The organism is Paenibacillus chartarius, from assembly GCF_042432825.1.
GTDB classification, from domain to species: Bacteria; Bacillota; Bacilli; order Paenibacillales; family NBRC-103111; genus Gordoniibacillus; species Gordoniibacillus chartarius.
In genome coordinates this window covers 173,015-226,056 of sequence record NZ_JBHLWN010000027.1, presented here as the reverse complement: position 1 = coordinate 226,056, position 53,042 = coordinate 173,015, and the positions used below count along the sequence as shown (strand labels likewise).

Annotated in this window: 41 protein-coding genes (1 of these 41 cut by a window edge); 32 read left to right on the top strand and 9 right to left on the bottom strand. The window is 52.4% G+C overall.

What is annotated here, in order from left to right:
- Positions 1-21: 21 nt before the first annotated feature.
- Both ACFFK0_RS07660 and ACFFK0_RS07655 read right to left on the bottom strand, forming a co-directional pair.
- Complete coding sequence (locus ACFFK0_RS07660; protein WP_377469485.1) at positions 22-339, bottom strand: dienelactone hydrolase family protein; 318 nt, start codon at positions 337-339, stop codon at positions 22-24.
- Between the two features lie 680 nt (positions 340-1,019).
- Positions 1,020-1,667, bottom strand: coding sequence for a cupin domain-containing protein (locus ACFFK0_RS07655; protein ID WP_377469476.1), 648 nt, complete (start codon positions 1,665-1,667; stop codon positions 1,020-1,022).
- Positions 1,668-2,092: 425 nt separating this feature from the next.
- Between ACFFK0_RS07655 and ACFFK0_RS07650 the strand changes: the two genes are divergently transcribed.
- A complete protein-coding gene (locus ACFFK0_RS07650) occupies positions 2,093-3,604 on the top strand; it encodes a hypothetical protein (protein WP_377469475.1) in 1,512 nt (503 codons plus the stop codon).
- A gap of 11 nt (positions 3,605-3,615) precedes the next feature.
- On the opposite strand, the gene ACFFK0_RS07645 is transcribed toward ACFFK0_RS07650, so the two are convergent.
- A complete protein-coding gene (locus ACFFK0_RS07645) occupies positions 3,616-4,470 on the bottom strand; it encodes a helix-turn-helix transcriptional regulator (protein WP_377469474.1) in 855 nt (284 codons plus the stop codon).
- Between the two features lie 140 nt (positions 4,471-4,610).
- On the opposite strand from ACFFK0_RS07645, the gene fabF reads away from it, so the two are divergent.
- The gene (gene fabF, locus ACFFK0_RS07640) at positions 4,611-5,870 is read left to right on the top strand and encodes a beta-ketoacyl-ACP synthase II (RefSeq protein ID WP_377469473.1); all 1,260 of its coding nucleotides are present in this window, start codon (positions 4,611-4,613) and stop codon (positions 5,868-5,870) included.
- Between the two features lie 85 nt (positions 5,871-5,955).
- Here fabF and ACFFK0_RS07635 read toward each other — a convergent pair whose 3' ends face one another.
- The 4 genes from ACFFK0_RS07635 to ACFFK0_RS07620 form a co-directional block, all read right to left on the bottom strand.
- Positions 5,956-6,966 carry an aldose 1-epimerase gene (locus ACFFK0_RS07635; RefSeq protein WP_377469472.1) on the bottom strand — a complete coding sequence of 337 codons (1,011 nt, stop codon included), beginning with the start codon at positions 6,964-6,966 and terminating at the stop codon, positions 5,956-5,958.
- A 171-nt stretch (positions 6,967-7,137) separates the two neighbouring features.
- On the bottom strand, positions 7,138-7,455 hold the full coding sequence (locus ACFFK0_RS07630; protein ID WP_377469471.1) for a dehydrogenase: 318 nt from the start codon (positions 7,453-7,455) through the stop codon (positions 7,138-7,140).
- Positions 7,456-7,552: 97 nt separating this feature from the next.
- Complete coding sequence (locus tag ACFFK0_RS07625; RefSeq protein ID WP_377469470.1) at positions 7,553-8,005, bottom strand: cupredoxin domain-containing protein; 453 nt, start codon at positions 8,003-8,005, stop codon at positions 7,553-7,555.
- Positions 8,006-8,084: 79 nt separating this feature from the next.
- Positions 8,085-8,633, bottom strand: coding sequence for an HPP family protein (locus ACFFK0_RS07620; RefSeq protein ID WP_446686270.1), 549 nt, complete (start codon positions 8,631-8,633; stop codon positions 8,085-8,087).
- On the opposite strand from ACFFK0_RS07620, the gene ACFFK0_RS07615 reads away from it, so the two are divergent.
- From ACFFK0_RS07615 to ACFFK0_RS07530, 18 genes are all read left to right on the top strand, one after another.
- Positions 8,590-8,820, top strand: coding sequence for a hypothetical protein (locus tag ACFFK0_RS07615; protein ID WP_377469467.1), 231 nt, complete (start codon positions 8,590-8,592; stop codon positions 8,818-8,820). The genes ACFFK0_RS07620 and ACFFK0_RS07615 overlap by 44 nt on opposite strands.
- Before the next feature lie 110 nt (positions 8,821-8,930).
- Complete coding sequence (locus ACFFK0_RS07610; RefSeq protein WP_377469466.1) at positions 8,931-10,004, top strand: LysR family transcriptional regulator; 1,074 nt, start codon at positions 8,931-8,933, stop codon at positions 10,002-10,004.
- 16 nt (positions 10,005-10,020) lie between these two features.
- Positions 10,021-10,410 (top strand): DNA glycosylase family protein, encoded by a 390-nt coding sequence (locus ACFFK0_RS07605; protein WP_377469465.1) that lies wholly within the window; start codon positions 10,021-10,023, stop codon positions 10,408-10,410.
- Entirely contained in the window at positions 10,311-10,670 is a 360-nt protein-coding gene (locus ACFFK0_RS07600) for a DNA-3-methyladenine glycosylase family protein (RefSeq protein WP_377469484.1), read from the top strand. Before ACFFK0_RS07605 ends, ACFFK0_RS07600 begins: the two co-directional genes overlap by 100 nt.
- A 77-nt stretch (positions 10,671-10,747) precedes the next feature.
- Positions 10,748-11,314 (top strand): thioredoxin family protein, encoded by a 567-nt coding sequence (locus ACFFK0_RS07595; protein WP_377469464.1) that lies wholly within the window; start codon positions 10,748-10,750, stop codon positions 11,312-11,314.
- A gap of 13 nt (positions 11,315-11,327) precedes the next feature.
- Positions 11,328-11,957 (top strand): MBL fold metallo-hydrolase, encoded by a 630-nt coding sequence (locus ACFFK0_RS07590; RefSeq protein ID WP_377469463.1) that lies wholly within the window; start codon positions 11,328-11,330, stop codon positions 11,955-11,957.
- Between the two features lie 259 nt (positions 11,958-12,216).
- Entirely contained in the window at positions 12,217-12,483 is a 267-nt protein-coding gene (locus ACFFK0_RS07585; RefSeq protein WP_377469462.1) for a hypothetical protein, read from the top strand.
- Between the two features lie 81 nt (positions 12,484-12,564).
- Positions 12,565-12,762, top strand: a complete 198-nt coding sequence (locus ACFFK0_RS07580) for a hypothetical protein (protein WP_377469461.1) — start codon at positions 12,565-12,567, stop codon at positions 12,760-12,762.
- Positions 12,763-12,965: 203 nt separating this feature from the next.
- On the top strand, positions 12,966-14,021 hold the full coding sequence (locus ACFFK0_RS07575) for a LacI family DNA-binding transcriptional regulator (RefSeq protein WP_377469460.1): 1,056 nt from the start codon (positions 12,966-12,968) through the stop codon (positions 14,019-14,021).
- A gap of 242 nt (positions 14,022-14,263) precedes the next feature.
- Entirely contained in the window at positions 14,264-17,428 is a 3,165-nt protein-coding gene (locus ACFFK0_RS07570; protein WP_377469459.1) for a beta-galactosidase, read from the top strand.
- A gap of 24 nt (positions 17,429-17,452) precedes the next feature.
- The gene (locus ACFFK0_RS07565) at positions 17,453-18,382 is read left to right on the top strand and encodes a glycoside hydrolase family 113 (RefSeq protein ID WP_377469458.1); all 930 of its coding nucleotides are present in this window, start codon (positions 17,453-17,455) and stop codon (positions 18,380-18,382) included.
- 213 nt (positions 18,383-18,595) lie between these two features.
- Entirely contained in the window at positions 18,596-22,321 is a 3,726-nt protein-coding gene (locus ACFFK0_RS07560; protein WP_377469457.1) for a glycosyl hydrolase, read from the top strand.
- Positions 22,322-22,452: 131 nt separating this feature from the next.
- A complete protein-coding gene (locus ACFFK0_RS07555; protein ID WP_377469455.1) occupies positions 22,453-23,763 on the top strand; it encodes an ABC transporter substrate-binding protein in 1,311 nt (436 codons plus the stop codon).
- Positions 23,764-23,854: 91 nt separating this feature from the next.
- Positions 23,855-24,742, top strand: coding sequence for a carbohydrate ABC transporter permease (locus ACFFK0_RS07550; RefSeq protein WP_377469454.1), 888 nt, complete (start codon positions 23,855-23,857; stop codon positions 24,740-24,742).
- Positions 24,743-24,763: 21 nt separating this feature from the next.
- Positions 24,764-25,576 carry a carbohydrate ABC transporter permease gene (locus tag ACFFK0_RS07545; protein WP_377469483.1) on the top strand — a complete coding sequence of 271 codons (813 nt, stop codon included), beginning with the start codon at positions 24,764-24,766 and terminating at the stop codon, positions 25,574-25,576.
- A 34-nt stretch (positions 25,577-25,610) separates the two neighbouring features.
- Positions 25,611-26,351, top strand: a complete 741-nt coding sequence (locus ACFFK0_RS07540) for a response regulator transcription factor (RefSeq protein ID WP_377469453.1) — start codon at positions 25,611-25,613, stop codon at positions 26,349-26,351.
- Positions 26,352-26,401: 50 nt separating this feature from the next.
- A complete protein-coding gene (locus tag ACFFK0_RS07535) occupies positions 26,402-27,685 on the top strand; it encodes an ABC transporter substrate-binding protein (RefSeq protein ID WP_377469452.1) in 1,284 nt (427 codons plus the stop codon).
- Positions 27,686-27,709: 24 nt separating this feature from the next.
- Positions 27,710-29,503: a sensor histidine kinase gene (locus ACFFK0_RS07530; protein WP_377469451.1), complete on the top strand. Its 1,794-nt coding sequence runs from the start codon at positions 27,710-27,712 to the stop codon at positions 29,501-29,503.
- Between the two features lie 42 nt (positions 29,504-29,545).
- Here ACFFK0_RS07530 and manA read toward each other — a convergent pair whose 3' ends face one another.
- Positions 29,546-31,447, bottom strand: coding sequence for a mannose-6-phosphate isomerase, class I (manA, locus tag ACFFK0_RS07525; RefSeq protein WP_377469450.1), 1,902 nt, complete (start codon positions 31,445-31,447; stop codon positions 29,546-29,548).
- A gap of 96 nt (positions 31,448-31,543) precedes the next feature.
- Here manA and ACFFK0_RS07520 point away from each other — a divergent pair, with 96 nt between their 5' ends.
- From ACFFK0_RS07520 to ACFFK0_RS07500, 5 genes are all read left to right on the top strand, one after another.
- The gene (locus tag ACFFK0_RS07520) at positions 31,544-32,584 is read left to right on the top strand and encodes a LacI family DNA-binding transcriptional regulator (RefSeq protein ID WP_377469449.1); all 1,041 of its coding nucleotides are present in this window, start codon (positions 31,544-31,546) and stop codon (positions 32,582-32,584) included.
- A gap of 221 nt (positions 32,585-32,805) precedes the next feature.
- Complete coding sequence (locus ACFFK0_RS07515) at positions 32,806-33,759, top strand: hypothetical protein (RefSeq protein ID WP_377469448.1); 954 nt, start codon at positions 32,806-32,808, stop codon at positions 33,757-33,759.
- A 566-nt stretch (positions 33,760-34,325) separates the two neighbouring features.
- Positions 34,326-35,261 carry a FecCD family ABC transporter permease gene (locus ACFFK0_RS07510; protein ID WP_377469482.1) on the top strand — a complete coding sequence of 312 codons (936 nt, stop codon included), beginning with the start codon at positions 34,326-34,328 and terminating at the stop codon, positions 35,259-35,261.
- On the top strand, positions 35,261-36,277 hold the full coding sequence (locus ACFFK0_RS07505; RefSeq protein WP_377469447.1) for a FecCD family ABC transporter permease: 1,017 nt from the start codon (positions 35,261-35,263) through the stop codon (positions 36,275-36,277). The genes ACFFK0_RS07510 and ACFFK0_RS07505 overlap by 1 nt, the downstream gene beginning before the upstream one ends.
- 20 nt (positions 36,278-36,297) lie before the next feature.
- Complete coding sequence (locus ACFFK0_RS07500) at positions 36,298-37,215, top strand: iron-hydroxamate ABC transporter substrate-binding protein (RefSeq protein ID WP_377469445.1); 918 nt, start codon at positions 36,298-36,300, stop codon at positions 37,213-37,215.
- A 47-nt stretch (positions 37,216-37,262) separates the two neighbouring features.
- Here the strand turns inward: ACFFK0_RS07500 and ACFFK0_RS07495 are convergent, their stop codons facing one another.
- Entirely contained in the window at positions 37,263-39,425 is a 2,163-nt protein-coding gene (locus ACFFK0_RS07495; RefSeq protein ID WP_377469444.1) for a PAS domain-containing sensor histidine kinase, read from the bottom strand.
- 773 nt (positions 39,426-40,198) lie between these two features.
- Here ACFFK0_RS07495 and ACFFK0_RS07490 point away from each other — a divergent pair.
- The 7 genes from ACFFK0_RS07490 to ACFFK0_RS07460 all read left to right on the top strand — a co-directional run.
- Entirely contained in the window at positions 40,199-41,374 is a 1,176-nt protein-coding gene (locus tag ACFFK0_RS07490) for a YhgE/Pip domain-containing protein (RefSeq protein ID WP_377469442.1), read from the top strand.
- A gap of 26 nt (positions 41,375-41,400) precedes the next feature.
- On the top strand, positions 41,401-42,000 hold the full coding sequence (locus ACFFK0_RS07485) for a TetR/AcrR family transcriptional regulator (RefSeq protein WP_377469441.1): 600 nt from the start codon (positions 41,401-41,403) through the stop codon (positions 41,998-42,000).
- 111 nt (positions 42,001-42,111) lie between these two features.
- The gene (locus ACFFK0_RS07480) at positions 42,112-43,074 is read left to right on the top strand and encodes a PfkB family carbohydrate kinase (protein ID WP_377469440.1); all 963 of its coding nucleotides are present in this window, start codon (positions 42,112-42,114) and stop codon (positions 43,072-43,074) included.
- 276 nt (positions 43,075-43,350) lie between these two features.
- Positions 43,351-44,517, top strand: a complete 1,167-nt coding sequence (locus ACFFK0_RS07475) for an S-layer homology domain-containing protein (RefSeq protein WP_377469439.1) — start codon at positions 43,351-43,353, stop codon at positions 44,515-44,517.
- A 31-nt stretch (positions 44,518-44,548) separates the two neighbouring features.
- Entirely contained in the window at positions 44,549-51,262 is a 6,714-nt protein-coding gene (locus ACFFK0_RS07470; RefSeq protein ID WP_377469438.1) for a glycoside hydrolase family 78 protein, read from the top strand.
- Between the two features lie 143 nt (positions 51,263-51,405).
- On the top strand, positions 51,406-52,113 hold the full coding sequence (locus tag ACFFK0_RS07465; protein WP_377469436.1) for an SAF domain-containing protein: 708 nt from the start codon (positions 51,406-51,408) through the stop codon (positions 52,111-52,113).
- Positions 52,114-52,139: 26 nt separating this feature from the next.
- Positions 52,140-53,042 carry the 5' portion of a CpaE/TadZ family protein gene (locus ACFFK0_RS07460; RefSeq protein WP_377469435.1) on the top strand. 330 nt of this gene lie beyond the right edge of the window, so the window shows 903 of its 1,233 coding nt (coding positions 1-903); it begins with the start codon at positions 52,140-52,142; its stop codon lies off the right edge, out of view.

Genomic DNA, 53,042 nt, shown 5'->3' with positions numbered 1-53,042 from the left:
ACTAAGGCCGCCTAATTAACTTTATATTATTTCCACTGTCCACTTGACGGGGAGCAGTTCAGCGGCAAACTGCTCCCTAGCCTTTTCAGGATCGTACCACCCCGATATTGGAACAACTGCTGAAAAAAGTTTTGACGACCTTGAAGCAAAATCCCAAGCACCTTGTCCACCCATACTAAATCCAGTAAGATATACCCTCTCGGAATCAACTGGATATTTTGTCATTATTTCTAGTAAAGCTATAACCGTATCATACTGTTGAATCCAATTAGAGTCCAAAGGACATTGTGGACTCGCTACTATAAATGGGAATTCCGGTTCACTTAAGAATGTACACATCAAGAACAGCCCTTCCCGCCAGTGCTCCTATTTCATCTGCATTTCCAACGGCTGGAAGGTTGCGCTAAATTGCCCGATATACACATGGATATCGGCACCCATCCTATCCTCCAACCTTTCAGTAACGAAGTTAACTACTCCATTTAATATTAACCTATATTGGAAATATCGTGTCCGTTAGCTTAGTACCGTTCCTAGTCGAAAGCTATATTTTCTCAGTCTACAACTTTATTTGCCTGGTCTATCCTGAAAATATCGCTCCGTGGAACACCGAAAAGAGGCAGTAAAAAAGTGACCCTCCGGCAAACAAAAATGGCCAGGGGCTTAGCGACGTATGGTCTGAATAACGATCAGAAGGCAGCTGAATTCACAGTAATTGATATACCTAATGACTTCCGTTTCTAATGCTTTATTTTCAGTCTAATGCTTTATTTTCAGTCTAATGGTTTATTTTCTTTTAACAAGTAACATACGATGTTTTTTCAATGAATTATTCTCCTTTGCGCCTTATTGAGAGAGGGTGTAATCTGTTAAAATGTTTGCAAGGTTTCGCCTATCCCGCTACTTATCAAGAGGCGCAAAATGAGTGCGGACCGGAAGCATTTTTGTCAAAATCTTAAGAACGACGTACCTCTGACCCGTGCTGCGAATATGAGGATCACAACCGGAGTTATCGAGCGTTAGAAGTACTGAGGATTGTAGGGATAAGGGTGGCAATGATGATGATATGGCGGCTGATCCGGTTGTTGAAATTGCGGGTGGTACTGCGGATTTCCATACTGCTGTGGAAAACGGTTATTGCAGTCCGTGTAGGGGCCTATATATGTTGTCGGTTTTACAGTCGCCACTGCTGTTTCCCATAAATTCCTATCTATACAGTAAGTATGCGACATAATATTGGCTGGAGTAAATTTTAATATATCCGAACCTAAAATCACATCTGGAGTCGGCGCGTCAAAAATGGCCAAAAGATGCGTATGATCCACGGTAGCGACTTCATAATGCCACCAGCCTTGCGGAACGTTAGCCACTTGACCGGGGGTAATAGGGAAATGGAGAATTTGCTTTGTATAAGGATTAAGGATGGATACCGTCGCAGCACCGGAAATACAGTAGACTAGCTCGGCGGCGTTCTGATGGTAATGCGGTTCTACAGCATTGTGGGTGCTCAGGAATATATCCAGGAGTGATACATTTTCCAATGTATTTAACTGCTTCACACCTAGTACGTTGATATAATTATTATTGTCTTTCTTGAACAAGGGACTGGTATTTACATCAAATGTGTATTGAGTAGACGGCAATGTGTAATCGATATTGGAAACCATAATGTTATTCGCCTCTTTACATTGTGGATTGGCCCAGCTTCATAGGCATTTTATGTACTTAAGGCGTGTTAGGTGTGAAATTTGGGGATACCCATACGGGGAAGCGGGTTGACAATGCGATGGAACAGACCCGGGGAATGTTGAAAGGACGGAGTCTTTTGGGTATTAATGCTAATTGAAAAAGATATCAAAGCGAGCCGGGCGGTCGGTATAAGGCATCTTGGAAACGTAACGGTACTTTTCCTTCTGTTAGCGTTGATGCCGACGTTGATGCAAAAATTTTCCAGGTAATTGCTAAGATAAAGGAGCTGTACTTACTGCAAGAACACGACAGTTCAAGACTCGTCCCTGACAGCCGATATTCATATTGTTAAAGGTCTAAAGCATTATTTTCCTCAAACGATAGAAGGCGGAGGTCTTAAACGATGAAAGTCCCCGAAGCTGGAGATGTGTATTGCGTATATTCCCGTCACCTTCGTATGTATACGGCTTGTCAAATCACCCTGTGGGAGCCCCCGAAGAGCAAGAGGGATAAAGGAACTGCCTGGGTTGTCGGACTCGATTGGGCCGGGGAGCGGCCGCTCACGCCAGACGAGATGCCGGGGCTGAAGCCGCTGCTGCTCAATCATCATCATTACAGCGACGATTACGATGCGCTGAACATTCATGCATACATACCGAGCCATTATCAGTATATAGGGACGATGGAACCGTTACTGACTGGAGCCCCACGAGCGTACAGCTTCGGCGGGTGGAACGAAGGGCTGCAGTACAAGCTGCAAAAACGGTGGGATCGGCTTCCGCTTGCTCTGCGGCAGTCTTATCGGCAAGCGAACACGCTTCCTTCGGTTCAGATTGGCGACGTTAACATGTCTGCGAACACCCAAAGAGTTTCCGCAGAGGTGCTTCGTCAATTTGCCGATCCGTCCGAGCTCTCCCGGTTTCCTCGGCTAACCGACCTGCAGACGGACTCGCTGACGGACTCGCTGCTCGAGTATATCGCGGGGAGCTCTATGATCAGCGCGCTTCTTGTGGAGAGCGGACACGGTAAACGGCGTATCGATGTGAGCGGGACGAGCCTGCTGAGCCTGAGGATTCACGTAGATGACGCGGAAGAAATCGTATTGAACCCGGGGCTGCGGGAGCTGACCTTAGTCGGAAGCGTATCGTCGCCGCTTCGCATTGACGCGGAGGGCGGGGGCGAATCCCTGAGATTGAACGTAACGGGTCATGTGCCTCATTTTGCAGGCCTGGAACGGTTGGGCGCGCTTTCCATATGGGATGTGACGGAGCTGGATCTGGCGCAGATCGCTTCCCGATTCGGGGCATTGAAGGAGCTTACGCTGAGGGGAAAGCCGGGCCTGCTGACAGGGCTCCGGCATCTGCGGCGTTGCAGCGGCCTTCAGCGCTTGAACGTTTCCGATTTGTTCGGGTTTGACGTCGCAGATTTTCCCGGACCGGAGGAGCTGCCGCAGCTGACCTGGATATCCATGGACAGCTTTCCGGGCGAAGCGGCGAAGGTGATTAAAGACAAATATAAGCAGGAGCCTTACTATCATTTTTACCTGGACTTGACCAAGCCCCGAAAGCCGGAATGGCTGGCGGAAAATGTAGACAATCCGTTTCGGGATTGGGACGGCCGCGAGGACATTAGCGAAGCTCAGTTGAAGAAAGTCTCGGATCTGTATAAAAAGACGCGCAGAGCCATGATTGCGGCGGTCCGTCAGTCCGGAGAAGCGGCCGAAGCAGACTTGAAATCGCTTGTTATCGAGTATACGGAGTTTTTCAACCGGTTCGATGAGCGGACCGGCTTCATCGAAACCGTCGAAAGGGAAGAGGTATTCGAGGCGTTGGAGCAAGCGATCCGGGTAGCGACGGACCGTGAGGAGTTGATCGGAATGCTGCTCGATGTGTTTGATGAGACGAGAGATTTTTGAAGCGTTGTCCGTCATATTCGAGTGGCTTGTTGAGCCGCCCCCATGAGCTTGCGAAGCTTCGCTTCGGTGGACGAGCCGGCTGCAGGCGTATAGATGCTGACTCGCAAGTCATCGCTGCCTTGGATTTGCAAGGACGTCAGTTCAAAGAGCATTTTTCCGCCCCGCGAATGACGAAACTCCAGTACGACCTCCGGAGCCGTATCGACCCGCGAGCTGCTCCACAGCGCTTCAAAATCCGGGTATTGACGCTTCATATGATCGATGAAGGTATTATACCAAGCGTCGTTGACGTATTGCCCGTAGAACGCACGAAAGATGGACAAAAAGCCGAGCACGAACCGCTCCCAATTGACGGCGAGCCGGCGCAGCTCCTTGCGGGAAAACAGGAGCTCTATCATATTCCGCTGTTCTACGGGGACGTCGGCAAATGGTAAAAATACGACCTCGGCGGCAGTATTCCAGCCGACGATCTGCGACCGCCGGTCCGATACGATAGCAGGGCACAGCGTGAGCTCCTGAAGAATTTTGGTCAGCGCCGGGCTCAGCTGGACGGTCTGGGTCTGAGGCGGCTCCGCCGTTTCGGTTTCCAAGGCCAGCGCGAACATATAGTTACGCTCGTCTTTCGTTAACCGCAGCGTACGGGCGATCGCATCGAGCACTGCAGAAGAGACGCGGATATCTCTTCCCTGCTCAAGCCAGGTGTACCACGTTGTACTGACTCCGGCAAGCGCGGCCACTTCTTCCCGCCGGAGCCCCGGCGTTCGTCTTCTTCCGCCCGCCGGCAGGCCGACATCCTCAGGGGACAGCTTCTCCCGCTGCGTCTTGAGGAATACGGACAGCGCTTCTAATCGAGTCGGCTGGTTCATGTGGAGTTTTGGCGCCTCCTTCAGGCTGCTGTAGAGTATTATGGTATTGATTATACCAGTATAAACAACAACTTGTAATAGGATACACAGAGGATACAATGGTATCAATACCAGTAGTTGCAGCTGAAGGAGTGATCGATATGAATCGAGTCGTCGTAACGGGAATGGGGGTCGTCTCCCCGCTTGGAAACGATGTCGAATCGGCATGGAGTAATTTGATAAAGGGGAATTCCGGTATACGGCTGATCGAGCGGTTCGACGCGTCGCGGCTAAAGACGAGAATCGCCGGCACTGTTACGGATTTCGATGCGGAAGCACTCTTCGGAAAGAAGGATGCGCGCAAGCTGGACCGATTTTGCCAGTATGCCTTATTCGCGGCGGAAGAGGCTGTCCGGCAAGCACGTCTTCCCTTGGAGAGGTTGAATAAAGAACGGTTAGCCGTGTATGTCGGGTCTGGGATCGGCGGGCTTCAGACGTTGATCGATAACGAGACCGTGTTCAAGACGCGCGGGCCGGATCGCGTGAGTCCTCAGCTCGTGCCGATGATGATCACGAATATGGCGGCGGCACAAATTTCGATGAAATACGGGGCGCACGGTCCGACCCTCGCACCGGTAACCGCTTGCTCCATCGGCAATACAGCCATCGGAGAAGCCTGCCGGCTGCTGAGGCTGGGAGTTGCCGACGTCGTTATGGCGGGAGGAGCCGAGGCCGCAATCACGGAGCTTTCGCTCGCCAGCTTCGGGAATGCTACGGCCTTGTCCGTCCGCAACGAAGCGCCGGAGCGTGCAAGCCGTCCGTTTGACGCAGATCGGGACGGGTTTGTCATGGGAGAAGGCGCCGGTATGCTGATTCTGGAAACCCTGGCTCATGCGGAGGCCCGTGGCGCCGGAATCCTCGCCGAGATTGTCGGCTACGGGGCGAGCTCGGATGCGTATCATCCCGTCGCCACGCATCCGGAAGGCTATGGGGCATATTTGGCCATGAAAGCGGCCTTAAGTGATGCCGGCCTTACTCCGCAGCAGATCGGGGTCATTAGTGCGCATGCAACGAGTACGGAAGCAGGGGACCTATCGGAGACCATTGCGATCAAGCGTCTATTCGGGGAGGCGGCCTACCGGGTACCGATTACGGCGAATAAATCGATGACCGGACATATGCTCGGCGCAGCCGGTGCGTTCGAAGCTATAGCGCTGGTTGAAACCCTGCGCTGCGGTATCATTCCCCCGACGATCAACCTGGAGCACCCGGACCCGAACTGCGACTTGGACTATGTTCCGCTCGTACCGAGAAGGACGGACGCTCTGTACGGCCTGTCCAATTCATTCGGCTTCGGCGGGCACAATGCCGCGATCGTCATAAAGCGATGGGAAGCCGGCGGCGACAATGAGGCTAGGTGACGGAGGCATTTGAGCGAGGCTGCATGAATGAACGAAAAACAAAGGCAGTCCGGAAGGGCAGGTAAGCCCCGGACTGCCTTATTTGTTAAACCTGCTCGCAGTAAATGCGGCTGTCGGCCTTCCAAACAGCTCCAGGCTCCAGCATCACGAGACCGGACTGCTCCGCCGGCAAATCGACGTTCGGCGCATTGACGAGATTGTTCTGCGGCTCCGGACAGAAGAAGCCCGGCGTCGCGTTGTTGTTCCAAATCATCCACTGCTTGTACGCCGGATCGGCTTCGTAAACGAGGCGCAGGCCTTGCTTCGTATCGGTCAGCGTCATCCGATGCCGGTCGTTCGCGCCTGCCGTCACAGCGGTGTAATGGTTGTCCATCGGTTCAAAGAAAGGATTGATTCCTGTCGTCGCAAGCAGTTCTTCCTCCGAGCTCAACGGCTGGTGCTTGCCCGTCGGCAGCATCCGCTCGCTCATTTCCCAGCGCTTGCCGATCGACAAGGTCAGCTTGTAGTCGTCAGGGCTGCTGTTCGGATCGAACGGCGCGTTGACCGCCGTATGGAAGGCGACCATGCATGGCATCTCGTCCGTTCCGTCGTTCACGACCTCGACGGCTTGCTGCAGGCCTGCTGCAGACAGCGAATAACGAATACGGAACGTAAAACGATGCGGGAAATAGCGGTACACGGCATGCTCTTCGTCGACCTTCTGCTCGATCTCGACATAGCTCGAATCCGCGACGGTACCGAACGACGTGACGTTCCACGGAATGTCGTATAAGAAGCCGTGCAGATGATTGCCTCTGGCTTGTTCGTTCACCGGAAATTGATACGTCCGCCCGTTCAGCGTAAATGTCCCCGCGTCAAAACGGTTCGGCGGAAACAGCACCGGAATGCCGTGAATGATCGCATTGGCTTTGAAGGCCTCCAGCTCCGCTTCATAAGGCTCGTGCAAGTAGTGATAGCCGCGAACGGTATCGCGCAGCGCGATCAAGTTGCCGCCGGTCTCGGGCAGCAGCGCCGCTTCATAGCCGCCTGCCCGCAGCCATATGGCGCGCTCTCCGTAATAGTCGCCTTCCCAAGCTTTAACCTCCGACTGTGCCATGAAAATGAGGCCCCTCCCTGGAGTCCATGCTCCATTAAGTATTTGTCCGTAAGCTGAGTATAGCAGAAACGCTGGACATGTGGCGAGGGCGGGCAGCGGCTCGGTAAATGCGCGGTCTGTCCACGCAAAATAAGGCAGAATCGGTCGGCCAAACCGGATTCTGCCTTACGGTCAGCCGCCGAAGGCGTCCCGGAACGCCCGGGCTAGACGCGCGGGCTCTACGTCCCAAAGGGCGGCCACGTCGGCGTTTACGTTGTCGTCCCACCAGTCGGCCAGCAGCTTATGATTGTTGCCATTTTCCATAATGTAAGGGAGGCTGCCCAGCACTTTATCCAAATACAGCTTCTCGGCTTCCGCCATCTTCTCGGGCGGGATGTAGGTCTTGAGCCGCTTGGCGGCGCGGTACAGCTCGCGGTTGCAGGAACGGCGGATGCCCCGTACGGACAGGGATGGCGGCTTGTGCTTCTCGCCTTGCTTATTGATCATCATGAGATGCGCTCGTCTCCTCTCGCTGGCGTCATTACGTTATTAGTATGACGGGCGAGGGGAGTGGGCGCTGGGCATCTGTCCGTACGAAGGCGCCCAATTACGGCAGTACGGTAATGTAGCCGATCATCGGTCCGCTGTGCGCCGCATCGGGATGATCGGTACAAATGATCCGGTAGGTGCCTTCCTTCTGCATCGTAAAGGAGACGACCGTTTCTTTGCCTTTCTTGACTTCGTTGCTAATATTCGTGCCTTCGATGATGAACTTGTGCGAGGAGCCGTTAACGCCGAGTATGCGCAGCGTCACCTTCTCGTTCTTCTTCACGATAATCTGGCCCGGGTCCCAGCGGTACGCTTCCATCTCTTTGCCATCCGGGAGGGTCGTCTTGTATTCTCCGGTTACCATATGAAACGTCCGCTCGACACCGGCGCTCATCGTGCTGGCGGACTTGCTTTCGGTATGCTTCAGGTATAAGCCGGTGGCGGCAATACCGAGCAGCAGAACCGCGCCGAGCACAATCTGGCCCTGCCGAATAAACATTACTTTGTTCATGAGAGACCCTCCGATTCGTCAAGTTTGTACCCATTGTATGCGCTTCGGGGGCCAAGCATGACAAGCCTGAGGCAAAATGTCACCGCCACCCCTTCGGGTAGCGAACCGGTGCGGAGCCGGACGAAACGGGCATCAGCCGGTGATAGAGCCAGGCTGCGGCGACGATGAGCACCGACCCGGCGAGTACCGGTGTCAGCAGGAAGCTCCAGCCGGCGCCGCTCAGCATAACCAGCAGCGGGTCGGCGCCCGCCGGCGGATGCACGGTGCGCGTCAGGTGCATCGCTGCGATGGCCAGCGCGACGCCCAGAGCGAGGCTCCACGGATGGGAGCCGAAGCAGGCCAGCGTCAGCAGGCCGATCGCGGTGGAGAGGAGGTGGCCGCCGACGATGTTGCGCGGCTGGGCGAGCGGGCTGTCGGGCAGCCCGAACGCGAGCACGCAGGTGGCGCCGAACGGCGCCATAATCAGCGCCAGCTCGGAGGCGGAGCCGAGCAGCGCGCACAGCAGGATCGCCGCGAAGCCGCCTAGGGCGGCGCGGAGAGCCTGCAGATAAGGCCGTCCCGAAGCCGGCAGGAGGGCGGCAGGCTTGGCGGCCTGCCGTCCATCGGCGGCCGGGGGCGTTTCCGTCAAAGCTATAGCTGAATTTGGTAGTACAGGTGTCGGTTCAGCTGCAGATGAAGATGAAGATGAAGGTGCAGGTGCAGGTGCAGCAGAAGTTGAAGTTGAAGCTGAAATTAACTTTGAAGCTGATAACCGCATGAGGTACCCTCCGCTTTCTGTAACGTTGTGGAATGCAATGCATGTAAACTTATGGTAACATAGGTATATGTATTTGATAATTGAATGTATTTGATATCAAGTATTTGAGTTATCGATATCTAATCTGCAAAGGGGGACGGCTCCATGCTCGAACAGCTCGAAGGCAGGATGTTCGTGACGTTCCTCACCGTGCTGGAGGAACGAAGCTTCAGCCGGGCCGCCGAGCGGCTCGGGTACGTACAGTCGACGGTGACGGCGCAAATCCGGCTGCTCGAGCAGGCCTGCGGCAAGAAGCTGTTCGACCGGCTCCCGCGCGGCGTCGAGCCGACGCGGGCGGGGCTTGAGGCGGCGGCGTATGCCGCCCGGTTCGTGCGGCTGAGCGAGGGGCTGAAGGAAGCGATGGCCTCGCTCGACGAGCCGCAGGGCAGCTTGCATGTGCAGGCGCTGGAATCGTTCAGCACGGCTCATTTGACACCGGTGCTGGAGGCGTTCGTCAGCCGGTATCCGCGCATCCGGCTTGAGCTTGCCGGGGGCTTCCTGCAAGAGACGGCGGAAGCCGTAGCGGCCGGCCGCGCCGAGCTGGGCCTCGTGCCGGCCGACCCGGGCCGCGGCGAGCTCAGCTTCGAGCCGCTGCTGACCGAGCGGCTCGTCTGGGTCGCCTCGCCGCAGGTGGGCCGGCGCTGGCGCGCCGACGGCTGGGACGCGCTCTCGGCGGAGCGCGTCATCGGCTTCGGCGGCCGCTGCATGTACCATACGCTGGCCGAACGACTGCTTCAGCAGTACGCTTCCGCCTACAATGTGCCACGGCGGGCTCCGGCGCCCATGGTGTTCGCGAGCCCGGAAATGATTCGCCAGGCGGTGCGCTGCGGGCTCGGTTTCGCGCTGCTGCCGCAGACGACGGTCCACGCCGATATCGCCGCAGGAGTGCTCGATGAGCTTCCCCTTAACGACGCTATATCACCGGACTCCGCGGCACCGAACCCCGGCTCCGCCGCCCCTGTGTTCATCGAGCCGCCCGGAGCATCGCTCACAGCACTGTACGCTGGCTCAATCGCCACCGCATGCACCGAGCCGCCCGATGCACCTTCCGCCGCCGACCCGCTGCTGCTGACACACGGACTGATCCGGGCCAAGCACCGGGAGCTGTCGACGCCGGCGCGTCTGTTCCGCGAAGCGCTGCTGGAGCATTTTGACGATTCGTATCGTTCAGCTAAAGCCAACATACCGCCAGTACATTCCTAAGAGGGAGGTTGTCCCGATGTTCGCCGAGCCTTTATTTCTGCTTGACCCCGCCGACGAACGCGTGCTTGCGCTCGGCCTTGCCGACCCGCGCCTCGCTATGCTCATCGGCCTGATCGGCGAGCTGACGATTACCGGACGCCGCGATCCGTTCCAATCGCTGGTCCGAGCGCTGATCGGCCAGCAGCTGTCGGTTAAAGCGGCGGCCACGATCTGCTCGCGTGCCGAAGCCGTCTGCGGCGGCCAATTGACGCCGTCCGCTCCGTCCCGGAGGAGGCGCTGCGCGCCGCGGGCGTATCCAAGCCCAAAATTACCTATATCCGGGCGCTTGCCGAAGCGATGCATAACGATGTATTTGACGCAGAGGCGCTTCGTTCGATGTCCGATGAGCAGGTCATCGCCGCATTGACGAAGGTGAAGGGCATTGGCCGCTGGACCGCGGAGATGTTCTTGATCTTCAATCTTGGCCGCGAGGATGTGTTGTCGCTCGGCGATGCCGGGCTGCGCCGCGCCGCCGTTTGGCTGTATGGCAGCGATGAAGAAGGGGCGCCCCCGCTGGAGGAGCTCGGCCGGAGCTGGGCGCCGTATCGCTCGATCGCGTCCCTATACTTGTGGGAAGCCGTCAATCGCGGACATGTGGACGCCGGTCCTGCGCCGAATAAGTTTTGAGCCCAGTCCCACATTCTGCTAAAATAAACTCAGCAACGTGCTTGTACGTAACATTTTCCCATGGGAGGACTGTTCAAGTGAGCAAGAATATCGCAAGCAAGCTGGGCCAAGGGCTTAAACCGCAGCAATTCATCGAGGCAATGACGAAGAACAAAGAGACGTTCCAGGATTGGTACGACCGGTTCAACTGGCCAAGCGAGGACGACAAGGAGTTCTTCGAGCAGCTTCAGAACCGCGACGATCTGCGCTGTGTCATCATTGCCGCCGACTGGTGCGGCGACGTCGTCCGCAACGTGCCTGTCGTGTTCCGGGCGCTTGAGCCGACCGGCATGCCGGTTGAAGTGCTCATTATGGAGGAGCATCTGGAAACGATCGACCAGTTCCTCGTGATGGGCGGCCGTTCGATTCCGGTCGTCATTATCGTCGATACAGGCGGTTTCGTGCTTGGAACATGGGGACCGCGTCCTGCTTACGTACAAGAGCCGATGGTCGAGTTTAAGAAAAACAACCCGGACCGCGAATCGGCCGACTACCAGACGAATCTCGCGGCGACCCGCGAAGAAATCAAGCGCCGTTACGGCGAAGGTACCGGTTACCAGGACTTGATCGTACGCGAGCTGCGCGAGCTGATTTCGACATTCTAGGAGGCCGGCGTTCTTGATCAAGATAGAATCCTTCAGTCTCGGCCCGCTGCAGACGAACGCGTATCTGCTGTCCGATCCGGAAGCCGGCCGAGCCGTCATCATCGATCCGGGGATGAACCCGGGACCGCTGCTAAAGCGTATCGAAGGGCTGCACATCGAGGCGATCCTCTTGACGCATGCCCATTTCGATCACATCGGCGGCGTCGATGCGATCCGCAAGAGCAAGGGCTGCCCCGTCTACTTGCACGATGCCGAAGCCGATTGGCTGACGAACCCGAACAAGAACGGCTCGAGCCGCTGGCCGGATCTCGGCGGCCCGATCGTGACGGACCCTGCCGAATACGCGCTGGACGAAGGCATGATCCTCAAGCTGCTGGACGGCCGGCTAACGTTCAAGGTGCTGCACACGCCGGGACATTCGCCGGGAAGCGTAAGCTTCCTCTTCGAGAAGCATCTGTTCGGCGGCGATGTGCTGTTCAAGCTGTCGGTCGGCCGGACGGATCTTACGGGCGGCAGCGAACGCGAGCTGCTCGATTCGATCCACGGCAAGCTGTTCGAGCTTGACGACGACGTCACGGTGTACCCCGGTCACGGCGGGCGTACGACGATCGGATTCGAGCGGGAGCATAATCCATACGTATAACCAAGGTAAACCCACCCATGGCCGGTCGAGGCCATGCGGTGGGTTTTTCACTTGCAGGACATGGGCCCGGAAGCACGCCATTCCGACATCCGTACCTGTAACGGACGCCTGCGGGCAGGAGTCTATTTTCGATGAGTCTGGGTGTTTACCGTGTACGGGACAAAACTCCCTCCATAGTATGGTGATGTAACGATGAAGCTGCTTATGAAACTTTCGAACCAGCATATACTGTCGAACCGCCGCGAAGGAGGTGACCGATATGGAAATGAAACCACCTGTAATGCATACTCCGGTCGTTATGCCGGCCCCAGCACCAGCTCCAATGCCAGTTCCGATGCCAGTTCCGATGCCGCACCATGACAACCACGTTCACCTGCATGCATCCTACAAGCACACGGCAATCGTGCTTCCGGAAATCAAGCCGGTAGTTCACGCTCCGGTTGTAGTTCCTTGCTACAGCAACTATGGCGCAGTTCTCGTTCTGTTCATTCTGCTTGTGATCATTACTCGCGGTCTGTTCCTGTAATCCACGGGAAGATGGCCCGCCGATCCCCGCCCCTCTTCATGGGGCGGGGATTGCTGTGCTGAAGCGGATGTATCGATTGGTATGAAATGGGTTATATTTCTGCATGGTTGGATCGCGATGACGTACGACCGTACGCGTCCCAAATACAAATATGTGGCGATGACGAGTCGAGGGCGGGAGCTGCTGCGCAGTCTTGTTCAGGCCGTGAATGAGGACGAGCGTTTTCCGTATAATTTGTCAGGCTTGCAGCCTGAAGAGCTGGCGCATTTTTTGCATTGACGAAGTGCTGCATTACGTCCATCGTGTGCAGTGGCGTTATGCTTATTCGGTTCCGATTTTGATCGGATTGTATGCGATGGGTAATTTTGCTTATGCAGATGAATGATCGTATTGACCGAAATCATAACAAAATTTATTTTGTTAGGTAAATGAGGGGGAGTATGCTAAAATAAAAATAACAGCCTGTGATGGAGTGAAGTATAGTGAGAACAAAAAAAGTGACCATGCAGCAAATCGCCGATCAAGTAGGCGTCTCCAAATTCGCTGTTTCTCAGGCCTTATCGGGGAAGGGCGGAGTAAGCGAGGAAACACGCGCCAAAATTATTCAAGCGGCTTTAGCTCTCGGTTACCGGATCCCGAATCCGATGCCGTCCAATAAGCAGTTCAAACCAAAAACCGATTTCGCCTCCACCAACAAAGGGGACCGCAATACCGTCATTATCCTCATGCCAAACGTCAGATTCCAGGACAGCAAATCGGGATATTGGGGGAGAATCATTGCCGGCGTTTCTTCCGAGCTGGAAAAGCTAGGTGCCAGGATATTGATGCTAACGGAAAACAATGCCGAAGGACTAACAAAAATCATAAATCCCGACGCTATTTTAGGTCTGATCGGAATCGGGTATATCGCGAGGCCGCTGTTATTGGAAATTCGGAATTCGCAAATTCCGTTCGTATTGGTCGATCACGAAGATCCGCTGATTCCCTGCGATGCCGTCTTTATGAATAATTATGATGCATTCCGAAAGCTGACAACGAATCTTTATTCAATGGGACATACCCGGATGAGATTTGTCGGTAACCCTGCCTATTCGCGAAGCTTTCTTGACAGGTGGCTGGGATTCCGAACGGTTCTGGAAGAGAGCGGACTGGTTGTGCCTCCCGCAGACGATCCGTTCATGGCGATCGGGGATGAGGGTGTGCACGAATGGCTGGAAACGAACGTTGATCTTTTGATTGAACGCAATCAACTGCCATCCGTATTTGTATGTGCGAACGATTTTTTTGCCCATGTTATGATTCAAATTTTGCAACAACGGGATTTGAAGGTTCCTGAGCATGTGTCCGTCACGGGATTTGACAATATGGAGGAGTACAACGCGCTCTCTCACCTGACGACTGTGAATGTGCCTAACCAATTAATGGGTATCCGTGCGGTGGAAATCCTTCATCATAGACTGGAACACCCGGACCGCCCGTTCGAAAAAGTGTTAATATCCGGAGATATTCTGCTCAGGCAATCTGTCAGGAACATATAAGTACACATCCATAGAGAGGGAGGCCGATATCGGGCCTCTCTTTGTTATTGTCCGGCATTTGACCTAACAAAAATAAAGTTAGATCGTTATTGAAAACGTTTGATTGCCGAACCTAGTTTCTATTGACAGGATAACGTATGCATAATATAGTTATGCCATTACCTAAATTAATTGCTAACAAAACCTAATTTCCGTATCGTTCAGGCTGAAGGAAGACTAGTGATGAAGGAGGAGTTTCCAGGATGAACCCCCAATATGTCGTTTTCTACGATGAGCATTTTCCATATGAAGGTGAAAGGCCCAACAAGTCGTCGCTCGAGCTGCTCCGCAGCCGATACAGAGTCGTCGGTGCGGATGCTCTGGCCGAGGAGCTTGCCAAGGAAGATGCAGCAGCATTCATTCATCTGCATGGCGCTTACTTTCCTAAGGAAGCGTGGGGAGCGTTGCTGCAACATTTGCGCCAGGGCAGAGGACTGTTGTCGATCGGCGGGGCTCCATTTAAAAGGCCGGTCTACAAAGAAAACGGAGCATGGGTGGCGGAGCCCGAACAGACCGGTTATCATCAGCAGCTGCATATTCACGAAGCGCTTCCGGTTGAGCCTACTCCTGTCGCAAAGCTGATTCATCATCGTGACCTTCCGCTGTTTCAAGGATACGAGAAGCTGTTCACCGTCGAACCGACGTATGGTTTGGCGCTTCATGTGACCAAGGCCGACGATCAGCCGGGACAACTGGGCTCGGCAGGGCCGATGGATGCTCACATTTATCCGCTGTTAAAGGGCATCGGAGCAGCTCCGTTGGAGCGTGAAGTCGCAGCTCCGGCTGTTCTCATCGAGAACACCAAAGGCGAGTATGCCGGAGGACGCTGGATCTTTATCAACCAGGCATTAAGGCAAGCGTTCTGGGCGGAAGGAGGAGCGGCGGCGCTGGAGGAATGGGCCCGATTCACACAATGGGGAGTCACGGAGCTTTGGTTGAAGCCTAATTATGCTTCCTATGAGCCCGGTGACCGGGCGACGCTGTCTCTGCAGGTGCAGCGTCTCGGACCCCAGCGTGATTTGCGAGTCCACTGGACGCTCAAACTGCGGGTTATGAAGGCGAAAGATTCCAGCGTTTCGAATCCTGCACCGGACTTCATCTACCGAACGGAGCAGTTCGACACCGTATGGGAAACGGAAACGGACATACAAGCTTCCAGAGAGCTTGGGTTCCGTAAAGTTCACTTGCCGATGGGGATTGAAGCGGGCTTCTACATTGTTGAGTGCGAAGCGGCATCGTCGATCGGAGAGACAAGGCTGCTGCGTCAAGGGTTCTGGGGCTTTGATGCGGAGCTGCTCGCTCAAGGGGATTACTTGACCTGCGACCGCGACTACTTCCGGAAGAACGGAAAGCCGCTTCCGATCGTCGGGATGACTTATATGACAAGCGATGTCGCACGCAAATACTTGTTCCTGCCGAACGCAGCCGTATGGGACCGGGATATGGCTCAAATGAAGCGCGCCGGCATCAACATGATTCGGACAGGAATATGGACGGCTTGGCGGCAGGTGATGTTTGTCGACGGGCATGCTTACGAGGAGGTGCTGCGTGCCGTCGATGCTTTTATCCTGACGGCCAAGCGGTACGATTTGGAGCTGACCTTTAATTTCTTCGCCTTCACGCCGGAAGCCTGGGAGGGCGTCAATCCGTACCTGGACCCGCGCAGCGTGGAGGCGCAGAAACGGTTCCTGGCCTCCATCGTTTCCCGTCATGCCGATTCCAAGCATGTGCATTGGGATTTAATCAACGAGCCGTCCATGTTTGATCCGAAGCGAGTGTTCCGCGGTCCCCGTTCTTCGCATGACAAATTCGAGCAGGCTGCCTTTGTTGAATTTTTGAAGGAACGTCACGGAACGATTCGCTGCTTGCAGGAGCGTTGGAATATGACGCCGGAGCAGCTTCCTTCTTTCGAAGCGGTCAAGCTGCCCGAACCGGATGAGATCAACATGAATACGACGGAAACGCTGGAGAAGAAGGGCGGTCCGTGGCTCGATTATACGCTGTTTACGATGGAGATGCATAACCGTTGGGCGGAGCAGCTCATCGAAACGATTCGTCATATTCAGCCGAAGCAGCTGGTTACGGTAGGCCAGGACGAAGGGCTTGGAGGACAGCGGCCGTCCCCATTTTTCTATGCGCAGGCGGTTGACTATACGACCGTTCATACTTGGTGGTTAATGGACGATCTTGTATGGGACGGAATCTTCTCGAAGGATACCTGCAAGCCGAACGTTATACAAGAAACGGGCATTATGTACGTAGAAACGCCTGACGGCCGGGCGAAACGAAGCGAGCTCGAGCTGCGCAACATATTGGAGCGCAAATACGCGTACGCGTTCTCGACCGGCGGCGCCGGAGCGGTACAATGGATTTGGAATATTAATTTCTACATGAACAATATTAACGAGTCTCACATCGGCGCGCTTCGAGCGGATGGTACGGAGAAGCCGGAGGCGGACGTATCCTATGATTTCGGCGCGTTTATGGGCCGGATCCGGGACTTGTTTGAAGCTCGCGAGCTCGAGGAAGTTGCCGTCGTATTCCCGTATTCCAACGATTTCTCCAACCGCAAGCTGGCCGGCGAAGCTACCGCAAGAGCGATACGCACGCTTTCGTACGAAATGAACGTGCATGCGCGAGGAATAAGCGAATACCATCTGCAATCTTTACAGGACTACAAGCCTAAGCTGATTATCGTTCCAAGCGCTCACAACATTAGCGATGAAGCGGTGCAGACGCTGACGGATCACGTCCGGGAGCACGGCGGTACGCTGCTCTTTACGGGGCCGGTCGGATTGGATGCCTATTGGCGTCCGGCTGCGAGATGGGAGCGTGAGCTCGGGGCGGGGCAGGTGACGAACCTTCGCCGTGAGGAGTCGCTTTGGCTGGAGGGGCGCCGTTACCCGGTTTCCTTCGGCGGCAGCCGGATCGCGGATTCGAACAAGCAGCTTCTTCGGGAAGAAGGCTGTCAAGATGCGACCAAGGTCGTTACGGAAGCATGGGGAGCGGGACATGTCGTCTGGTGTCCGCTTCCGCTCGAGCTTAATTATCGTACCGAGGTATTAGGCGATCTTTATCGATATGCGGGACGGCTGGCCAAGCTTCGCCAGGAGCTGGAATGGATCGAGGGCGGCGAGCTCAGCGGCGTGTATGGCCGCAAGTTAAGCTACAACGGCGGCCACCTGTTTATTTTCGTATCGGAATACGGCCATGATGCCCAGCTTCGGATTAAGGACCCGGCGACCGAACGTACCTATGGTTTCAATCTCGAAGCCGAGCGAACGGTTATGTTTGCAACGGATAAGCATGGCGGCATCATCGCGGTTTATCGTCCGGATGAAGTCAGTATTTCTGTACAGGAAGCGTGAATCGGCATAACGGAGGCGTATAACGTGGAATTTGTAAAAGGAATAACCTGGGGATGGGTCGGGACGAGAGGCACGTGGGGGACGAAGGAAGCTGAATTTTCGATGGAGGAGATGGCGAAGACGGGCGTAAACTGGACGGCGATTGCGTTCTCCGCTCTCCAGGATCATCCTCAGGCGACCGAAATCCGGTTTCGCGAAGAGCCGACCGTAACCGATGCCGAAATCTTGTGGGCGATACAAAAGGCAAAGGAATTGGGGCTTAAGGTGTGTTTAAAGCCGGTAGTGAATTGCGCCAATGGCGTTTGGAGGGCTCACATCAATTTCTTTGATATCGACGTGCCTTGCGAGCCAAAGTGGTCGGAATGGTTTGCCAGCTATACCGGCTTTATTTTACACTATGCCCGGATCGCCGAAGACACGGGGTGCGAGATGTTCTGCATCGGCTGCGAAATGGTACAAACGGACCGTCGCGCTGCGGAATGGAGAGAGCTGATTCGCAAGGTGCGGGAAGTGTACACCGGAATGATCACTTACAATTGCGACAAATATCAGGAGCGTCAAGTTACATGGTGGGACGCCGTCGATGTCATTTCCTCGTCCGGTTACTATCCGATAGGCTCTTGGGACGAACGCATCGCCGACTTGGAGTCGTTCGCGCAGGAGCAGAAGAAGCCGTTCTTCTTTATGGAGGCAGGCTGCCCGAGCCGCAGCGGTTCCGCTCAGGTGCCGAACGATTGGGGACTGCAAGGCCCGGTAAGTATGGAGGAACAGGACGAATACTACCGCGTAATGTTCGATAAGCTGGATAACAAGCCATGGTTCTACGGATATATGCTATGGGATTGGCCGGCAAAGCTATATAGCCGTGAAGAGGCCGAATCCAATGACGATTATTGCATATACGGGAAGCCGGCGGAGAAGACGGTTAGGGATTATTATATAGGGAAAAGGTAACATTGAATCTAAGGTAAGCAGAGATGAGGTTAGAGGTGCGGCATTCATCAATTTACGGATCGCATGCATCTCTAATTAACTCTCATGGAAGAAGGACAATAGAGGACAATAAATCGCAATCCAACCTCCTGTTACGCAGGGGGCAATGTTCTTATAATGTTACAGGAAAGCAATAAGAATCATTCATTTAGAGGGGAAAGAGGAGGTTTCAAGGTGAACAGAAAGCAAAAATGGTTATCATGCGTACTTTCGGGACTCATTACGGCAGCGCCTTTGTTCCCGTTAATGGATGCTGCGTCCAGTGCTCAGGCTGCAGCGGTGCCATCGCCATTTGGCGACGTAAAGGGACATTGGGCCGAAAACAGTATTAACAGATGGCTTGCAGATGGAATTGTAAGCGGTTACTCCGATGGGGGCTTTCATCCGGATGAAGGGGTCACGAGGGCGGAGTTTGTTACGATGCTCAATAAACTGTTTGGGTTCTACGTCAAATCCGAACAGTCCTTCTCCGATGTCGATGCCGCAAGCTGGTTCGCAGATCAATTGTCACTCGCGCGTCAAGCCGGATATTACGAAGGATTTTCGGGCAACAAAGCCCGTCCGGGCGACAACATAACGCGTCAGGATACCGTCACCCTGCTGGCTCGGGTATTTTCGCTGAAACCGGCACAAGGAGCGGCGGCAGCAGAGAGGTTCACGGATTTTGAGAAAATTCAAGGCTACGCACGCGATGCTGTGAATGCGCTTGCAGAAAGTCTTAACGGCTATGAGGACGGAACCTTTCGTCCGGAAGGCTCGATCACGAGAGCTGAAGCCGCAGCACTTCTTCATAGCCTGGTAGCGGATATTTACAAGAACGAAGGCACTGTCGAAGCCGGAACGATCGCCGGTAATGTCGTGATCAATCAGCAGGGTGTGATACTGAGAAATGCGCACATTCAGGGCAATCTTTATTTGACTGCAGGGATCGGAAACGGTGAAGTCACCCTTCAAGGGGTTAAGGTAGATGGCCATACGTTCGTTGAAGGCGGCGGCCCCCATACGGTCATATTCGACAGCTCCCAGCTGGGCGAAGTAAACGTAAATCGCATGGAAGGAGAGGTTCGCGTACTGACAAAGGGCGATACGCGCGTGTCCAGTATTTCCGTTGATACCGCTTCCAAGCTTGAGCTCAGCTCGGGCACAAAGGTCGATTTCGTACAGCTGAACACGCCGGCGACGGTAATTGTAGCAGGTGGAGCAGAGGTTAAAGCGCTCCATGTGGATGCCAAAGCGTCCGGCACGTCCATCTCCGGAGATGGCAGCATTCTGAAAGCGAGCATTAAGGCCGACGGAGTAACGGTTAAAGGTAAAGCCGTGACTTCGGGTGAAGTGACGATCGCGAACGGAGAGGTTAATCCGGCCGCCCCATCGGCACCGGTTCCCGCTTCAAGCTCTGCACCGGTATCGTCCGACCATTCTTCATCGGATTCCTCCGGCAGCCCGCAGCAGACGGTTAAGGCTGATCTTGTAGACAAGAACGCCTCGAATGCGACGAAGTCTTTGTTCGTCTATTTGAATGAGATTCGCGGCAAACAGATTTTGTTCGGTCATCAGCATGCGACAACGGAGGGCATTTCCATTACCGCTAAAGACGGGACGCAGTCTGAAGTTCAGAACGCCGTAGGCGATCTGCCGGGCTTGTTCGGCTGGGATACGCTGAGCCTGGAAGGCTTCGAGAAGCCGGGAGTCGGCGGCGCGTCCCGGCAGGACAATCGCGACAAGCTTACAGCGGTCATGAAGTCGGCCTATGAGAAGGGCGGCGTGCTGACGCTCAGCTCGCATATGCCGAACTTCGTTACCGGCGGCAGCTTCTACGATACGAAGGGTATGGTGCTTTCGCACATTCTGCCGGGCGGAGATAAGCATGCGCAGTTCAATCAGTTCCTCGACATGGTGGCCGATTTCGCCAACAACCTGAAGGATGACAGCGGCAACCCCATCCCGGTTATCTTCCGGCCTTTCCATGAACAGAATGGAGGCTGGTTCTGGTGGGGAGCCCCATATCGGACAAAAGACCAATATAAAGAGATTTACCGGTACACCGTCGAATATTTGCGCGATGTGAAGGGAGTTCACAACTTCCTGTACGCCTTCTCGCCAGGCAGCCCGTTCAACGAATCGAACGACATCTTCCTGGAGACGTATCCGGGTGACGATTATGTCGACATTCTTGGCTTTGATACCTATTATGACGGAGTAACGCAAGGCTATTTCGATACCGTCGTGAAGGATGCCAAGCTGATTGCCAAGCTTGCGGACGCAAAGGGGAAAGTAGCGGCCTTTACCGAATTCGGATATTCCAATGTGAAGCCGACCGGCACGAAGGACTTGCAGTTTTTCACGAAGCTGGCGGCAGCGCTGAAATCGGATCCTGATGCCAAACGGATGGCCTACATGCAGACATGGGCGAACTTCAACACGGATAACATCTTCGTCCCCTACAAGAATGCGCCGGGGTTGGGAGATCACGAGCTGCTGCCGGATTTTGCAGCGTACTATGAAGATGCCTATACCTCTTTCAATCAAGAAGTTAAAGCAGCCAACGTATATGGCAAGCAAGTAACGACGGCTGACGAGAAGCCGTTCCTGCACATTGCCGCACCGACGTCAAATGAGACGGTGGCGGCAACGAAACCGGCTACGATTCGCGCTCGCGTGTTGAACCAGAATACGGCTCGCGTCACTTACCGGATCGGTGACGGCGGGACCGAAACCAGCATGACAAAGGATACGGATGGATTTTTCTACACGGCCGACTGGACGCCGGGACCGTCCCTCGACGAGCAGGGAGCGGCATTGACGGTTACCGCGTATGCGAATGACGGCACCAAGCTGTCGGAAACGATCCGAGTATTCGTCAGCGATGTATCTCCGAACACCGACCCGCTTGTAGTCGATACGTTCGAAACTTATAAAGGCAGCAACGAGCTTCTGGATGCGGCCTATAGCACGAATGGCGACCTGAATACGATGACTCTGGACAGCGAGCATAGGTTTGAGGGCAAATACGGCCTGAAATTCGTTTACAGCGTGAACGGCCAGGGCTACAGCGGCGAAGTGAAAAATATGAACAACGTCGACTGGTCCAATGCCAACAAGCTGAAATTTTGGCTGCAGCCGGACGGAAGCGACCATAAGCTCGTTATTCAAGTGAAGGCTAGCGGCATTACGTTCGAAGCTTATCCGTCCATTGCGGGTACTACGGCAGGCGTGGTGGAAATTCCGTTCAGCCAGTTCGCGCCTGCTCCTTGGGATACGGCAAATGCAGGCCAAGTGATGACCAAGCAAAATTTGCAAGACATTCAGTCATTCGCGATATACGTGAACAAGAAGGAATCGGCGGCCGGCACCAACGGCATTCTCTATTTCGACGACATCCGGGTGTACGACGACGGTACCGGCGGTGTGCCGAACGGCGGTTCGGGTCCAGGCAGCACACCGGCGCCGGCGGGTCTGTTATACGGCTTCGAGTCGGATACGCAGGGGTGGACCGTGGATGTGAATAACGCGAACGCAGAGGCGGCGTCGGTATCGCATGATGTATACGCACAAGGCCTCGGGTCGCTGAAGGTAGATTTCTCGCTATCCGGAACGGACTTTGAAATCGTGAAGTTCGAAACTATCGATTTGTCCGGCGTGAATGAGCTGAGCGCGAAGCTTAAGCTCCAGAGCGGTACGGCTAAAGCCCGCTTGTATATCAAAGCCGGATCCGGCTGGACCTGGACGGATAGCGGGATGGTCGATGTAGAATCCGAAGATTTCGTAACCGTGAAGCTTCCTCTATCGGGTGTTGCCGATCTGAACTCGGTGAAAGCAATCGGAGTCAAGCTGGAGCAGTTTACCGGCAAGGGGGCAACGGCGGTATACGTGGACGATGTGCGTCTTGCGAAATCTTGATATGAAATCGCACTCACCGAGAACATTATAAGACTATAAATCGCAATCTAGCCTCCTATAAGTAGGGGCGCTCGCCTCTTATAATGAAATCAAGAAAGCGATATCAAACCAATTGAGAGGGGAAACACTACATGAGAAATATGCTACCGGCCGCAATAACGGCAATCATGTCTCTTTCCGTATTGGCAGCTTGCGGAACCGCCGGCAACGAGAGCGGCAAACCGGCTGACTCCGGCAACTCTTCTACGGCGCCTGCCGCAAGCTCGGCCGCCGGTGCCGGCGGGAACGCCAGCATCAAAGGGAAAGTGACGTTCCTGACAAACCGTACGGATATGGTCGACAAAGAGTATAAGGAATATGCCAAGCGGTTCAAGGAAAAATATCCGAACGCGGAAATCGAGTTTGAAGCTGTACGCGATTACGACAAGACGCTGAAGGTGCGCATCTCATCCGGAGACTTCCCGGACATCGTACTTGTCCCGACGATTCCGAATGCGGATTTGCCGAAATATTTTGCTCCACTCGACGATCTGGGACTGAACGACAAAATTTACTTTAAAGATTACAAGGCGACCGGCGGTAAAACTTACGGCATTGCATCCGGCGCGTCTACGGTTGGCATCGTTTACAACAAAAAGGCGTTTCAAGCTGCTGGCATTACGGCCATCCCGAAGACGCTCGACGAGCTGTACGCAGCAATGGATAAGCTGAAAGCGAAAGGCATCGTGCCGTTGGCTTCGAACTTCAAGGACAAGTGGCCGCTGCAGTCTTGGGTGTATGATCTTCCTCCGGCGATCGCCGGCACCGCGAATGTGGCCAACGACCGCATTAAATCGGATGCTCCGTACACACTCGACGGCGCTTATGCCAAATCGTTCGGTATCCTGAAGAACCTGCATCAGAAGGGTTATTTGGAGCCGGATATCAACTCCACAAACTGGGAGCAGTCGAAGAAAGACGTAGCCTCGGGCAAGTTCGCGATGTACCTGCTGGGCAACTGGGTCATTAATCAGGTTATCGAGAACGGCGCGAAGTCCGAAGATATCGGATTCTTCCCGATGCCTTACGATAATTCGGGGAAAATCAATTCGCCTTTGAACCCGGATTGGTTCTACGCGGTGAACAAGAACAGCAAAAATGCAGAGACAGCCAAAGCGTTTGTCAAATGGATGATCGAGGACTCGGGCTTTGACAAATTCGCCGGCTTCATTCCGGTCCTGAAGGATAAGCAGCCGGAGCTGGCGCAGCTGACCGAATTCAAATCGTTCAATCCGACGTTCATTGAAGGCGTACCGGACAACGATCAAGCGATCGCTACGCAGAACAAAGCGCAGATCGATCCGCCGGCTATGGTACAGGACTTCGTTCTGGGAGACGGCAAAGCCGTCTTCGATAAATTCAATAAACAATGGGCGGACGCCAAGAAGTCGCTCGGCTATTAATAGAAACCGGTTGAGGCAAAATGGATTATCCGTTCGTCGATAATCCATTTTGCATTAAACCTGAAGATAGGGTGGAAGGAGAGAGAATCGCATGTTCAACGCATTGTCTTATAAGTCTCAGAAATGGATCGTAATCATAGGGTTTCTGCTGATTCCGATGTCGCTCCTTTTTACATTTACGTTTTACCCTGCATTGAAGCTCGTTTATCTCAGCTTTACGGATTGGGACGGAGTAAGTCCGGACCAGAAGTGGATCGGGTGGAACAATTATGTCGAGATCTTTCAAAATCCGAAGATCTTCGGTGTGTTCGTCAATCAAATTCCGTATTTTCTCGTCGGTGTCGTGCAGAATGCAGTCGCCTTATTGTTCGCCGTCATTCTGAATCGGAAGCTGAAGGGGCGCAACTTCTTCCGGATGATCTTATTCCTGCCGTTCATTATGAACGGCGTCGCGGTCGCCTTCATGTTTCAGTTCGTATTCGATACGACGACCGGCTCCCTAAACGCATTGCTCGATGCGGTAGGGCTTGGCGCCTTGAAGACGAGCTGGCTCGGCAATTCCAATATCGTCAACTATTCTTTGGCATCCGTCGGATTCTGGAGATTCATGGGATACAATATGGTCATTTATATCGGAGCGCTGCAGGCTATTCCCGGTGATATGTATGAAGCGGCCACGATCGATGGGGCCAGCGGCTCCCAGCAGTTTTGGCATTTGACGCTTCCTCATTTAACAAAAATCATTGAGCTGAACATGTTCCTCACGATCAGCGGCGCTCTCTCCGTATTCGACCTTCCGTTCATTCTGACAAACGGCGGACCGGCGGGCGCATCGACAACCTTCGTCTTCAAGACGGTGGAGACCGCCTTCCAATTTAACAATTACGGGCTGGCATCCGCGATGAGCATTGTGCTGCTGTTGATTACCGTCGTGATTCTGGGCATTCAAAATCAAGTCATCAACCGGAAGGGGGAGTAGAAGGTGGCGCGCAAAAGCTTAATGACCGGATTGCAATACGTACTGTTAGTGCTCGCTGTCTTCGTAGTCATTTTTCCGCCGTATGTGGTGTTCGTCAATGCGTTTAAGAAAAAGGACGAGTTCGGTTCCTCCGGTCCGTTTACGCTTCCGGAGAGCTTCCTGAACTTTGAAAATTTTCGTATCGTGTTTGAACGGGCGCATATGGATCAAGCGTTCCTCAACACGTTCATCATCATTACCGTTTCGCTGGCCGGCAATGTGGTGCTTGGAACGATGGTAGCGTACGCCATCGGCCGGTTCCATTTTCGGGGGAAAAGCATGATCATGGGTGCCTTCTTGGCGGCAACGATCATTCCAACCATTACCACGCAGGTCGCCGTATTTTCGATTATTCAAAGTCTGCATCTGTTCAACACGCTGTATGCGCCCATTATTCTTTACATCGGAGCCGACGTTGTACAGATATACATTTATATGCAATTCATTAAAAATATTCCTTATGAGCTGGACGAAAGCGCGATGATCGACGGGGCGTCACTCGTCCGCATCTACTGGAACATGATTTTCCCATTACTATCGCCGGCGACGGCCACTTTGGTCATCCTGAAGACGATCAATATTTACAACGACTTGTATATCCCGTATCTTTACATGCCGAAGAGCCAGCTGGGCGTCGTTTCAACCTCTATCATGCGTTTTGCAGGAATCAATCAGGCGGAATGGAATTATATATGTGCAGCTATTCTGATCATCATGATTCCAACCGTCATCTTATATCTGCTGCTGCAGAAATACATTTTCTCCGGTGTGACGAGCGGCGCAGTGAAATCCTGATCTCGGGTTGGAGAGGCCGTAGGAGTGAGCCGTTATGAATGTTATAATCGTGGATGATGAAGAATTCATTCGTCTGGGCATCGCGAAAATATTGAGCAAATCGGAGCTTCCCGTTCATATTGCCGGCCTGTACGCCAACGGGATGGAAGCATGGGCCGAACTGTCGAAGCTGGCGCCGGGCGAGCTGGACGTGCTGATCACCGATATCAAAATGCCGGTCATGGACGGTCTCAGACTCATTGAGAAGGTCAAAGAGAAGATGCCGGATCTGCCGGTCATCATCTTAAGCGGGTTTAATGAATTTGAATATGCCAGACAGGCATTGCGATTCGGCGTTACCGATTATTTCCTGAAGCCGCTCGACAAATACGAATTATGCCAGGCTCTATGGAAGCTGTACCATATGAAGGAAGAAACAGCCCCCGAAGACCACCAGCAGGTGGTCCGGGGGCAAGAGCATTATGTGGTGGAACGGATCCGGTACATTCTGGAGAAGGAATACGATAAGCCGTTCAACCTGGAGAAGCTAGCGGAGAGAGTCGAGCTCAGCCCCAGCTATGTCAGTAAATTTTTCCGCCAGCAGACAGGGAGCACGGTGACCGATTTTCTGATGACGCTGCGGATCGAAAAGGCGAAACAATTTATGGCGGATTTTCCAAAATTGAAAAATTACGAAATTGCCGGCATGGTCGGTTACTCGGACCCGGTGTACTTCAATAAGCTGTTCAAAAAAATAACGGGCGTAACGCCTAAGGAATACAAGGAACGAAATTAGCGCATGCGAAAAGTTGTAAGCCTTTGCAGGAAGGAGAAGTCAGGAACCGCATGATGAGGCAAATAAGGGCAGCACTTCTCTTTGTAACCGCGGTTGCGGGCTTGTCAGGCTGCTCGATCGGTCTTACGCAAACCGGACAAACGGCAACGACGCCAAGCGTTGCGGCAGATCCGGAATGGAACGGCACGATCACGGTGGTGACCAACCGGACCGATCTCATCGAGACGAAATATAAACAGTACGCGAAGGAATTCAAGAGCCGCTATCCGACTGTTACGATCCAGTTCGAAGCCCTGCGCGATTATGATAAAAACATCAAAATCAGGCTGGCCTCGGGTGAAACGCCCGATGTCATGCTGATTCCGCTCATTCCGGTTGCCGATCTGCCGAAATTTTTTCTGCCGCTCGGAAGTCTTGGCTATAATCCGTCTGAGCTGTATTTTTCGGAATTCAAATCGTACCAAGGGGACATTTACGGCATATCCTCCGGGGTTGCCGTCACCGGGGTAGTATATAACAAGGCAGCTTTCCGCAAAGCAGGCATAACCGAGCCTCCCCGTACGCTGGACGAGTTCTTTGCCGTATGCGCCAAGCTGAAGCAGATCGGCGTCGTGCCGCTGGCGTCCAACTTCAAAGACCGCTGGCCGCTTCAAGTATGGACCAGCGATGTGCCTCTGCTGCTCTCGGGAACGGGGGCGATCAAGAATGAGATGACCAAGACGGATGCGCCGTTTCAACCGGACTCGCCCTATGTGCAATCGATGGCCATTCTCAAGAAGCTGTACCTGAATAACTACCTGGAGAGCAACTTGTACGATACGAATTGGGAGCTCTCGAAGAGGGATATGGCGGAAGGGAAAACAGCAATGACCATCAACGGCAATTGGCTCGTCAATCAACTGATTGAGAACGGCGCCAAGCCGGAGGATATCGGCATGTTCCCGTTTCCGGCCGACAATTCGGGCAAGCCGCGGGCTACCTTGTACCCGGACCGCTTCTATGCGGTGGGAAAAAATACGAAGCATGCCGCGGCGGCCAAAGCCTTCGTCAAGTGGATGCTGGAACAATCCGACTATGAGGAGTATTCGGGATTGATTCCCGTGCTGAAGAACCGGGCCGTCAAGCTCCCTCAGCTTCAAGAGCTGGAATCGTATCGGCCGGAGTATGTGGAGTACGCTCTGGATTCCGAGCTGTACAGCCAGATTCTGAATAAAGCCCAGCTGGAGATGCCCGCTGTCGTTCAAGAATACTTGTTGGGCGATTCCGAACAGGTACTGGACAAATACAACAAGCAGTGGGCTCGGATCCGAAATGCGCTGCGCGCTTCCCCTTGATCGGACGCGAAGAAGGAGGCTCTCATGAATTCCGGTTTCAAGCGAGCGGGTACGAGAATATGGCTGCTTTTCGCCGATGCCAGCATGAAGAAGAAGCTGATTGTCGTGTTTCTCTTTCTGATTACGCTGCCGCTTACATTGACAAGCTTTATTTCTTACCAGAATTATTCAAGGTCGATGCAGGAAAATACCGAAACGTACGTGCTGGGGACGACCTCGGAGCTTCTGGACAAGCTGGACAATTACATCATGGACATTAAGCGAATCTCCGCTCTTCCGCTCTTCATGGAGGAGATGCAGGCCAAGCTTACCCAGCCGGGACGCAGCTTCGATAAACTGCGGACGGTAGAGCTGTCCATTCTTTCGATTAATAACATTAAGCAGGATACGACTTCGGTCTACATTATCGACAATTATGACGAGCTGTACTACAACCTGAAAACCGATGGCGTTCGCAACGATATCCGGGACAATATTCCTTATTTTCGCCAGCTGGCCAAGGAAGCCGACGGGCTGCCCGTGCTGCTGCCTGTGCAAGAGGTCGAGTATTCCTCGGGAAGCAAGGATTACGTGTTTTCGGTCGTTCGTGAAATTCGCGATGCCGCCTCGATTACGCCGATCGGCATCATCGTCTTCGACACCTCGGTGAATGTCATGGCCAAGACCGTTAACGAGCTGGATGCGATTACGAAGGGCAAATCGATGATTCTCGACCAGCAAAACCATATTGTGTATGACAGCGACCGTTCGTATATTACCCAGAACAATGAACGCTGGCCCTTCCTGAACAGGCTTCAAGGGAAGCAGGGCAGCTTTGAAGTGGACTGGGAAGGGGAGCCGTACATTTGTACGTACATGACCTCGGACAAGACCGAATGGAAAATGGTTTCCTTGATCCCGATGAAGGAAGTAACGGCCAAGGCGAAGCTGAACCGGAACGTGACGATCCTGGCAACTCTCGCCATTACGGGCTTCGCGCTGCTCGTTTCCATCGTCATTTCACATTTCTTGACCAAGCCTTTAAGCAAAATGTCCAAAATCATGAAACAGGTCCAGGCCGGCAATCTGAACGTGCGGCTTCATGTGCGATATGCCGATGAAGTGGGCTTGCTCGGCAAGCATTTTAACCAGATGGTCGGCCGCATCGAGGAGCTGATCGGCGAAGTGACCGACAGCCGCCTGCTGAAGAAGGAAGCGGAGATGCGAGCGCTGCAAAGCCAAATCAATCCGCATTTTATTTACAATACACTGGAAACGATACGGATGATGGCGGAGCTCAATGATGACGAGCAGGTTGCCGCTATGACGTATAACTTAGGTCAAATGCTTCGCTACAGCTTGACCAGGGGCAACGAAACCGGCACGGTGCAATCGGAGCTGGAGCATTTGGAGCATTATTTGTACCTGCAGAACATGCGCTTTAACGATAAGTTTGCACTCAAGATGGACGTGCCTCCGGAGTTGCTTCGAACCCCTATGTTAAAGCTCGTGCTGCAGCCGATTGTAGAGAATTCCATCTATCACGGCTATGAGAAGTACGGAGGGTCGGGCGAAATCGGCGTATCCGCTTATCAGCTCGGTACGGACATATTCTTTATCCTGAGCGACGACGGTGTTGGCATGAGCAAGGAGCTCGTAGATAAGCTGAACGACCGGTTCGATAAAATCATTTATGAGCAAGGTACAGGGCGAGGAATCGGGCTGCAAAACGTGAATGAGCGAATCAAGCTGCATTACGGCAAGGAATACGGGCTCCGCGTGGAAAGTCATTTCGGCAAGGGGACGAAGGTGATCATGAAGATTCGCAGTTCATCGTAAATAACGGACGGCTCTCCATCGGGAGGACCGTCCGTTTTTGATTTACTTCTGACCGGTGCTTGATACGATGAGCTCCAGCCTTCCGCTGATCCGGTACGGGCCGAGATTCCGGGGCAGCAGGAAATGATCGCCTTTGCGCAAAGCGAACAACGCATCTCCGCAATCGATGGCGCCGGTTCCGCTAACGACGCTTGCGATGAGAAACCGGTCTTCGGATGCGAATGAAGCAGTTCCGGCAATCTCCCATCTTTGTACGGTGAAAAATGAATTGCGGATGTACGTCGTTCTTGTACAGTCCTCATATACCTCGGAAGCCGTATGAGTCTCCGCCGGTACATGCGGCACGCTGGTCACTTCGATCGCTTTGTCGAGGTGAAGCTCGCGAAGCTTCCCATCCGGACCGACCCGGTTATAATCATAAACCCGATACGTCGTGTCGGAGCTTTGTTGCGTTTCCAGCACAACGATTCCTTTGCCCAAGGCGTGCAGAGTACCGCTCGGTATGTAGTAAAAGTCGCCTGCTTTCACCTTAACCCTCGTTAACAGGTCGGACCAGTTTCCGCTGCGGATGTAATCCACAAGCTGTTCTTTCGTTTGCGCCCGGTGCCCGAAAATGATTTCCGCATCGGGCTCGGCGTCGAGGATGTACCAGCATTCCGTTTTGCCGAGTTCGCCGTGTTCGTTAATAGCTGCATATTCGTCATCGGGATGCACTTGCACGGACAAATCGTCCGAGGCGTCGAGGATTTTGATTAATAAGGGGAACGGAGCCTCGGCGTCTGTTGTCCCCGGGGCGCTAAATAGTTCACGATGCTGCACCCAAAGCTCGCCCAGCGTCTTTCCTTGAAACCTGCCGTTTCGCACGATGCTTTGGCCGTTCGGATGCGCCGAGACCGCCCAGCACTCGCCGGTATGCGGGGAAGGAATGTCGTAACCGAACCCTTCCTTTAATTTGGTGCCGCCCCATATACGCTCTTGAAACACAGGCTGCAAAAATATCGGTTCAATGGACGAATTTTGGTTTCCTTCGCCTTGGGCTTTGCCGATGTGAAGGAGAGCGGCCGCCCCGATCAGGCCGGCATCCTGGCCGAGCGCCGCAGGGACGACCGGCGTTTGCCGTCCGGACGGGTTGAGGGCGTTCTTTTCCACGTAGCGGGCAACTTCCCGGAACAATACATCTCCTACTTTGGAAACGCCGCCCCCAATGATGATTTTGTCCGGGTCCAATAAGTTAATCAAGGTGACGCAGCCGACGCCGACTTGGCGAAACGCCGTTTCATACACCTCGAGCATCTGCTTGTCTCCCTGAGATGCCAGCGCAAAAGCCTCTTCCGCAGTGACCGGACGTTCGAGCTTCGCGGATGCTTGCCGGGCGATGGCCGTTCCCGAAGCGACGAATTCCCAACAGCCGTCTTGGCCGCAAGAGCAGCGTCCCGCCGCGGGGTCGATCACAATATGACCGGCATCCCCGGCATTGCCTGTCGAGCCGGTGACCAATTGGCCGTGCATGTAAATACCGGCTCCAATTCCCGTACTGATCGTCACATAAACGAAATGATCGCTGTCCGTTCCGGCTCCGACCCATTTTTCGGCTAAAGTTGCGGCAGTTGCGTCATTTTCCATAAGGATAGGATGATCGACATATTTCTGAAGCTCACTCACCAGCTGGAATCCTTTCCAATCCGGCAAATTCGGCGGGCAGACGATAGTTCCGCTTGCAGGATGCAAGGGGCCGGGGGCGCCAATACCGATTCCAAGCACTTGGCTAGGCTCGACGGCAGCTTCGCTGCACAGCTCGCGGACCGCTGCTGCGATCCTCACAACCATAGCTTCCGGCGGTCCTTCCGTTGCCAGCACGCGCTTTGCCGCAATGTGACCCGCAGGGTCAACGAGTCCGATCGCCGTTTTGGTGCCTCCGATGTCAATTCCGATTGCATACTTCATCCGAATTCCTCCTCATTTACTTGAAAATGCTTGACAAAACATTGATATATCAATCATTATGTAAATGGATTGTATCATACAATCGGAGTGTGGAAAATGATGAATCGCAGAAAAAAAGTGTCGATGCAGGACATAGCCGATCATTTGCAAATTTCGAAAAATGCCGTGTCCATCGCACTGGCAGGCAAGAAAGGCGTCAGTCGCGAAGTCCGGGAGCAAGTATTGCTTACGGCCAAGGAGCTTGGATATGGAAGATACGGTGAGCGAGACAAGCCGTCGCTAAATATGCTTGTGCTTGTCCCTGAGCGGATTATCAGCTTTGAGGATAACGATCATTTTTTGTTTTTTCACAATCTGATGTGGACGCTGGAAAAGGAGATTCGAAATCAAGGCTATAACGCCGTTATTGCCCGTATTGACCGGCAGATGGAGGAAGAGCGCCGGCTTCCGAACCTTTTTCACGACGTGCCTTTTGTCGGGGTCGTATTGTTCGGCATTGTCAGCCATTCCTATGCGGGGATGGTCGCGGAGCAGGGCAAGCCGTTCGTTATGCTGGACTCGTATCACCGCGGTATTCGAGCGCCGGCCGTGACCTCGGCCAACATAGAGGGGGCCTATGAAGCGGTTACGTATTTGAGCCGCTGCGGCCATCGGCGAATCGGCTTTGTCGGAGCGACAAATTTGACGACGAGTCACGAAGAGCGCTGGGTCGGGTATTGGACGGCGATGAGGGATGCGGGATTAGCGATGGATGCCGCTATGTGCTTGACGGAGTCGCGGGGATTTGAAGCCACGGAAGAAGAAATACGCAATTATTGGCAAAGTATGCAGGCCAAGCCGACAGCCGTATTTTGCAGTAACGACCGAGCTGCGATTCTGCTCATGAAGGTTCTGCGCGATATGAATATTCGCGTGCCGGAGGATGTTTCCGTGATGGGATTCGATGACTTAAGGATGGCCGAATCGATGAACCCGGGGTTAACGACGATGCGGGTCGATATTCCGGGTATGTGCCATGCCGCCGTCGAGCTGCTGAGGATGACGCTGGATACGGAGCGGGCTATGATTCGGTGGAGCGTTCCGCCTGAACTGGTTGTAAGGGGATCGGTCAGCGCGAAGTATGAGGAGAAGGGCTAGGGTTCCTGGAACTGAGGCAGCCGGGAATGGCCGGCTGCCTTCATGTCCATATGAAGCTATCATCGTGATGCCGAGCCAAATACCGGCCCACGCAAGCGCCCCTATATACCAGTACCCGAAGACGAGCGATGCTGCTCCGACCAATTGGACGGCGCCTGTAACGGGGCGAAACCGCTACGGCAGTTTCAGAGTAATATGCGACCAGCAAGCTTTGAAGTATAATGGAATCCATCTTCCTTCGCTTGGATGCGTTATCCGAAACCATTAAGCAGGCCCGGTTCGATGCCCTCGTTATCATCCTTCGAGGCGGCTCTTTTGCCGGCGTGCATATGGCATTTCTTACCGGTCTTCCGCTTTTCTTTCTCAAATATGACCGGCCAACGCGAAACGTAATTCCGGTCGGGCCCCTTCCTCCACCCAATGCTCGCCTTCTCATTAGTGAAGATTTTGCCGGAAGCGGTAAAACATTAATAGATTGCAAAGCGTACCTGGAGCGTGAGGGTTACAAATGTTCCACGCTCGTTGTAGTTAGGGATCAATTATCGGCCTCAATTCCGGATTATTGTTGTTTTTATTTGCAAGAAACGGATGCAAGGTTCATTTTGCCATGGGAACGCGCCGAGATCAATCCGGACACCGTTCTCCATTCGGGCACTTACATGGATCCTGAATATGAACATACGGCATGGGATTTGGACGGTGTATTCCTTCGGGATGTGGATTCCGCACAATATCGCGATAACCTCGAAGAAGCGCTTATGCTAAGGGACTCTATGGCTCCGGCAGCCTTTGCCCCAAAAGTTCGAAACGGGGATATCATCATTACAGGCCGCCCGTCATTGGATAGGGAGAGAACGATACGCTGGCTGCAGAAGCACAATTTCAACATTCCTATTGTTTTCAGGGACGATGATATCGAAACTCCAACTGCGGAAAGCACGGCTCGTTGGAAGGGGAACCGTGCAGTGGAGCTTGGCTTTACGCATTTTGTTGAAAGCGAAGCTGAACAAGCGGTGCACATGGCTTCCATGTATCCCGAACTGCGCGTGACATGGTGGAATGAAGGGAAGCCCATCATGCTTCAAGCATCTGAATTAGCACGGGCTAGAAATAAAGTGCAAAATACCGGAAACGTGTATGACGATATCTCATTAACTCCAACTGGACGACTATGAAAGTAAATGCAGCTTGCCTCTCGACTGAGGGCAGGCTGTATTTTTTTCAATCACTGCTGCCAGTCCATCGACATGAAGAAGGTTAGAATGTCTGAGCAAAGGAATCACGATCTCGAAAGGTGGGTACCGAACGCGGCAACGTATGCAGGACCCAGAGCTTGAAATTATGGATTGCTTTATTCATTATAAGTATTCCCAGAATTTACATGCCATCGCCATACCGTCTAGCCCAAGGTATTTTTTTCTCCAGCTTCTATTGACAGTTAAAGGATTCTGCATATACAATCGTTATTGTTAATGATAATCATTATCACTTATGGCGGGCTGTTCGAATCGCCGGATACGGGTCAGGAGCGATACGAGATAATGAAATACGAAACGACCTGCCTACATACCGAAAAATAACGGCGCTCGTCGGATCGAACGGCCTGCGGAAGCTGAACGCCAATGATGGCCGCACGATTTCGAGCTGTTTATAAAAAAGCAAAGGAACCTTCTAAATGGGCTCAAGCATCTCACGATTCGGCATTGTATTTGTTCTTGTTTTGCTAGGACTTTTGGTTTCCATGTTGGCGGCGGTATCGTACGGTGCGAAAGATTTGACGCTGACAACGGTATGGAAGGCGATCCTCCATTATGATCCCAAGCTGACGTCGCATCAGATCATTCACGAATTGCGTTTGCCCAGAGTGATCGGAGCCGCCGTGATGGGAGCCGCTTTCGCTGTTGCAGGAGCCTTGATGCAGGGTGTGACGCGCAATCCGTTGGCCGATGCAGGGATACTTGGCATTAATGCCGGTGCAATGTTAATGGTGGCTCTTAGCTTTGCCTTTTTCCCCGGTATTCCTTATTCCGCTTTAATGCTGCTGTCGTTTATTGGGGCTGTGCTCAGCACATTGTTCGTTTTCCTGCTCGGCTCGACTTCGGCAGGCGGCCTGACGCCGCTAAGGCTTACGATCGCGGGAGCTGTCGTTGCGGCTCTACTGCATTCTGCCAGCTCAGGGGTGGCGATTTATTACGATCTTAGTCAGGATTTGGCCTTCTGGTATGCAGGCGGGGTTGCCGGGGTCAAATGGTCCCATTTAAAGGTGCTTATTCCGATCATCTCGGGAGCCGTGATCTGGGCATGGGTAATGGGGCGCTCCGTTTCGATCGTTTCCTTGGGGGATGAGGTGGCGGTGAATTTAGGCGTGAAGACGAAGCGGGTGCGAATGCTCGGCATGTCGGCCGCCTTGATCCTTGCCGGCGTTTCCGTTTCGGCCGTAGGCTCGATCGGCTTCGTCGGTCTCGTCATTCCGCACATTTCGCGCAAGCTGGTCGGAGTCGATTACCGCTTCGTGATTCCCGTCTCCGCTTTCCTGGGTGCCATATTACTGGTTTTGGCCGATTTGGGAGCTCGGATAGTGAATCCGCCGAGAGAGCTGGCGATCGGTGTGATGGTAGCGCTTGTCGGTGTTCCTTTCTTTCTTTATCTCGCCCGTAAAGAAAGGAGGAGCTTGTAATGCATAGTCACATGCAAGCTAGAAGGAAAAGAGCTGTTGTGGTCGGAGCTGTCTTGATTCTTGTTTGTTTAAGCGCCGTCATCGTAAGCTTAAATACGGGCTCGATTCGGCTTGCGCCTGCAGCCGTTCTGCGAACGCTGATCGGCAGCGGAAGCCCGGAGGATGCGATGGTATTATTTGAATTCCGGCTGCCCCGTATAGCCGTTACGTTGTTAGCCGGCTTCGGGCTTGGCGTTTCCGGCTCCATTTTACAAGGATTATCCCGAAACGCACTCGCCGATCCCGGCATCCTAGGCATTCATGCGGGCGCCTCGTTCGGATTGATCCTATTTGTGACGATCTTCCACTCGATGGACGGCTTGTCCTCGCTTCTTATCCCATTGTTCACGTTTATAGGCGGGGCTCTGGCGGCTCTTTCGATCGTCATGCTGGCTTACGAGCGCCATAGGGGGCTGCAGCCGGTTCGGCTCATTTTGATCGGGATTGCCGTAGCGGCCGGATTTAGCGCCGTTTCGCTTTTCTTATCACTTCGCCTTGACCAAGAGACATACGCATTCGCCTCCAGGTGGCTGGTCGGAAATGTGTGGGGCAGGGATTGGGTTCACGCTTTCGCGTTGTTCCCTTGGATCGCGCTGATCGTTCCTTATATCCTTTTCCAATCCAAGACGTTAAATGCCTTCACGCTCGGCGACGAACTTGCGATAGGCATAGGGTCTCCGGTACGCAGACAGCGTTTGGTGCTGCTCGCCATGGGCGTAGCCTTATCGTGCGCCAGCGTTTCCGTGGCCGGAGGGATTGGGTTCATCGGTTTGGTTGCTCCCCATCTGGCACGCCGTCTAACCGGTCCGATGCATCAGCATTTTTTGCCGATTTCCGGACTCATCGGATCGATCATTCTGCTGGCTGCAGATACAGTCGGACGTTCCATTTTTCAACCTAACGCCATCCCGGCGGGTGTCGTAGTCGCCGCAGTCGGCGCGCCTTACTTTCTTTACTTGCTTCGTAAAACCAAATAACCAAATTGAGGGGACTTCTAATGAAAAAGACGATTCTTTTGTTTATCACTATCATTTCTATGATCGTAATCTCCGCATGCGGGCAGCAAAGTAAGACCCCTGCACAAGGCGCTGCGGCAAGCTCCGATAAGAAAGCTCCTGCTCAGGAGCCGCGAATCGCTTCGCTCTCGATCCATCTGACCAACGATCTCCTTGCGCTAGGAATCACCCCCGTCGGCTCCGTCGTGGGCGGCGATTTGAAAACGTTCCTCCCGCATGTCGCGGATCGCCTGACGAATACGAAGCCGCTCGGGACAGCCGCGGATCCTGATCTGGAAGCGCTTCTGTCCGTTAAACCGGATGTTATTTTTGTCGATTCACAATATGCCAGTACCGTTTCGAAATATGAAAAAATCGCCAAGACCGAAGTGTTCAATCTGGATGAGGGAACATGGCGGGACCGTTTGAGAAAGGTCGGAAAGCTCGTAGACCGCGAACAACAGGCCGAGGATTTTATTAAAGACAATCAGGTGCAAGCCGAACGCGTCAAAACGTTAATCCACGATAAAATCGGCAGCGGCACCGTCATGGCGGTACGCGTTACAGCGAAAGAACTTCGCGTTTTCGGGACGAGACGTCCGATGGGACCCATGCTGTTTGAAGATTTGGGGTTGAAGCCTGCCAAAGGCGTTGAGAAAATCAGCAAGGATAAATCGTACGAGCCGATTTCTCAAGAAGTGCTTCCCGATTACGATGCGGATGCGATTTTCATCGTTGTCAATAATGAAGACGGAGCCAAGAAGCTATATCAGCAGCTGCAGAACAGCCCTATCTGGCAAGGCTTGAAGGCCGTGAAAGCGAACCACATCTACATGATCCCGGATCAGCCATGGCTCGATTATTCGGGTCTTGGAAACAAATTGTCGCTTGAACAAGCGGAAACATTATTTTCGAAGTAATGATAAGAGTCCTGCGCTCGAAGAAGCCGGCGGCGGCTAAAGAACAGTCATCCGAATCCGTTCATCTGCTCTCGCTCAATGGGGAAGGTGATGGTGACCGTTGTGCCGACGTTGACGGTGCTGGTGACCGAGAAGGTGCCGCCGTGGCTTTCGATAATGCGGCGGCTGACCATAAGCCCGAGTCCGGTGCCCTTTTCTTTCGTGGTATAAAACGGCTCGCCGAGCCGGGCAAGCCGTTCCTTCGAGATCCCGCACCCCTTATCGCGAATCACGATCTTGATTGCCGCGTGGCCTAATTTGCGGACGCTGACTCGAATGACGCCTCCGCTTGCGGTCGCTTCGAGCGCATTTTTGATAATATTGATGATCACTTGCTTGATTTGATTTTCGTCGCACACGAGCAGCGGCAATTCGTCATCAATCGAAACTTGGACCTCGATGCTTTTCAAAATCGCCTGCGTGCCGAGTAAAATGACGGTTTGCTGGATCAATTGCCCGATATCTTTCGGCACATGCTTCGAAATTTGCGGTTTAGCGAGCACAAGCAGCTCGGATAAAATATCTTCGATCCGGCTCATTTCTTCCGAAATAATTTCGAGATACTCCTGCTTGGTCGGCTGCCCGGACTTCATGAGCTGCAAAAATCCTTTGATCGCGGCGAGCGGATTGCGGATTTCATGTGCGATCCCGGCGGCAAGCTGGCCCGAAACGGACAACTTCTCCGAGTTGATCAGCAGTTCCTGCGTCTTTTTCCGCTCCGTTATATCACGTATGACCGTGTAAATGGCAGCTTCCCCTTTAAAAACGGTCGGCATCGATTTCGATTCGACATCAATGATTTTCCCGTCCGCACGAATCAGCTTATGTTCAATCAACCCGACGGTTTGGCCGCCGGCCACCTCAAGCAGCCTCGCTTCGATCAAATCCCGATACTCTGGGGCGATGTATTGGATAAACGGTTTTTGCATGACCTCGGACTTTTCGTTGCAGCCGATCAGTGCTGTACCGGCTTCATTAATAAACAGCCATTGCTGCCCGCGGGTTATGATGACCATATCCGGAGAGTCTTCGACAATGCGCCGGTATCCTTCTTCCGCTGCAAGCCGCTCCGTAATATCGCGGGCGATCGCAAGAAATTGGACGATTTCCCCCTGCTCATCGCAGATCGCTCTTATTTTGTTTTCCATATATACGATATGACCGTCTTTATGCAAGTTCCGGGCGGTTACGAGCACCTCAAGCGAGTCTTGGAAAGGTGACGAATTTTCAAATTCCCGTACATCGTTTTGCTCCCATTGAATGCCGCCGTAATGACCGATCACTTCTTCCGGCTTGTACCCAAGCACTCTCGTAATCGCCGGCGATGCGTACTGGACGATTCCGAACTTGTCGGTAATCGTAATAATATCTTGCGAGTTTTCCGAAATCAGGTGATACAAATTTTCCGCCCGCACCAGCTTTTCGCTCTTTAACTTTTCGTTCGTAACGTCCTTCACGATACAGAACAACGATTCAATCTTGCCGCCGCACGTAATTGGAACAAACGCTACATTAACGTACAACGTACGCTCGTCTTTGTGAAGATAAGACATGTCGAAACTGACCGGCTCCCCTCGCCATGCACGATCAAACTGCTGTTTGATCGATGGTAAGTTGTGCATCTGGATCGCGTGAGGATCGGTAAGCAGCTCATCCGCCGTATATCCGGTTAATTTCTCACATGCAGGACTGATATAAATGAGCCCGTCCGATTCAGAGTATAAGAAGACGAGTTCGGGATGATTCTCAAAGATCGAATGGAATCGTTCTTCATATTTCCTTAACAGCTGTTCCAGCCGTTTCTGTTCCGAAATTTCGTGCATCTCAACGAGAAAATGTTGCATAACGCTGTCTGCGATAGTGATATGCAGCTGCATCCATACCATTCGGCCGTCTTTGCGGACGAACGCATGCTCCAGGCGCTGCGGCTGCCGTCCGTCTTGTTGGATTTGAGCAAGCAGCCCGCTGGTTGCGGCCGCTTCGCCGAACCTCATGATCTCATGAAAGGACAGCCGCTGCAGTTCCTGCTCCGCGTAACCAAGCATCCGGCAAAACGATTCGTTAACCATTAAAAAAGCGCCCTCGTTGGAAACGACCGCCAAACCGGCCCCGGCATGTTGAAACCAATGGGCGAATACGATTTCCCTCTGTATCTTTTGGTCTACGGACATGACGTTCGTGAGCCCTCCTCACTTAAGCTTCATCTTGAGGCCCCTCGTCACTTCGGAACGGCGTCGATTCTCCGGCGGCTAAACGATGTGGGATCACGATGCGCTGCTGCGAGTACGGTTCATTATTGATCAAGCGGATGAGCGACTGCGATGCGGTGCAGCCCATCTGCGAGATTCGACTGAACAAAGAGGGGGAGACGTAAGTTCCGAAGGACGATGTTAGTAATGCTGATTACGGCAAGATCGTCTGGAATACGGCAGCCGAGCTCGGCCATTCGGCTCATGACACAGAGCGCTATCATATCAAAACGATCGTAATCAGAGCCGCCGGCCGCTCCGGCAAGTTCGATGAAAAATGAAATGGCGCGCGGCGTCGTACGCCGGCGACATTTGTAAACGTAATCGAATTAAGATGAACTAGAGCGAACTCTAGTTGTAAATGTTTCTATTGAGAGCGAAGTAACGGTGCTGCTACTTTGTGCAAACGATTGCACATCGCTGCCGAACGAATCGAAAGAGGAAAGCTGCATGGACTTTTTTATAGTATCCCATTTCAAGAAAATAGGCAATATTTACATTTTTCGGGAGGGAGGCAAGCTTCGGTTTGACAAAACAGCCTAATGGAGGGTCTTCCTCGTGGTGCGTGCTCGTCGTGCGTTGTTATTTTGACAAGAGCTATTGACGGATATTGGAAACTGATATATGATACTAAACGAACGTTTAATTTAAACGATCGTTTAACATTCTTTAGACAGAGAGAAGGAGAGATTACCATGGGCAAAACGTTTCAAACTGTACTGAAGCAGCCGACGACGATTGTGGGCATCGTCATCGCGATTGTGTTCCAGCTTGTATTCAGCATCATTTGGATGACGGGCTACAAGGGGATCACGGACAATACGAACAAATTAGTTATCGCTATCGTGAATGAAGATTCGGGACTCGGGAAGACGCTGGTTGAAGGCTTGTCGTCCAATCTTCCGTTTCAAGTGACAAAGCTAGAGCAGTTATCCGACGCGCAGCAAAAGCTTGATGAACGTAAGTTCCATATGGTGCTGCACGTGTCTTCCGATTTCTCCAAGCAGCTTCAAACACCGGGTCAAACGGCTATGATCCATTACTATATTAATGAGTCGAATCCGCAGCTGATCAAGAGCGTGATGCAGTCCGTTTCCACGAACATCACGGCGATTGCAAATAAGCAGGCGATTGCGGCCGGGGCGCAGGCTGCACTGCAGCAGGTCAACCCGCAGCTGCCGGCTGATCGCGCGGCGCCGATTGCCAGCGGTTTGTCCGAGCGTGTCGTTAGCGACGTGCAGAGCTCGAACAAAGTGACCGGCATGCACAATCAGATGGTGCCAATGATGCTGGTGCTTGCGTCTTACGTCGGAGCGATGATCATGGCGCAAAACGTGCAAATCTCGATGAATATCGCCGGTGCGCAGCTTGGAAAATGGCCGGTATTTGGTGTGCGTGTCGTGCTGAATATCGGTTCGGCTATCGTGGTCAGCTTGGTAGCGACAGCCATGGTGCATGCACTTGGAGGTCAATCCGTAGTCAGCTTTGCGACGATGTGGGGGTTCTTGGCGCTTGTCATGGTGTCCTTCATGTTTTTTGCCCAAATGTTCCTGATTCTGTTCGGGAATGCAGGGATGATTTTGAATATCATTATGCTGTCCGCACAGCTTGTTTCCTCCGGCGCGATGGTGCCGCGAGAGCTGCTAAACGGATTTTATCACGGCATCAGCACGTATTTGCCGGCAACTTATGCCGTTGAAGGCAATATGGACATCTTGTTCGGAGGACCGAGCTTGGGCGCAAGCGCGATTTCCTTGCTGCTGATCACTGTGGTATGCTTTGGGGTATGTGTGCTCGGTGTCGCGGTACGCCGTGAACGCCGTTCCGAACAAGGTGCGGGTGCTCGTACGAATGTTCAACCTACAGCATGACGTTGCAAGGGGGCTAGTGCAGCTAGATGCCAACTGTAGAATCCGACGTAAAAATGCGAATTTTGCAAACCGCCAAGAGACTGTTTGCCAAACAAGGCTTTGATGCAACCTCCGTGCGGCAAATTTGCGAAGAGGCGAGTGTGAATGTGGCGCTGATTTCGTACTATTTTGGCGGGAAAGAGAACGTGCTCAAGGCGATGCTGCAGGAATTTATGCCGATCTCGAGGCTGCCGGAATTTGAAGATGAGCTGCAAGACCCGGTTATCGGCATTCGCAGGATTATCCGGGAAGTGGTCGGCATGAGGTATCGCGAACCGGAGCTGATTTCCATTGTGCAGCAGGAGATCGCACTCATGTCGTCGCGGATTGCATTCCTTCAGGAGTTCACCTTTCCACTATGGTCCCGATTCAGAGACTTGCTTGCCGAAGGCCGGAAGCGTGGCGTATTCGAATTCGAGTCCCTAGATAACACGCTGATGTTTGCGCTTGGGGCGCTTCTAATGCACAAGCAGCGGGACTACTTTCGGTTTCTCATGACGGAACCGGAGAAAAGCCTTTCGCTTGAAGAAATGGTCACACAAACAACGGAGTTTATATTTCACGCTGTGAAGTATAAGGGAGATTGATGGAAAACGTCGGCTGCGGCCGGCGTTTTTTTTGCTGCACCAGCAGGGATTGGTATTCGGCAAACGCATTTGGTATGCTGGAAGCATATGGATGGATGGAGGGCGTGTATAATGGTTCGGAAAGTCGTTTGTTTAGGCGAGCTGTTGATTGATTTTGTACCGGAATCGAATGGTCAAGCTCTGGCGGATGTACCGGCGTTTCGGCGGGCAGCGGGAGGGGCTCCGGCGAATGTAGCGGCAGCAGTTGCGAAGCTGGGCGGGGCGAGCCGTTTCATCGGCAAGGTTGGAGCGGATCCGTTCGGCGCGCATTTGCGGGCGACGTTGGAAGAGGCGGGAGTGGATGCTGCCGTTATTGAAACAGATGAAGCACGTACAGGACTAGCTTTTGTCTCTCTGCGTGAGGATGGGGAGCGGGATTTTTTGTTTTATCGCCACCCTGCGGCGGACATGCTGCTTCGTTCGGATGAGGTGCTTGGAGCATGGCTGGAGGATGCGGCCGTATACCATTTCGGATCCGTTTCGCTCATCGCAGAGCCATGTCGTACGGCAACATTGGATGCGGCTCGCCGCGCCCGGGAGCTTGGAGCGTTAGTTTCGTATGATCCCAATGTACGTCTGCCGTTGTGGGAACATGCGGAACAGGCTCGGACTGAGATATTAGAGCATATAGCGATTGCGGACATCGTTAAGGTGAGTGAAGAGGAAATTGAGTTTTTGCTGGGCTTAGGGCTGGTCGAAGGTGCGCGTAAGCTGCTTCAGATGGGGGCGAAAGTCGCCGTAGTGACATTGGGGCCGGACGGCTGCCGTGTGCTGACGACATCGAGCGACATCCACATCTCCGGTGTATCGGTGGACGCGGTCGACACCACCGGCGCGGGCGACGCATTTGTCGGGGGCTTCTTGTACCAATTAGCTCAGCGGGGAGTCTCAGCAGGGACGCTTGTTGATGCTGTCAGCGACCTGGTTGTTTGTACGGAGATTTTCGGCTTTGCCAATCGGGTGGGGGCGATTACGACAACGCGCCGCGGGGCGATTCCAGCTTTACCGACATTAGCCGAGGTTGAGGCGCGCTAGAATCGCGTCGAAAATTGCCCGGGAAATTTATCGTTTCGGGTATTGCGTGTAGGTTCAAACTCTGCTATTCTATGGGTAAATCTAGCTTGGCTTGTGCGGAAGAACCGCCTTTGCCGGCAGCTGTCTTTTTGAGCTGTCGTCAAAGGCGGTTTTGTTTTGTTTAGGATATATGGCGAATTCTGGTAGACGCTTGGAATGGGGTGTGACATACTGGGAATGCACATAATTAGTCGATGTTTGGTTTTAGTTGTGGGCAAAGGGTGGTTAAAAAATACGATGAAAAGCGAGTGGGTTCGAATGGTGTACAAGAAAATTATGGTGATCGGAGTTATCTCTAGTGTGTTGATGGCTTCCGGCTGCAAAGATAGCGAGGTACTTCCTGTAGCAGAGGCAAGTACTGCAACGGTGGAGCTTCGTGACATATCGAATCATTGGGCGAAGGATTCCGTGCTTAAGGCACTGGAGAACGGGTATGTGGATGGGTATGAGGATAGTACGTTCCGGCCGGATCAGAACGTTAGTAGAGCGGAGTTTATGAAGATGCTTGCAGTGGCAACGAAACAACAAGTCGCGACGGCAAGTCAGGGAAGTGCTTGGTATGCGCCGTATGTGGATTACGTCTTTAACAGCGGTATTTATCATGCGGAGGATTTCCCTTCCGATCAGTTTGATCATAATCTGACACGCATAGAGATGGCCAAGCTGGCGGTGAGGTTTCTCGATGAAAAGTCGAGGCCCAAAGAAGCGCATTTGTATGATACGTCGGCGATGTATAAGGCAGTGAGTTTAGGTGTTATCAATGGTCTGACCGGTGGTGAGCTAGCCCCGAATGAAGCAACTACGAGAGCGCAGAGCGTGGTTATTATCGAGCGCATATTGTCTGCAAAGTCGGGAAAGAAATTACCTGTCGACAAGCTTGCACTCGGTAATGCCGATCTGGAACTAACCGGATCGAATACAAGGGTCTATGCAAACACGCCGACCTTGCCGCTGCCGATCAAGTATGCATTTAACGATAATATTGACGTAACGATCCATAAGATTCGGATGACGGACTTAGCGAACAAAGAAGATCCTCTTGCGAGGAAGATTATTGATTATGATTCAAAATCGTCACACCCATTATCAAACTACGATGACCTGTTGGTTGTAAGTTTGTATTTTTCTATTGACAACAAGGTTTCAGATCCAATTACAAGAAGCATCAATATGTATAACACTTTGATGCCAATCATAGGTAAAGGCCCAATTGGAGAAGGCACAACAGTTTATACGCTGAACACATCAAAGGTAGGGAAAACGGAAGGCTGGATTATGTACACTGAAAACAAAAAAAGAAATGCCAAATTTTTGGATGGTACAGAACCATACCCACTGAAGATATTTTTACCCGGTCGTGACATACCGTTGACCGATACCAAACAAGATGCAGTTTCAACATGACAGTAGAACCTCTTAGCGAGGAGAGAACATCATGCGCATAAAAACTGTGATTGCATATGTAACATCTTTAATACTATTGATGCAGTCACTAATTTCTCTGCTACCCGTTGGAGAAGCATTTGCAGCCACGCCTCCTGCATCCGGAACCTATACGAAATATATCAATTTAGCGACAAACAGTTTAGATGACACCCCTCCAAGAAAGTATTTACCAAAAAATAGTTACGATAACATGAGAATCGATTTAGGTCCTGGAAACATTAAGAAGGCTGTTGTAAAAGTAAACGGGACGGAGGTAACTGCCCCTCTTAATGGTAACGCTGTTACATTCAATGCCACAGGCAAAGAGCACAAGGTGTATGCCTGGACTGTTTCCCGACCCGGTCATTATGTTTACAAAACTAATGACCCAGACAAACCATCAGTGAAAGGGCTATGGCACCATCGAGGCGGGAGTCCAGATCTCTATGAGCCATATAGAACGCAAATCCCCAATTTCGACCAATACTTACAAGCTTGTCATACTGTAAGCCCAGTTGTGAATTGTGGTGATCCTATCCTTGTAGATACGGGAAACGAAAAAGCACCTGGAATACTTCCCGATGCCGGCCTTAATCAGGCCAATAACGCATATTTCGGGATAAATCACTATCCCATTAACCTGCGATACACGTTCGGGAGGGACCCTAATGACTTGAAACCCAACTACGACTGGAACGGGGCTGCTGTCACAGCTCAATATGATGTACCTGCACCAAACGAAATGTGCAAAGACCTCAATGAAGATCCTGGAGATGTTTGCATCAGCACATCCATCGTCAACTTTTCCGAGATAGATCAATCAAGCATCAAAGTGACGGAAAAATCAAGGGCCAATGCACAAAACCCTGATGCAGAAGTATACCACTGGGGGAAAGGCCGCGATGGTACTGGACAAGTTTATGTTCGTCGATTCCTTACCGATACCGAACCTGATCTAAGGTCCTTCGAACAAGTCGACGCTAACACCCGCAACTACTACATGACCGCCGACGTCCATTGGGAAGCCAAAACCTACGAATACGTCGTTACCGTCGACATTACCTACGAGCCGACCTTTAAACCTAATTTCTCCAACGTTAGTTTCGCAGACAAATGCGTTGAGATCGGTAAGGCAACCACCTTCAACTGGCAATTTACCAACACGGGCATCGATTCATTACAACCGTTCAAGGTCAGCTTCCGCGCGGATAATGTAGAGTTTGACAGTTTAACGATCACCGCCACACAGTTCTCGGGAAGCACACAGAAAGGAACATTCACCTATACACTGAACACAATGAAAGCAATTACCATATTCGTTGACAGCGGGAATAATATTAACGAAGAGAATGAGGACGACAACAGCTATACCAAAGCCATTACTCCTGTTTCATCGTGCAGCGGAGGTGGGAGCAGCGAAGGGCCAGAGGTCATCACAGGTACAATTGATGTTACACAGCCTACTGTGAAGTATGGGGATGGCAGCACGACATGGTTCCGCGATGTAAACGTAAGTGGCGGACCGAGCCCGGGTTGTACATTAGTGGACGGTAAGGTTATTTACAAACAAGGTGTTCTGACCAAGATTTACGAGTATGATCGTTCAGGGGATTTCTACGACACATTTGTTGCAAGTCCCTACAATGGTTTTACAGTAGGCACTTTGACGGTACAGTACGATATCACGACAAGTTGTGGAACAAAGAAAACGATTGGTCCAGGAACCATTACGGTCATTTCTAATCCTGGAAATAGCAATCCGGAATTTGAAGCGAGCTGGTTCAACGAAGATGACTATGCGAACGGCTACGGTACAAAAATAAAGCAGGTGCCGATTGGCGAAACCGTCAGCTTGGGACCCGTAGTTCGCCCCCAAACACCGACGGACCACGGAACGCCTTACGATCCCGACGGAGATTTCATCACCTACTTTTGGGACTTTGACAACAGCACCAGTGAATGGATTCGCGGGCTCGGAGAATGGCGAGATGCAAACAGCGAACATTTCAGCAGGATCAAAGCTGACGTTAGAGGAACCCATACGATACAAGTAACGGCCTTCGATGGACGAGGCGGGTTTAAAGGACCGATAGATGTCACCTTAAAGGTCGTCGATCCTCCCCCCATCCCGGTAATCGATTTGCCTCCCAAGGTGATCGAGGGGCGGCCTTATACACCGGCGATCAGCTGTGCAAACAGTTATTCGCCCTACGCTGACCGAACCATCGCAACTTGCGACTGGTATGGAACGGTGTTGCCGATCTATCCGTCTTACGGAGATTACACCATCAAACTAGACGTTACGGACTCTGCCGGTTTAAGATCGGCTGAAACTGCGTACAAAGTCTTAACAGTCTTAGAAGATTTGCCGCCGATCCCTAAACTGACTTACACGCCTGTTGGAGTCCGCGGGGCACCGATGCAATTTACCGATGCCTCTGAAAGTCCGGACGGAGATCCTATTGCCAAGCATGTCGTCAAATTGACATGCGACATGAACAACAACGGCAGCTACGCCGATGATATCACGCAGACGATGACGCTCGATTCGGTTGGGAAATTCTCCTACACCCCGACTCATTTGGGTAACTGCAAGATCAACATCTATCTGCAAGAGGGGCTGGGCCTAAAGAAAACAGCCACCAAGGATTTCTTCTTCTCGGTTGTCAACCAAGCGCCGGAAGCCGACTTCTCGGCAGTTGGGACGCAGCCGCAGCCGCCGAACATTACTACGGTTTCGATTGACGGCAACACGTTTGTCAATTCGGCTGCTTGGAGTGCTTCGTCCGTGACTAACGCTTCCGTAAACAAAAATTACAGTTTCGAATCCACTGAAAATGCTATCGAGACTATAGGCATGAATACGGTTGCCCCGTACAAGTCCATTACGGGTAATAACGTAACAAAGTCATGGACGAGAATTGAACGCAACGCATCGATTTGGGGTTATACGCCGTCTTTCGTAAATAGTTTAAGGTTGGATCGGAGGTTGTGGCGTTCCAGCTCATATTTTTACAATGAGGATAATCCGGATATCCCAAGGGGAAATTCTTTTACGGCAACACCTTACATCGGGGCCGAGTATCAAAAAAAATATTTCCCTGAGATATATAATTTCTATGATTATGAACTAATGGGCATCAATGCCGAAGCCAATATGATTTGGATGCGGAAGTATCCGGATACAAGTACCTATAACAATACCTTCCAATGGACGGATTACTATTTCCGCGTAAGTGATTTGAAAAACTTTAGATCAGTCCCATGGCTTGGCAACAGTACGATTAACCCTTATTGGCAAGGAAATCAATACAAATCGTACCTTAGCTATCGCTATGCTCCAGATCGGAGTGAATACGAGCCGCCCCCGCCATCGACGTGGAAATCTCCTTCTGTAACAAAGGAAGGCAATACGATGGAGGTTGAAGAATACCGAACACGATATGGGACACCGCCCTATTACACAGCAAGTAAGTCTACGGGGATAGCGACATTTGTTAAAGACTATGCAGGAAATCTCTATAAAAACAGGTGTGATATCTACGGGGATTATTTCTCAACTAATGAACGTTCGTATTGCGTCTTGGACAAGTACGATCCATCGGGAACAGAGCGATTGTGGACGAGCGATCCGTCATTTGTTCCGCGTTCAAAAAAAGACAAGATGTACAATGCAAACGTCAGTGTCGAGGCGATTTCGAGTGCGAATAATGCGATCATTATCAAAGAAGAAAGCCGTTATGCTGAGCTGTTAAAATACCAAGTCCGCGATAATTATAGCGGTGCGGTGATACTTGATTTTAGTTCAGGTTATGAAACCGGCATTCAGTATTTGGGTGTTTATGGAGACACCGTTGCGTATGTGAAACGAGTATACGCGAGTGGCAATGGCACGCAAACCCTGATGTTTTATAACATGACAACGGGCGTAACGACTGACGGCGGCCAAATTGGAACATATGCGTTTAAGAATGTATACGGAGCTCCGCATTACCCGGACGCCAAAGTAGCGGCTGAAGTCTCGCGCGATGGAAAGCTTATCTTGGCCGTGTCGTTAAAAAACATACTAGTGTACAACTTGAAGACGATGGCTAAGGAAACAGAGATCGACCCTCAAATCGGTATGGACGGCGCACGGATCGTTTACGATTCCTCCACCGTGACCCGAACGGTAAGCGAAATCCATTTAACCGAAGACGGACGCCTTAAAGTGCTCTACGAGGAGAGAACGGACGGTTCAAGCACCTATGAAAAATATTGGGAGCTTACCATTCAGAGTGACGTTGACAGCACTGCGGAGTCCTATAACTATGGTTATTTGACCGGCAGCAACATCATTCAGAATGGTGACATTTTGTATAAACTAAAGTTCAGCGGTAGGACCTACAGCGATACGGCTGCGGCGGGCGTTGGATTCCGATCACAGGATCATAAAAATATGTACAGGCTGGAAGCTACACCGGATTCGGTTACGCTGACGAAAATCGTTAACGGGACTCGCACTGTACTTGGCACATCGGCTTACAATTTTGCAGTAGGCACCTACTATGACTTCAAAGTGAAGCTGCGCGGGACTCACCTAACCATATATGTAAATGGACTTCCTTTAATTGATGTCTATGATAATACATTCAATCTGGGGAAATACGGTCCGTACGCTGAAGTGCCGTACATGATGATGAAGAACTTCACAGCGCTCACTTATGATTTCGTAGATGTCTCAGTGGAAAACGTGGCGATTGTCAATCAACCCATCACGTACAACGCGATATTCGATGACCCTGACAAAGACCCGGAAATCAAGCCGCTGGCCAAGTGGACGTTCACCAATACACAGCCGTATAAATTTTTGGACGCTGGCGATGGCGCATCCGATCCACCGGGCGTCAACACTTACAATAACGTTGTGCTTACCAACCCGGGACCGACGCTAACCAAGGTTGGTGTGTATAAAGTGGACTACGAGATTCCGGACGATCCGGCACCGGCCGGCTACAGATATCCGGATAATACGTTCGCATCGTTCAGAAAATATTCAGACCCTGCAACACATTACATTACCGTACACCGGGTACCGATCAGTTGTTTCACCTTGGCCACCAATCCGGACGGCACGATTGCTTGGGATGAATCCTGCAGCTATGACCCGGACCGCTGGCTAAGTGTTACAAACTATTCAACAGAGCCAACGGGGATTGATTACAGCTTGACCCATGGGATTATGGATAAACGGTACATGTATACTTCGCCGAGCGGTGTTACAACTCCAGGGAAACTGACACGGCCAACCGAAACCGGTGCGTATACGTTAAGAATGGCCGTCAAGGATGAATTCGGGGCATGGTCCGATTGGTACGAGCAAATCATCAACGTTACCTTCGTGCCGGCGAATCAACCGCCGACCGCGACGCTGACTTTCCCGAATGGCACGTTCGATAATCCGTCGTATGTAACGAGTTTGACCCCGACTTTGACGTGGCATCAATCCGATCCGGATGCAGGAACGATTTTCGCACAAGCTCGTGTTTCTGTTCGGGATGCAACGGGAAAACTGATCATTGACAAAACTTTTGAGCAAAATTCGGATTCGCCGACTGGACAATGGAAAATAGATACACTGCTGCAAGAAGGGCAGAAATACCAAGTTCAGGTTATGGTTTCGGACAGTGCGGCATGGTCGCCCTGGTCCAATATCGGCTGGTTCATTACGAACCGTCCGCCGGAAGCGGCAATGACATTTCCTAGCGGAGCTTCAGCTGCGTCACCGACGATCGTTCCGACTGTTCGGCCAACGTTTACATGGAGTCAAACCGATCCGGATCCGGGAACGATATTTTCCTACTTCGAAATCCAAGTAAGAAATGAGGACAATACCGTCATGGTGCTCACATCGGGGGAGCATTGGCAAAACACCTCATCGTCATCGGGGAGCTTCGCTGTCGACAAGGATCTGCCTTACGGTCAGTTGCTTCGTGTCCGGGTTAGAGTGTATGACGGCTTAGCTTGGTCGGCGTGGTCGCCCGATAAGTGGTTTCGAATAAACCGGGCGCCTATAGCTGATTTCGATTGGGCGCCGAAGCCGATATGGGAGGGAGACGCTGTCCATTTCACCAATTTATCGAGCGACCCGGACGGGGATTCTCTCTCCTATGTTTGGGATGTCGTAGATCCTGATAATCGGACTGCAGCTTATACGAGTTGGAACGCACCGCCTATTCAGCCGGCCTTGCCGGGCGTTTATCGGGTTTCGTTAACCGTATCCGACGGCATCGAGTCGGCAACGGTATTAAAAAATGTTTCAGTGACCCCTCTAACCTTAGAAGCGGAGGTTGCACATACGCCCGAATGGCGAAGTTACCATGAACAGCAAGGACACGAAACGGTGACGAACCCGAAAGATTTTTATTCCGGTGAAATCTTTGTTGTGCAAGCCACCAGTTCTCCGGCTCCGGTCGATACGGTAACGGCTTGGATCGATACGACGGCGGCAGACGGCAGTCATTTACTATTGAGTACAACGCTGACATCGATCGGCGAGCCGAATCGTTATGCGGGGGAGCTTTTCGACGAGAAGCTGCTGTTGTTAACCGGCGGATTGCCGGAAGGGCTGCAGCCGGTTCATTTTCAAATTCGGTATGCCAACGGTGTCGTAAAAAATCGAGAAATTCCCGTTCGCATTATTGGAAAGGTGCTGGAAACTGTCGGCGTACATCGGATTCAATAGTTTTATGGTAGATTAGGGTATACAATATGTGGGTTATATAGTAATATATAACTATCAAACACGTAACGCTTTGCGAAGAACGCAAGCATCCGGGTATGTCCCGTTTGCTTGCGTTTTTTTCGTTGCAAGGAGGGGATGTGAGTATGAACCGCCGTAGAAATTTGGTCATTGGCACAGTGGCGGCTGTTTGCTCAATCGCGATGGTGTATGGGGTCTATGTCCTGCAGGTTCGGCAAATCTCTCTGCAGCAAACGGTGCAGGTCGTTGTACCGAAGGACTTTATACGCGCGGGCGCGGTAATAACGGAGGAGATGCTGGAACTCAAGCCGGTCTTTACAGCTGCTTTATCGCCCAGCATGGTGACCGACAAGAAACAGCTGGTAGGCAAAGAAACAGTCATACCGTTAGGGAGAGGGGAGCCGGTGCTAGCGTGGAAGCTGAATCGTCTGCATCTGCTGCCGAGGCCGAACCAAGCCACTTTCCAGGTACCTAAAGAGTATGTGCTCAGCATTTCGAACGGCATTCGGGCAGGGGACCAAGTCAAGGTGTACGCTTCGTCGACAGACGGGGGCGGCCCCCGGAAGCTGTTTGAGGAAGAGATCACCGTCGCTTCCGTCAAGACATCGGCCAACGTAGAGATCGATAATCCGAAGTCTTCGAATCTTCAATCAAAGGCAGAAGGAGACGAAGTGAAGATGTACTTATCGAGGCTCGAAGCGAACGGTCCGATCGACCATATCAATCTGAACTTGACGGAAGAACAATGGATGACGATCGATCGTTTGTGCAGTACGAAGAAGACCAAGCTAGTGATCGCATTCACGGCATCGTCACTTGCTGGAGAACAATAATGAAAACAAACCGTAGGGAGGAAAGTATGATGAAAATTGCGTTGTGTGTGCAGGATGAGCGCTTATCCGAAAAGCTGGTGCCTTTCCGCGGAGCGGCGAGAGAGCAGTGGGATTCCTTCGGCAGCGTAGAGGAGCTTTGTGAGTCGAGCCGGAACAGCGATTATGAGTACATTATCGTATCGGACCGGTTGACCGACTTCGATCGATTGTCGGAGACGATGGAGACGTTACGGGAGCAAAACCGCAAGGCGAAGCTGCTGATGCTGTTGTCCAACCACCATCAATCATCGGTCAACGAGCAGTATTTAAAGCTGTGCTTGGCTCACGAGGCTTCCTGGGTGCCGCCCGGCAGAAGTATAGGGGCCATCTGCGACGAGGTTCGTCGTCATATCGGAGGGGACGGGGACGAGAGCAGCCAATCCCAGCGTAAAATTGTACTGTTTCTCGGCTCAACGCCAAATATCGGAACGACGACACTTGCTTTCGGAACGGCCTGGAGACTTGCGGCAACAACAGACCACAAGGTCGGGTACTTGTGCCTGAACCTGAAGAGCTCAAAGCTGCACCGCTACATGGGCCGGGACAGCCGGATCAATTCGCTGGATGTGCTTCGGGCTGAGCTGAAGAGCGGCACGCTTCCGAAGGAGAGACTGCTGCAATATTGCGAGCAAGTGAAGGAGCATCCGAATTTGCATGTGCTGTACGGAAACATGCTGCGGGAGCAAGCGGAATTTTTTACGGCGGAAGAGATTGAACATTTGTTGGAAACGGCTCGCGAAGCGTTCGACGTATGTATCGTCGACGTCAACGCCTATTGGGATAATGCGGCTACGCTTTGCGGCATTATCCGCGCCGATACGCGAATGCTCGTTACGACAGGCGAAATTACGCATTTTCAGGAGGATATGAACCGCTGGACGCATACTCTA

What these genes read in the sequence shown, in the direction of transcription:
- ACFFK0_RS07535 (WP_377469452.1), top strand. Translation starts at nt 26,402, where the DNA reads ATGATGAGGCAAATAAGGGCAGCACTTCTCTTTGTAACCGCGGTTGCG.
- ACFFK0_RS07470 (WP_377469438.1), top strand. Translation starts at nt 44,549, where the DNA reads ATGCGCATAAAAACTGTGATTGCATATGTAACATCTTTAATACTATTG.
- ACFFK0_RS07485 (WP_377469441.1), top strand. Translation starts at nt 41,401, where the DNA reads ATGCCAACTGTAGAATCCGACGTAAAAATGCGAATTTTGCAAACCGCC.
- ACFFK0_RS07605 (WP_377469465.1), top strand. Translation starts at nt 10,021, where the DNA reads ATGTTCGCCGAGCCTTTATTTCTGCTTGACCCCGCCGACGAACGCGTG.
- ACFFK0_RS07510 (WP_377469482.1), top strand. Translation starts at nt 34,326, where the DNA reads ATGTTGGCGGCGGTATCGTACGGTGCGAAAGATTTGACGCTGACAACG.
- ACFFK0_RS07555 (WP_377469455.1), top strand. Translation starts at nt 22,453, where the DNA reads ATGAGAAATATGCTACCGGCCGCAATAACGGCAATCATGTCTCTTTCC.
- ACFFK0_RS07660 (WP_377469485.1), bottom strand. Translation starts at nt 339, where the DNA reads ATGTGTACATTCTTAAGTGAACCGGAATTCCCATTTATAGTAGCGAGT.
- ACFFK0_RS07465 (WP_377469436.1), top strand. Translation starts at nt 51,406, where the DNA reads ATGAACCGCCGTAGAAATTTGGTCATTGGCACAGTGGCGGCTGTTTGC.
- ACFFK0_RS07550 (WP_377469454.1), top strand. Translation starts at nt 23,855, where the DNA reads ATGTTCAACGCATTGTCTTATAAGTCTCAGAAATGGATCGTAATCATA.
- ACFFK0_RS07580 (WP_377469461.1), top strand. Translation starts at nt 12,565, where the DNA reads ATGAAATGGGTTATATTTCTGCATGGTTGGATCGCGATGACGTACGAC.
- ACFFK0_RS07585 (WP_377469462.1), top strand. Translation starts at nt 12,217, where the DNA reads ATGGAAATGAAACCACCTGTAATGCATACTCCGGTCGTTATGCCGGCC.
- ACFFK0_RS07610 (WP_377469466.1), top strand. Translation starts at nt 8,931, where the DNA reads ATGTTCGTGACGTTCCTCACCGTGCTGGAGGAACGAAGCTTCAGCCGG.
- ACFFK0_RS07625 (WP_377469470.1), bottom strand. Translation starts at nt 8,005, where the DNA reads ATGAACAAAGTAATGTTTATTCGGCAGGGCCAGATTGTGCTCGGCGCG.
- ACFFK0_RS07505 (WP_377469447.1), top strand. Translation starts at nt 35,261, where the DNA reads ATGCATAGTCACATGCAAGCTAGAAGGAAAAGAGCTGTTGTGGTCGGA.
- ACFFK0_RS07495 (WP_377469444.1), bottom strand. Translation starts at nt 39,425, where the DNA reads ATGTCCGTAGACCAAAAGATACAGAGGGAAATCGTATTCGCCCATTGG.
- ACFFK0_RS07630 (WP_377469471.1), bottom strand. Translation starts at nt 7,455, where the DNA reads ATGATGATCAATAAGCAAGGCGAGAAGCACAAGCCGCCATCCCTGTCC.
- ACFFK0_RS07635 (WP_377469472.1), bottom strand. Translation starts at nt 6,966, where the DNA reads ATGGCACAGTCGGAGGTTAAAGCTTGGGAAGGCGACTATTACGGAGAG.
- ACFFK0_RS07540 (WP_377469453.1), top strand. Translation starts at nt 25,611, where the DNA reads ATGAATGTTATAATCGTGGATGATGAAGAATTCATTCGTCTGGGCATC.
- fabF (WP_377469473.1), top strand. Translation starts at nt 4,611, where the DNA reads ATGAATCGAGTCGTCGTAACGGGAATGGGGGTCGTCTCCCCGCTTGGA.
- ACFFK0_RS07655 (WP_377469476.1), bottom strand. Translation starts at nt 1,667, where the DNA reads ATGGTTTCCAATATCGATTACACATTGCCGTCTACTCAATACACATTT.
- ACFFK0_RS07570 (WP_377469459.1), top strand. Translation starts at nt 14,264, where the DNA reads ATGAACCCCCAATATGTCGTTTTCTACGATGAGCATTTTCCATATGAA.
- ACFFK0_RS07515 (WP_377469448.1), top strand. Translation starts at nt 32,806, where the DNA reads ATGGAATCCATCTTCCTTCGCTTGGATGCGTTATCCGAAACCATTAAG.
- ACFFK0_RS07645 (WP_377469474.1), bottom strand. Translation starts at nt 4,470, where the DNA reads ATGAACCAGCCGACTCGATTAGAAGCGCTGTCCGTATTCCTCAAGACG.
- ACFFK0_RS07490 (WP_377469442.1), top strand. Translation starts at nt 40,199, where the DNA reads ATGGGCAAAACGTTTCAAACTGTACTGAAGCAGCCGACGACGATTGTG.
- ACFFK0_RS07545 (WP_377469483.1), top strand. Translation starts at nt 24,764, where the DNA reads ATGACCGGATTGCAATACGTACTGTTAGTGCTCGCTGTCTTCGTAGTC.
- ACFFK0_RS07475 (WP_377469439.1), top strand. Translation starts at nt 43,351, where the DNA reads ATGAAAAGCGAGTGGGTTCGAATGGTGTACAAGAAAATTATGGTGATC.
- ACFFK0_RS07520 (WP_377469449.1), top strand. Translation starts at nt 31,544, where the DNA reads ATGATGAATCGCAGAAAAAAAGTGTCGATGCAGGACATAGCCGATCAT.
- ACFFK0_RS07500 (WP_377469445.1), top strand. Translation starts at nt 36,298, where the DNA reads ATGAAAAAGACGATTCTTTTGTTTATCACTATCATTTCTATGATCGTA.
- ACFFK0_RS07650 (WP_377469475.1), top strand. Translation starts at nt 2,093, where the DNA reads ATGAAAGTCCCCGAAGCTGGAGATGTGTATTGCGTATATTCCCGTCAC.
- ACFFK0_RS07530 (WP_377469451.1), top strand. Translation starts at nt 27,710, where the DNA reads ATGAATTCCGGTTTCAAGCGAGCGGGTACGAGAATATGGCTGCTTTTC.
- ACFFK0_RS07480 (WP_377469440.1), top strand. Translation starts at nt 42,112, where the DNA reads ATGGTTCGGAAAGTCGTTTGTTTAGGCGAGCTGTTGATTGATTTTGTA.
- manA (WP_377469450.1), bottom strand. Translation starts at nt 31,447, where the DNA reads ATGAAGTATGCAATCGGAATTGACATCGGAGGCACCAAAACGGCGATC.